The 56195-nt window shown below is 72.0% G+C and carries 47 protein-coding genes (2 of these 47 only partly in view); 15 read left to right on the forward strand and 32 right to left on the reverse strand.

Annotated features, from left to right (window positions below):
- The 5 genes in view from ACFYNU_RS07050 to ACFYNU_RS07070 are tightly spaced (at most 53 nt apart) and all read right to left on the reverse strand, a layout consistent with a single transcriptional unit that may run on beyond the window.
- On the reverse strand, positions 1-471 hold the 5' portion of the coding sequence (locus ACFYNU_RS07050; RefSeq protein WP_356584957.1) for a sugar phosphate isomerase/epimerase. The gene continues 438 nt to the left of window position 1, outside the view; 471 of the gene's 909 nt are visible here — the first part of the coding sequence; it begins with the start codon at positions 469-471; its stop codon lies beyond the left edge, outside the window.
- Positions 468-1688 carry an ABC transporter substrate-binding protein gene (locus tag ACFYNU_RS07055; protein WP_356584958.1) on the reverse strand — a complete coding sequence of 407 codons (1221 nt, stop codon included), beginning with the start codon at positions 1686-1688 and terminating at the stop codon, positions 468-470. The genes ACFYNU_RS07050 and ACFYNU_RS07055 overlap by 4 nt, the downstream gene beginning before the upstream one ends.
- Complete coding sequence (locus ACFYNU_RS07060) at positions 1685-2812, reverse strand: ABC transporter permease (RefSeq protein ID WP_356584959.1); 1128 nt, start codon at positions 2810-2812, stop codon at positions 1685-1687. Before ACFYNU_RS07060 ends, ACFYNU_RS07055 begins: the two co-directional genes overlap by 4 nt.
- The gene (locus ACFYNU_RS07065) at positions 2809-3813 is read right to left on the reverse strand and encodes an ABC transporter permease (protein WP_356585156.1); all 1005 of its coding nucleotides are present in this window, start codon (positions 3811-3813) and stop codon (positions 2809-2811) included. Before ACFYNU_RS07065 ends, ACFYNU_RS07060 begins: the two co-directional genes overlap by 4 nt.
- 53 nt (positions 3814-3866) lie before the next feature.
- Positions 3867-5378 (reverse strand): sugar ABC transporter ATP-binding protein, encoded by a 1512-nt coding sequence (locus tag ACFYNU_RS07070; RefSeq protein ID WP_356584960.1) that lies wholly within the window; start codon positions 5376-5378, stop codon positions 3867-3869.
- A 174-nt stretch (positions 5379-5552) separates the two neighbouring features.
- On the opposite strand from ACFYNU_RS07070, the gene ACFYNU_RS07075 reads away from it, so the two are divergent.
- Entirely contained in the window at positions 5553-6758 is a 1206-nt protein-coding gene (locus tag ACFYNU_RS07075; RefSeq protein WP_356584961.1) for an ROK family transcriptional regulator, read from the forward strand.
- A 321-nt stretch (positions 6759-7079) separates the two neighbouring features.
- Complete coding sequence (locus ACFYNU_RS07080; RefSeq protein ID WP_356584962.1) at positions 7080-9080, forward strand: peptidoglycan recognition family protein; 2001 nt, start codon at positions 7080-7082, stop codon at positions 9078-9080.
- Positions 9081-9171: 91 nt separating this feature from the next.
- On the opposite strand, the gene ACFYNU_RS07085 is transcribed toward ACFYNU_RS07080, so the two are convergent.
- The 4 genes from ACFYNU_RS07085 to ACFYNU_RS07100 form a co-directional block, all read right to left on the reverse strand.
- A complete protein-coding gene (locus tag ACFYNU_RS07085; RefSeq protein ID WP_356584963.1) occupies positions 9172-10287 on the reverse strand; it encodes a chemotaxis protein in 1116 nt (371 codons plus the stop codon).
- 209 nt (positions 10288-10496) lie between these two features.
- Complete coding sequence (locus ACFYNU_RS07090) at positions 10497-12827, reverse strand: glycoside hydrolase family 95 protein (RefSeq protein WP_356585157.1); 2331 nt, start codon at positions 12825-12827, stop codon at positions 10497-10499.
- Between the two features lie 181 nt (positions 12828-13008).
- Positions 13009-13509, reverse strand: a complete 501-nt coding sequence (locus ACFYNU_RS07095) for a hypothetical protein (RefSeq protein WP_356584964.1) — start codon at positions 13507-13509, stop codon at positions 13009-13011.
- A 77-nt stretch (positions 13510-13586) separates the two neighbouring features.
- On the reverse strand, positions 13587-13829 hold the full coding sequence (locus tag ACFYNU_RS07100) for a DUF397 domain-containing protein (protein WP_023543626.1): 243 nt from the start codon (positions 13827-13829) through the stop codon (positions 13587-13589).
- 420 nt (positions 13830-14249) lie between these two features.
- Here ACFYNU_RS07100 and paaK point away from each other — a divergent pair, with 420 nt between their 5' ends.
- Positions 14250-15536 (forward strand): phenylacetate--CoA ligase PaaK, encoded by a 1287-nt coding sequence (paaK, locus tag ACFYNU_RS07105; protein ID WP_356584965.1) that lies wholly within the window; start codon positions 14250-14252, stop codon positions 15534-15536.
- Between the two features lie 79 nt (positions 15537-15615).
- Here the strand turns inward: paaK and ACFYNU_RS07110 are convergent, their stop codons facing one another.
- Both ACFYNU_RS07110 and ACFYNU_RS07115 read right to left on the reverse strand, forming a co-directional pair.
- Entirely contained in the window at positions 15616-17133 is a 1518-nt protein-coding gene (locus tag ACFYNU_RS07110) for an acyl-CoA synthetase (protein WP_356584966.1), read from the reverse strand.
- A gap of 108 nt (positions 17134-17241) precedes the next feature.
- The gene (locus ACFYNU_RS07115) at positions 17242-18348 is read right to left on the reverse strand and encodes an ionic transporter y4hA (RefSeq protein ID WP_356584967.1); all 1107 of its coding nucleotides are present in this window, start codon (positions 18346-18348) and stop codon (positions 17242-17244) included.
- Positions 18349-18475: 127 nt separating this feature from the next.
- Here ACFYNU_RS07115 and ACFYNU_RS07120 point away from each other — a divergent pair, with 127 nt between their 5' ends.
- Positions 18476-20338, forward strand: a complete 1863-nt coding sequence (locus ACFYNU_RS07120; RefSeq protein ID WP_356584968.1) for a serine hydrolase domain-containing protein — start codon at positions 18476-18478, stop codon at positions 20336-20338.
- Positions 20339-20405: 67 nt separating this feature from the next.
- Complete coding sequence (locus ACFYNU_RS07125) at positions 20406-21107, forward strand: DUF6882 domain-containing protein (RefSeq protein WP_356584969.1); 702 nt, start codon at positions 20406-20408, stop codon at positions 21105-21107.
- A gap of 48 nt (positions 21108-21155) precedes the next feature.
- Here ACFYNU_RS07125 and ACFYNU_RS07130 read toward each other — a convergent pair whose 3' ends face one another.
- The 6 genes from ACFYNU_RS07130 to ACFYNU_RS07155 form a co-directional block, all read right to left on the reverse strand.
- Positions 21156-22610 (reverse strand): MFS transporter, encoded by a 1455-nt coding sequence (locus ACFYNU_RS07130; RefSeq protein ID WP_356584970.1) that lies wholly within the window; start codon positions 22608-22610, stop codon positions 21156-21158.
- Positions 22611-22706: 96 nt separating this feature from the next.
- Positions 22707-24284, reverse strand: coding sequence for an NAD(P)/FAD-dependent oxidoreductase (locus tag ACFYNU_RS07135; protein WP_356584971.1), 1578 nt, complete (start codon positions 24282-24284; stop codon positions 22707-22709).
- Between the two features lie 61 nt (positions 24285-24345).
- Positions 24346-25287 carry a TauD/TfdA family dioxygenase gene (locus ACFYNU_RS07140; RefSeq protein WP_356584972.1) on the reverse strand — a complete coding sequence of 314 codons (942 nt, stop codon included), beginning with the start codon at positions 25285-25287 and terminating at the stop codon, positions 24346-24348.
- Between the two features lie 135 nt (positions 25288-25422).
- Positions 25423-25707, reverse strand: a complete 285-nt coding sequence (locus ACFYNU_RS07145) for a hypothetical protein (protein ID WP_356584973.1) — start codon at positions 25705-25707, stop codon at positions 25423-25425.
- A gap of 404 nt (positions 25708-26111) precedes the next feature.
- Positions 26112-28400, reverse strand: a complete 2289-nt coding sequence (locus ACFYNU_RS07150) for a serine/threonine-protein kinase (protein WP_356584974.1) — start codon at positions 28398-28400, stop codon at positions 26112-26114.
- Positions 28382-29371: an oxygenase MpaB family protein gene (locus ACFYNU_RS07155; RefSeq protein WP_356584975.1), complete on the reverse strand. Its 990-nt coding sequence runs from the start codon at positions 29369-29371 to the stop codon at positions 28382-28384. The genes ACFYNU_RS07150 and ACFYNU_RS07155 overlap by 19 nt, the downstream gene beginning before the upstream one ends.
- 99 nt (positions 29372-29470) lie before the next feature.
- On the opposite strand from ACFYNU_RS07155, the gene ACFYNU_RS07160 reads away from it, so the two are divergent.
- Positions 29471-30991, forward strand: a complete 1521-nt coding sequence (locus ACFYNU_RS07160; protein WP_356584976.1) for an ATP-dependent DNA ligase — start codon at positions 29471-29473, stop codon at positions 30989-30991.
- A 111-nt stretch (positions 30992-31102) separates the two neighbouring features.
- Here ACFYNU_RS07160 and ACFYNU_RS07165 read toward each other — a convergent pair whose 3' ends face one another.
- Both ACFYNU_RS07165 and ACFYNU_RS07170 read right to left on the reverse strand, forming a co-directional pair.
- Positions 31103-31771: a response regulator transcription factor gene (locus ACFYNU_RS07165; RefSeq protein ID WP_356584977.1), complete on the reverse strand. Its 669-nt coding sequence runs from the start codon at positions 31769-31771 to the stop codon at positions 31103-31105.
- Complete coding sequence (locus tag ACFYNU_RS07170; protein WP_356584978.1) at positions 31768-32973, reverse strand: histidine kinase; 1206 nt, start codon at positions 32971-32973, stop codon at positions 31768-31770. The genes ACFYNU_RS07165 and ACFYNU_RS07170 overlap by 4 nt, the downstream gene beginning before the upstream one ends.
- Positions 32974-33157: 184 nt before the next feature.
- Here ACFYNU_RS07170 and ACFYNU_RS07175 point away from each other — a divergent pair, with 184 nt between their 5' ends.
- The gene (locus ACFYNU_RS07175) at positions 33158-34060 is read left to right on the forward strand and encodes an SDR family NAD(P)-dependent oxidoreductase (protein ID WP_356584979.1); all 903 of its coding nucleotides are present in this window, start codon (positions 33158-33160) and stop codon (positions 34058-34060) included.
- An 83-nt stretch (positions 34061-34143) separates the two neighbouring features.
- Here the strand turns inward: ACFYNU_RS07175 and ACFYNU_RS07180 are convergent, their stop codons facing one another.
- From ACFYNU_RS07180 to ACFYNU_RS07200, 5 genes are all read right to left on the reverse strand, one after another.
- Positions 34144-35196: a phosphatidylinositol-specific phospholipase C domain-containing protein gene (locus tag ACFYNU_RS07180; protein WP_356584980.1), complete on the reverse strand. Its 1053-nt coding sequence runs from the start codon at positions 35194-35196 to the stop codon at positions 34144-34146.
- 184 nt (positions 35197-35380) lie between these two features.
- Entirely contained in the window at positions 35381-37309 is a 1929-nt protein-coding gene (locus tag ACFYNU_RS07185) for an NAD-binding protein (protein ID WP_356584981.1), read from the reverse strand.
- 236 nt (positions 37310-37545) lie between these two features.
- A complete protein-coding gene (locus tag ACFYNU_RS07190; protein WP_356584982.1) occupies positions 37546-38808 on the reverse strand; it encodes a methyltransferase in 1263 nt (420 codons plus the stop codon).
- 65 nt (positions 38809-38873) lie between these two features.
- Positions 38874-39143, reverse strand: a complete 270-nt coding sequence (locus ACFYNU_RS07195) for a hypothetical protein (protein WP_356584983.1) — start codon at positions 39141-39143, stop codon at positions 38874-38876.
- Positions 39144-39147: 4 nt separating this feature from the next.
- A complete protein-coding gene (locus tag ACFYNU_RS07200) occupies positions 39148-39870 on the reverse strand; it encodes a TetR/AcrR family transcriptional regulator (RefSeq protein WP_356584984.1) in 723 nt (240 codons plus the stop codon).
- A gap of 374 nt (positions 39871-40244) precedes the next feature.
- On the opposite strand from ACFYNU_RS07200, the gene ACFYNU_RS07205 reads away from it, so the two are divergent.
- The 3 genes from ACFYNU_RS07205 to ACFYNU_RS07215 are packed head-to-tail and all read left to right on the forward strand — an operon-like array spanning position 40245 to position 42429.
- On the forward strand, positions 40245-40889 hold the full coding sequence (locus ACFYNU_RS07205) for a hypothetical protein (RefSeq protein ID WP_356584985.1): 645 nt from the start codon (positions 40245-40247) through the stop codon (positions 40887-40889).
- The gene (locus ACFYNU_RS07210) at positions 40886-41575 is read left to right on the forward strand and encodes a class F sortase (protein WP_356584986.1); all 690 of its coding nucleotides are present in this window, start codon (positions 40886-40888) and stop codon (positions 41573-41575) included. The genes ACFYNU_RS07205 and ACFYNU_RS07210 overlap by 4 nt, the downstream gene beginning before the upstream one ends.
- A gap of 50 nt (positions 41576-41625) precedes the next feature.
- Positions 41626-42429 (forward strand): GNAT family N-acetyltransferase, encoded by an 804-nt coding sequence (locus ACFYNU_RS07215; RefSeq protein WP_356584987.1) that lies wholly within the window; start codon positions 41626-41628, stop codon positions 42427-42429.
- A 21-nt stretch (positions 42430-42450) separates the two neighbouring features.
- On the opposite strand, the gene ACFYNU_RS07220 is transcribed toward ACFYNU_RS07215, so the two are convergent.
- The 4 genes from ACFYNU_RS07220 to ACFYNU_RS07235 form a co-directional block, all read right to left on the reverse strand.
- Entirely contained in the window at positions 42451-43218 is a 768-nt protein-coding gene (locus ACFYNU_RS07220) for an ABC transporter permease subunit (RefSeq protein WP_356584988.1), read from the reverse strand.
- Positions 43215-44150 (reverse strand): ATP-binding cassette domain-containing protein, encoded by a 936-nt coding sequence (locus ACFYNU_RS07225; RefSeq protein ID WP_356584989.1) that lies wholly within the window; start codon positions 44148-44150, stop codon positions 43215-43217. Before ACFYNU_RS07225 ends, ACFYNU_RS07220 begins: the two co-directional genes overlap by 4 nt.
- 88 nt (positions 44151-44238) lie before the next feature.
- Entirely contained in the window at positions 44239-44907 is a 669-nt protein-coding gene (locus ACFYNU_RS07230; RefSeq protein ID WP_356584990.1) for a response regulator transcription factor, read from the reverse strand.
- Positions 44904-46121, reverse strand: coding sequence for a histidine kinase (locus tag ACFYNU_RS07235; RefSeq protein ID WP_356584991.1), 1218 nt, complete (start codon positions 46119-46121; stop codon positions 44904-44906). Before ACFYNU_RS07235 ends, ACFYNU_RS07230 begins: the two co-directional genes overlap by 4 nt.
- A gap of 364 nt (positions 46122-46485) precedes the next feature.
- Here ACFYNU_RS07235 and ACFYNU_RS07240 point away from each other — a divergent pair, with 364 nt between their 5' ends.
- Both ACFYNU_RS07240 and ACFYNU_RS07245 read left to right on the forward strand, forming a co-directional pair.
- Positions 46486-46689 carry a cold-shock protein gene (locus ACFYNU_RS07240; protein WP_014061102.1) on the forward strand — a complete coding sequence of 68 codons (204 nt, stop codon included), beginning with the start codon at positions 46486-46488 and terminating at the stop codon, positions 46687-46689.
- A 378-nt stretch (positions 46690-47067) separates the two neighbouring features.
- Positions 47068-48597, forward strand: coding sequence for a DEAD/DEAH box helicase (locus ACFYNU_RS07245; protein ID WP_356584992.1), 1530 nt, complete (start codon positions 47068-47070; stop codon positions 48595-48597).
- Between the two features lie 77 nt (positions 48598-48674).
- Here ACFYNU_RS07245 and ACFYNU_RS07250 read toward each other — a convergent pair whose 3' ends face one another.
- Positions 48675-48986 carry an SCO5918 family protein gene (locus tag ACFYNU_RS07250; RefSeq protein WP_356584993.1) on the reverse strand — a complete coding sequence of 104 codons (312 nt, stop codon included), beginning with the start codon at positions 48984-48986 and terminating at the stop codon, positions 48675-48677.
- Between the two features lie 297 nt (positions 48987-49283).
- Here ACFYNU_RS07250 and ACFYNU_RS07255 point away from each other — a divergent pair, with 297 nt between their 5' ends.
- Entirely contained in the window at positions 49284-49601 is a 318-nt protein-coding gene (locus tag ACFYNU_RS07255; protein ID WP_356584994.1) for a hypothetical protein, read from the forward strand.
- Positions 49602-49635: 34 nt separating this feature from the next.
- Here ACFYNU_RS07255 and ACFYNU_RS07260 read toward each other — a convergent pair whose 3' ends face one another.
- The 3 genes from ACFYNU_RS07260 to ACFYNU_RS07270 form a co-directional block, all read right to left on the reverse strand.
- The gene (locus ACFYNU_RS07260) at positions 49636-50301 is read right to left on the reverse strand and encodes an endonuclease (protein ID WP_356584995.1); all 666 of its coding nucleotides are present in this window, start codon (positions 50299-50301) and stop codon (positions 49636-49638) included.
- The gene (locus ACFYNU_RS07265) at positions 50298-50663 is read right to left on the reverse strand and encodes a hypothetical protein (RefSeq protein ID WP_356584996.1); all 366 of its coding nucleotides are present in this window, start codon (positions 50661-50663) and stop codon (positions 50298-50300) included. Before ACFYNU_RS07265 ends, ACFYNU_RS07260 begins: the two co-directional genes overlap by 4 nt.
- Positions 50664-50842: 179 nt before the next feature.
- Complete coding sequence (locus ACFYNU_RS07270; protein ID WP_356584997.1) at positions 50843-53518, reverse strand: SpoIIE family protein phosphatase; 2676 nt, start codon at positions 53516-53518, stop codon at positions 50843-50845.
- Positions 53519-53696: 178 nt separating this feature from the next.
- Between ACFYNU_RS07270 and ACFYNU_RS07275 the strand changes: the two genes are divergently transcribed.
- Together ACFYNU_RS07275 and ACFYNU_RS07280 are read left to right on the forward strand one after the other, a co-directional pair.
- Positions 53697-55928, forward strand: a complete 2232-nt coding sequence (locus tag ACFYNU_RS07275; RefSeq protein ID WP_356584998.1) for a DUF6351 family protein — start codon at positions 53697-53699, stop codon at positions 55926-55928.
- A protein-coding gene (locus tag ACFYNU_RS07280; protein WP_356584999.1) for an SMP-30/gluconolactonase/LRE family protein crosses the window boundary here: on the forward strand, positions 55925-56195 show its start. Its footprint extends 578 nt past the window's final position; the window shows 271 of its 849 coding nt (coding positions 1-271); its start codon is at positions 55925-55927; the stop codon falls past the right edge of the window. Before ACFYNU_RS07275 ends, ACFYNU_RS07280 begins: the two co-directional genes overlap by 4 nt.

A 56195-nucleotide genomic window follows, 5' to 3' on the forward strand; every position in this document is an offset into this window, starting at 1 on the left:
CCTCGCATGCGTGACGACGGGCGAGATGTGCGCACGCCACTCGGCCCACGCCGCCGCCCGCTCGGTCTCCGTCATACGCCAGGACCGCCCGACGGCCGTGTAGACCGGACCGGCCACGACGGGCGCGCCGATCGCGTGGGCCGCGTCGACGCAGCGCCGCAGATAGTCCTGGGTGGCGCGCACGGTCGCCGGATCGGTGGCCACGAGATCGCGGCCCGGCGGCATGACGGCGACGACGGCGGCCGGGGCGAGCCCGGTGGTCTCCAGCAGCTTCGACGCGGCGGCCGGCTCCCAGTCGTCGGCCGACTCCAGCGGGAGTTCGACGCAGTCGAAGCCCCAGGCGGCCAGGCGCGGCAGCGTCTCGGCGAGGGCCGCGCCGTCGACCGGTGAGTGCCAGATCCACGGGTTGGCGCCGAGCGCGAACCGTCCCGGTGCGGGTGTCGGGGCCGGTGTCGATGTCAGGGCGCTCACTTGCCGCCCCAGTCCTTCGGGAAGCCGGGCATCGACTCGCAGCCGCACATCGCGTAGTGCAGCGGCGGCATACCGGGCTTGAGATAGTCGCCCAGGTTCTCCTGGGTGATGGTGGGCTGCGGGAGCTTCCACTCCTTGGGCACCTTCTGCCCCTTGAGGATGTCCAGCGCGGCGATCACGGGCGTGCGCCACTGGAAGGTCGGGTACGCGGGGGCGATCGCCGTGAGGTCCTTGTCCTGCCACGCCTGGAGGAAGTCCTGCTGGTCCTCCCCGGTGATGGGCGGCACGTCCTTGCCGGCGTCCTCGAAGGCCTCGACCGCGGCGACGGCCGTGGCGCCCGAGTCCATCCACACCCCGTCGATGTCGCCGTGCCGGGTGAGCGCGTCGGTGACGATCGACTTGGCCTTGGCCGGGTCGCCGTCGGTGAACTTCACGTCCACCACGTCGAGTTCACTCTTGTCGAAGGCGACCTTCGCCGCCGACCAGCGGGTCTCCAGCACGTCCACACCGGGCGAGATGCGCAGCGCGAGGATCTTGCCCTTCGGCTTGACCTTCTCGACCAGGAAGTCGGCGGCGACCGCACCGTAGGCGTAGCCGCCGATCGGGTTGACGAAGGTGACGGCACAGTCGGTCTCGACGCCCCGGTCGAAGACGATGACGGGTACCTTGCCGCAGGCCTGCTTCACGGCGGGGGTGAGGGTGGCCGTGGTGTTCGGCGAGACGATCAGCGCGTCGCAGCCGCGGGCGGACAGCTCCTGGATGTCGGAGATCTGTTTGTCGTCCTTGCCCTGGGCGTCCAGGACGGTGAACTTGGTGATCTCCTTGTGGAGTTTCACCTCGGCCCGCATGTTCTTCAGCCCCACCTGGCGCCAGGGATTGAACACTCCGGCGTTGGAGAAGCAGAGTTCGATGTCGCCGGGGTCGGCGGTCTTGTACTGCGAGGTGTCGGTCATCTGCGGGTTGAGCATCTGCTCCCACGGCTTGTCGGCCGGTCCCTCGGGCGTCTCCCCCGCGAGGGCCAACTGGCGCTCGTACTCGGCCTGTTCGAAGAAGCTGGACTGCTTCCCGGTGCCCGCGTCCGCCGTGCTCCCGCCGCCCGAGGCGGCCGGGGGCGACTCGGGTGGCGCGTCGCTCGTGCAGGAGGCGACGAGTACGGCGCCGAGCAGCGCGGCGCTCGCGGCGAGCGCCCGTCGGCGGACGGTACGGATGACGGTCATGAGGGTGTTCCTCCCGAAGGGTGCGTACCGGTGGGGGGCGTGGGACTCGGCGGCGTACGGCCCGATGACGGCGGCCCCGGTGGCGTACCGCCGGGTGGAGCGGCGCCGGCCGGTGTACGGCGGCCTCGCAGCCGGGACCAGTCGGCCGCTCCGAGGCCGACGGCGGCGATGACGATCACACCTTGGACGGTGGACTCCAGTGCGCCGGAGACGCCCTGGAGGTTGAGCAGCGTGAACAGCGCCTGGAGCGAGAACGCACCGGCCATGGCGGCGACCACCGAACCCCGTCCGCCGCCGAGGACCACCCCGCCGAGGACGACGGCGGTGATGGCCTCGAACTCATACCCCCTGCCCGCCTGCGCGGAGACCCCGGAGAAGCCGCCGACGAGGACGGCGGCGAGCGCGGCGGCGGCGCCGGAGAGGATGAAGGCGACGGTCCGCACCCGGATCACCCGTACACCGGACAGCGCGGCGGCCCGGTCGCTGTCACCGGTGGCGACGAGCGTCCGTCCGAAGTCGGAGCGTGTCACCAGCACGGCGACCGTCCCGGCGACGAGGCAGGCGACGACCGCCCAGGGCAGCCAGCCGAAGGCGGTGCCCCGGCCCAACTGCCGGAAGGCGCTGGGCAGTACGCCCTGCGGCGAGCCGCCGGTCCAGAAGAAGACGGCTCCTTCGAGGATGAGCATCATGCCGAGGGTGGTGATGAACGACGGCACCCGCAGCACGGTGGTGATCAGCCCGCTGACCAGTCCGGCCAGTCCGCCGCCGACGAGCAGGACGGCGGTGACGACCAGCCAGTGGGCGCCGGGGAAGGAGCCGTACAGCTCGGCGGCGACGACCACGCCCGCGGTGACGATCGCGCCGACGGAGAGGTCGAACTCGCCGCAGACGATGACCAGATACTGCCCGGCGGCCAGGATCACCAGCGGCGCCGCGCGCTTGACGAAGGAGAGGAAGCTGTCGGGTTCGTAGAAGGCGGGGTCGGTGATCAGGAGCGCGAGGAGCAGTGCGGCGAGCAGGACGTAGACGGGGATGCCGGTGCCCAGCGCGCGCACGACGCGCTTGCCGGGAGAGGTCGCGGATGCCCGCTCGGCCGGGATCTCGGTCGTGGCCGGGGCGCTCATGCGGTCCGCCCTTCCGTCAGGGCCTTCGGTGGCTTCGGGGTCCGTCGGGGCCGGGCGTAGATGGCGACGGCGGCGATGATGACGACGCCGCGTACGACATTCTTGAAGAACGGGTCGACCGACAGCTGGTTGAACACGCTGTCCAGGACGGCCAGGACGAATACGCCGCCGAGGGTGCCCGCCACTCCCCCTCGGCCGCCCGCGAGCGCCGTGCCGCCGAGGACGACGGCGGCGATCGACTCCAGGTCGTAGCGCGCCTCGGTGCCCGCCCACGGTGCGCCCGCGCCCAGCCGTGCGGCGAGGAAGAGCGCGGCGGCGCCGACGCACAGGGAGCACAGGACGTGCGCGATCAGGATCGTGCGCCCGGTGCGTACGCCGGAGAGCCGGGCGGCGTGCTCGTCGCCGCCGGTGGCGTACATGTGGTGGCCGAGGCGGGTACGGCGGGTGATGAGCCACATCAGGGCGGCCACCGCGATGAGCAGGAACACCGAGACGGGGACGGGGCCGATCCGGTCGTAGCCCAGACGCTGGAAGGAGACGGGGACCTCGCCGGCGGGTCCGGTGTAGTTGTCCTCGATCCAGCCGCGCAGGATGAACGCCATGCCGAGGGTGGCGATGAACGCGTTGACCTTGAGGCCGGTGACGATCAGTCCGTTGACGAGTCCGACGGCGACGGACAGCGCGAGCACGGCGAGCACGGCGGTGACGACTCCGCCGCTCGCCATGGTCTCGGCGGCGACGAGGGTGCCGAGGCTGATGAGATAGGCGACGGAGAGATCGAGGGAGCCGGTGAGGATGACGGCGGACTGGCCGACGGCGACCAGGCCGAGCGCGACGCAGTTCTGGAGGATCGCGACGGCGTTGGTGGTGGTGAGGAAGTTGCCGCCCTGGGCGGCGACGACGATCCAGCCGAGGAGGGTCACGGCGAGCGCGGCGAGCCAGACACCGACGACGGGGTCGAACGACCGACGCACCGAGCGCGGTCCCTTGCCCCTGGACAACGATGTCCGCCGCTTCGGCGGTCCTGACGGCGCGGGAGCGGATTCGACGGTGGTCACGCGGCGCCCTCCCGTCGGGCACCGGGCGCGTCGGACGGGCGCCGGGCCCCGGCCGTCGCGAGGCGCATGATGCTCTCCTCCGTCGCCCCGGCGGGCACCTCGCCCACGAGCCGCCCGTCGGACATCACATGGATGCGGTCGCTCATCCCGATCAGCTCGGGCAGTTCGGAGGAGATGATCAGCACGGCCAGTCCCTCGCGGGCGAGTTCGCGTACGAGGGTGTGGATGGCCGCCTTGGCTCCGACGTCGACGCCGCGCGTGGGCTCGTCGAAGAGCAGTACCCGTGGACCGGCCGCGAGCCACTTGGCGATGACGACCTTCTGCTGGTTGCCGCCGGACAGGAACTGGGCCTGCTGGTCCTCGCCGCGCGACTGGAGCCGTACACGGCTCAGGAGCGCGGTGACCTCGCGGCCCGCCGGGGGTCTGCCGCGTACGGCGACGGCGCGGGTGACCAGCAGCGCGTTGTCGCGTACCGACTGGCGCAGGGCCAGCCCCTCGGTCTTGCGGTCCTCGGTGACCAGGGCGATGCCCGCGCGGATGGCCTGGCGCGGCCTCGACGGCCGCAGCGGTTTCCCGCCGACGGTCATGGTGCCGGTGGTGAAGGGCGCGGCGCCGAACAGGGCGCGGGCCAGTGACGTACGCCCCGCGCCCTGGAGGCCCGCGATGCCGACGACCTCGCCGGCGCGCAGTGTCAGATCGATGTCCCTGACGCGGGAGTTGCCGCCGCCGGTGACGGTGAGCCGTACCTCGCCGATCTCGATGTGGGTCGCGCGCGGCGGGTAGTACGCGGTGAGGTCGCGGCCGACCATCGCGCGGACGATGTCGTCCGGGGTGGTGTCGGCGGTGTGCACGGTGGTGACACGGCGGCCGTCCTTGAGGACGGTGATACGCCGCGAGAGGTCGAAGACCTCGCCCAGCCGGTGCGAGATGTACAGGATGCCGAGTCCGCGCGCGGTCAGCCGGCGTACCAGGGCCGACAGAAGGGCGACCTCGTGGTCGGCGAGGGGTGCGGTTGGCTCGTCCATGACAAGCACACGCACGTCGGAGGCGAGCGCCTTCACGATCTCGACGGTCTGCTGCCGTGCGACGGACAGGTCCCGCACCAGCGTGCGCGGCGTGATGCCCGTCTCGTCTATCTCGGCGAGGAGCTCGGCGGTGCGCCGCTCCATGGCCGCGCGGTCGACGAGGCCGTAGCGGGTCGGCTCCCGGCCGAGGAACACGTTCTCGGCGACGGTGCGGTGGGCCAGGAGCGCGAACTCCTGGTGGATGATGCCGATCCCGGCGGCCTGCGCCTGGCCGGGATGGCTGAAGGTGTGCGCCGTTCCGTCGAGCGTGATCGTGCCGGTGTCGGGGGCGTGTTCGCCGGCCAGGACCTTCATCAGAGTGGATTTCCCCGCGCCGTTCTCGCCCACCAGGGCGTGGACTTCGCCGGGTTGAAGATCGAGTCCCACGTCATGGAGCACACGCACCCCGAGAAAGCTCTTGGACACGCCCTGCATCGTCAGCATCCCCTGGCTCCTCGATGGCTCCTCGGTCGCGGTCTGCTGTGCAATGTCGTGACTGGGCTTTGACCTGTCAAGGGTCCAAGCGCCGTTCATTTCAACGGAGTTGGCCTGGACTTTGGTCGATCGGCGAATCAACCGTGTCTTGTGAGCAGCGAAAGTCGTCCCTAAGGTGATGCCATGTCTGCGCTGCCGGATCACAGCAGTTCCGCCGTCTCCCACACCCCGGGCGAAGTGCTCACGCTGATCAGTTCCGGAGCCGCCGCGACCCGCGCGGATCTCTCCCGGCTGACGGGGCTCGCCCGCTCCACGGTCTCCCAGCGGGTGGACGCGCTCATCGCACACGGCTTCGTCGACGAGTCGGGGCCGGAGGCCGGCGGCTCGACGGGCGGCAGGCCGCCGCGCCGGCTGCGGCTGCGTACCCGCGAGCACGCGGTGGCCGGTGTGGACCTCGGCGCCTCGCACTGCCGGGTGGCCCTGATGGACATCGGCGGTACGACCCTGGCCACCCAGGAGGATCCGCTGTCGATCGGGGACGGGCCCGATTCCGTACTGCGCCATGTGGAGCGCACGCTGCACACCCTGCTGAAGAGGTCCGAGCGCGATCCGCGCACGCTGCGGTCCATCGGGGTGGGGGTGCCGGGGCCGGTCGAGTTCTCGACGGGGCGGCCCGTCGATCCGCCGATCATGCCGGGCTGGCACCAGTATCCGATCCCCGAGTTCTTCGCCTCGCGCTTCGGCGCGCGGGCGCTCGTCGACAACGACGTGAATGTGATGGCCCTGGCCGAGCAGCGGCGGGCGTTCCCCGACACCCGCTTCCTGCTCTACATCAAGGTGGGCACGGGCATCGGCTGCGGCATCGTCGCCGACGGCAGACTGCACCGGGGGGCGCAGGGCAGCGCGGGCGACATCGGGCACATCAAGGTCAGCGAGCAGGAGGACGCCTGCCGGTGCGGGAACTTCGGCTGTCTCGAGGCGGTGGCGGGCGGCGCCGCCATCGCGGCGAAGCTGGCCGGGCTCGGACTCGACGCCGCGTCGGGCAGCGATGTCGTACGGCTGGTGAAGTCCGGCAACAGGGACGCGCTGCGCATGGTGCGCGAGGCGGGCCGCGCGGTCGGCGAGGTACTGGCGGGGCTGGTCAACTTCTTCAACCCCGACACGGTGGTGCTCGGCGGCGCGCTGGCCGCCGTGCACGACCAGTTGCTCGCGGGCGTACGGGAGGCGGTGTACCGGCGGTCGCATCCGCTGGCCACGCATGTGCTGCGGATCGAGCCGAGCCGTACGGGCCAGAACGCGGCGGCGTTCGGCGCGGGGATCCTCGCGATCGAGCACGCCCTGTCGCCGGCGCAGGTGGACCGGCAACTGGCGTGCGACATCACGTCGTGAGCGCCGGGCCGACGCGGCTGACGGATCGTCATGTTCAAGAATCGTCAAGGTCGGACCAACATCGTTCCAGGTCGGCCGAGTTCGCTCATTGGTTCACACCACTGACGCGCCGCAGGCCCGTGGCCTGCCACCCGGGGAAACGCCGCAAAAGCCCGCGACACGCGCGCTGACGTGGGAAATCCTTGCCCTTACGCCTGATTGACGGATCGCCCTCCAGCCGATACCCCTGTATCCCTGCCCTGTACTCCGCTCGCCGTACGACCTCTCACCTGCCCGGTACGGCCCCGCGGGCGCTTCGCGCACCATGCCACTGGAGACCGCATGCAAGGTTCCGCCCCCACACCCGTCAGATCCGGTCGCGGACGCGCCGCGCGCGCGGCGGGCGCCGTCGGCTCGGCCGCCCTGCTGCTGTCGCTGGTGTCGGCCGCTCCCTCCGCCACCGCCGAACAGCCCGTCGCCGGCTCCCTCCAGGGCGACTTCGCCGCGGCGGCCGACCGGTACGACGTACCGCGCGCCGTCCTGCTCGGCGTCTCCTATCTCCAGTCGCGGTGGGACACCCACAGCGGCGCCGCCAGCGTGACCGGGGGCTACGGCCCCATGCACCTCACCGACGCCAGGACCGCCATCGCCGAGGCGCCCCACCACTCGCACGGCACGGAGGACGCCCGGGGCGACACCTCCCGCGCGGTGCGGACCGGCGCGCCGGACGCGGTCCGCGAGGCCGTCGTCCCCGAGAACTCCGAACTCCCGGCGCGGCTGCGCACCGTGGACCGGGCCGCGAAGCTCACCGGCCGGTCCGCCGAGAGCCTCCGGCTGGACCCGGCCGCCAACATCCACGGCGGCGCGGCCCTGCTGGCCGAGGCCCAGCGGGCGCTCGGCGGGCCGCTGAGCGCCGACCCCGCCGACTGGTACGCCGCTGTCGCCCGTTTCTCCGGCGCCGACGACTCCGCCACCGCCGCGACGTACGCGAACGACGTCTACGCGGTGATCCGTGACGGCCAGGCGCGTACGACCGACAGCGGACAGCGGGTGGCGCTGCCCGCCACACCGGGCCTCGCCCCCGACACCTCGCAGCTGCCGAAGCTCGGACTGCGCAAGGCAGACGCGGGGAAGACGGAGTGCCCGCGCACCGTGGCCTGCGAGTGGATCCCGGCGCCTTACGAGGAGTTCGGCGAGGGCGACTACGGCAACCACGACAAGGCGCAGCGCCCCAAGGCCGGCTCGCCGTCCATCGACTCGATCGTCATCCATGACACCGAGGCGACCTGGGACACCACGCTCCAACTCGTCCAGGACCCGACGTATGTCTCCTGGCACTACTCGCTGCGCTCGTCCGACGGGCACATCGCGCAGCACGTCCCGCTGAAGGACGTCGGCTGGCACGCGGGCAACTGGTACGTCAACGCGACCTCGGTGGGCCTGGAGCACGAGGGGTTCCTGGTCTCCCCCGACGCCTGGTACACCGAGGCGATGTACCGGACGTCGTCGCGGCTGGTCCGGTATCTCGCCGACCGCTACGACATCCCGCTGGACCGGCAGCACATCATCGGGCACGACAACGTGCCCGGCACGACCGCCGCGACCATCGCCGGGATGCACACCGACCCGGGTCCCTACTGGGACTGGGCGCACTACTTCGAGCTGCTGGGCAAGCCGTTCAAGGCGGCCGGCGGGCGCGGCGCGGGAGCGGTGACGATCCGTCCCGACTACGCGTCGAACCAGCCTCCCTACACGGGCTGTGTGACGGCCGGTCAGGCGTGCGCGCCGCACGGCTCGGGGGCGGTGCGGCTGCACACCGCGCCGGACGCCGCCGCGCCGCTGGTCAAGGACATCGGTCTGCGGCCGGACGGCGGGGACTCCACGACCGGCGTCAACGACCTCGGGGCACGGGCGTCGACGGGCCAGCAGTACGCGGTCGCCGGGCGCGAGGGCGACTGGACGGCGATCTGGTACCTCGGGCAGAAGGCCTGGTTCCACAATCCGCGCACGGCGCCCACCGCCGTGAGCGCCGAGACGCGGGTGCTGACGCCGAAGGCCGGTCTCGCGGAGGTGCCGGTGTACGGCAGGGCCTACCCGGAGGCCTCCGCGTACCCGGCGGACATCCCGGTGCAGGCGATCTCACCGTTCCCGTACAAGCTGCTCGCGGGTCAGAAGTACGTGGTCGGTGACCGGGTGCCGGGCGCGTACTACTTCGCACCGACGTATCTCACGGCGGGTCACCGCGTGGTGAGCGGCACACAGGAGTACTACGAGATCCAGTTCGGGCACCGGGTCGCCTATGTGAAGGCGTCCGATGTCCGAGTACTGCCCTCGGGCCGCTGAGACGCGGCCCTCGTAGGGCGACGGGCGCCACCGGCCTGTGGGGGGCCGGTGGCGCCTCGGTCTTTCTCCGCGCGGGGCGCGGGGCCGTGGGTCAGTAGCGCAGCACCGCCGCTATCCGGTGGTGCCCGGCGAGCACGTCGTCGTCCAGGAACACCACCTCGGCGCCGCCGTCCAGCGCCGACTCGACCAGTTCGTCGACGATGTCGTCCTGCACGTCTCGGCCCAGGGCGGCGCCGTCGTCACCGTCGACGAGGATCAGATGCCCCTCGCTGACCCGGGCGGACCGCTGGAAGTGCTCCTCCACCGCGACCAGACCGGCCCGCCTCTCGCGTACCGCCTCCCACACCTCGTCCAGTCCGGCGGCGAAGGTGCGTCTGCCCTTCGCGTCGTCGAGCCGGGCCATGGTCTCCGTCTCCTCGCTCCGCGCGTGCTGTCTGACGACGGGCTGGACCGCCTTCCACAGCACATGGGCGGGGCCGTCCGTGAGACCGCCCTTGGCCAGCCGGCCCGCCGCCGCCCTGGCGGTGCTGCCCGCGTCCTCCAGCAGGGCGAGCGCGGGGGCGACGCCCACCAGATGGAACGGGCGCGGGCGGGCGGCGAGCACGGCGGTGAAGGCGTCGTCCACGGACCGCAGGAACTTACGGGTCTCCTCGTCGGTGAAGGTGCTCGGGGTGTCGCCGATCCGCTCCTCACGCTCGACGTCCCACGTCTCCTCGGGCGGTGTCATCGGGAAGCCGTCCGCGCGGTGCTCGTGCAGGGCGTCACCGACGCCGCTCCACAGCGTGGCGCGGTCGGCGGCCACGTTCAGCACCCAGTAGTGGGGCGTCTGGGCGGTGGCCGCCACCAGGTTCCGGGTGAGATAGGTGTCGCTGACGACGACCGACTCGGGCGTCTCGCGAGGCAGGTACCAGACCTGGTGCTCGTCGGCGTCGGCGAGGATCAGCAGTCCGTCCTGCTTGTGGCGCAGGTCCACGTCGGCCATCGCCCGGTCGAGCTGCGTACGGACGGCGAGCCGGGCCGCCTTCGGGATCTCCGGGTCGGCGTCCACCCGGTGCAGGGCCTCGGCGTGGGCGTTGCGCAGCCGTACCGGGTCCCCGTCGTTGCGGGGCTCGCGCCGATGCGTGGGGACGGTCAGGGACACCGCCGGATAAGGGCGCGGCTTGCGCAGTCTCCGCAGGACCTCGGGCGTCAGATCGTTACTGTCCATGCTGCCCCTTCGCTCGGCGGAGGTCCGACACCGGCGAACGGCCGGTATGGAGCACCCCGGACCTGTTTCCATGGTGCGGGACCGGGCCCGGATCCGCAGCGGCGCGCGGTCGCCGGAACACGGCAGGGTCCCGTCCGGGCTGCCGCCGCTGCCCGGACGAGACCCTCAGGGGGTGTCTTCGAGAAGACGCCCCCTCGTACCGCGTGCCGTCAGTGCCGGCCGCGGCCCGCTGTGAATTCGTACACCTGTCCGGCGGTGGCGCGGAACTTCTGCTCACCGCCGGGCAGCAGGGTGCTGCGCAGGGTCACGTCGCCGGTGCGGCTCGCCGTGAGGACGATCCGGCTCGCCTTCCCCGCCGCCCAGGTGATGTCCAGGGTGGCGCCGCCACGTGCGCGCAGCCCGGTGACCGAGCCGTCGGGCCAGGAGGAGGGCAGGGCCGGCAGGACCTCGATCGGTCCGTGCTGGCTCTGGAGCAGCATCTCGGCGACACCGGACGAGGCGCCGAAGTTGCCGTCGATCTGGAACGGCGGGTGCGTGTCCCAGAGGTTCGGCAGCGTGGAGCTCTTGAGCTGCTCGGTGAGCATCTTGTGCGCGTGGTTGCCGTCGCGCAGCCGCGCCCAGAAGTTGATCTTCCAGGCCTTGCTCCAGCCCGTGCCGCCGTCACCGCGCGCGGTCAGCGAGACCTTGGCGGCCTCGGCCCATTCGGTGCCGACCTCGATCTGCCGGCCCGGATGCAGGCCGAAGAGGTGCGAGACATGCCGGTGGTCGTTGTTCGGGTCGTCCAGGTCCTCCTTCCACTCCTGGAGCTGTCCCCACGACCCGATACGCAGTCCGTGGTCGAGGTCGCGCAGCGCCAGCCGGAGCTCCCGGCGGAACCGGGGGTCGTCGCCCAGGGTCTCCGACGCCTCCAGCGTGTTGGTGAACAGGTCGTACACGATCTGCTGCGACATCGCCGCGCCCGCCGTGAAGTCACCGTTCTCGGGCGAGTAGCTGGGGGTGACGACGAGCTTGCCGTCGCGCGGGTCGGTCCGCAGGAAGCCGAGCCAGAACTGGGCGGTCTCCTTCATCACCGGGAACGCGGTGGAGCGCAGATAGTCCGTCGAGGCGTTGAACCGGTAGTGGTCGTACATCTGCTGGGTGAGCCAGGCGCCGGCCTCCGGGAACCAGAACGACTGCGGGTACTGGTGCAGGCCCGTGAAGCCGTACGGATTGGTCTCGTTGTTCACCACCCAGCCGGCCGTCTCGAAGATCTCCCGCGCGGTGACGCGGCCCGGTGCGCGCATCGAGTCGACGTAGCGGTCGTACGGCACGGTGGTCTCGGCGAGGTTGGTGACCTCGGCGAGCCAGTAGTTCATCTGGAGGTTGATGTTGACGTGGTAGTCCGCGTCCCAGGGCGGGTTGGTGACGTTGTTCCACACACCCTGGAGGTTCGCCGGCAGCGACCCGGCCCGTGAGGAGGCGATGAGCAGATAGCGGCCGTACTGGAAGTACAGCGCTTCGAGCGCCTTGTCGGCGGCGCTCGTGCCATCGGTGTACCGGGCGAGCAGCTGGTCGGTCGGCAGGTCGGGCAGCGCCTGGCCGATGTCGAGCGACACCCGGTCGAACAGCCCCTGGTAGTCGCTCACATGCTCGGTGCGCAGGTCCTCGTAGCTGCGCCCGGCCGCCCGGTCGACGGCGTCGGTGACCGCGCCGTGGGGGTCGTCGGTGCGGTAGTCGGGATAGGTGTCGGCGTAGTCGGTGCCGGCGGCGAGGACGAACCAGGCGCTGTCGGCGCCGCTGACGGTGAGGGTGCCGTTCCCGGCGGTGACGGTGCCGCCCTGGGTACGTACGCGGATCTGGCCCTCGAAGAGCAGCCCGTTGTTCTGGAGCTTGCCCTTGATGGTGAGACGGTCGCCGCTCGCGGTGGCCGTGAAGTCGTTGCGGGGGGAGGTGTAGCGGAGGGTGAAGCCGATCTTGCCCGGCTGGTCGGCGGCGAACCGGCCCGCGACGACCTTGCCGGGGTGGGAGGCGAAGAACTCCCGTGTGTATGTGGCGCCTTGGTGCGCGTACGAGACGGAGGCCAGTGCCGTACGGATGTCCAGCGCGCGCCGGTAGGAGGAGTCGGGGCCACCGGGCGCACCGGGGACGTCGATCAGCAGATCGCCGAAGACGTTGTACGAACCGAAGTTGTGCTTGGGCTGGCCCAGCTCGGCCGCGACGGCCTCGGGGGTCATGGATCCTTCGGCGTCGATACGGTCCTGCACCGCGCGCAGCACACCGGGCCGCGGGCTGGTCCAGTTGCCGTGGTCGTAGTCCGGCGCGCCGGGTCCGCCGGTCCACAGGGTCTTCTCGTTGAGGACCAGTCGCTCGGAGGCGAGCGTTCCGTAGATGCCGGCGCCGAGCGCGCCACTGCCGATGGGCAGGCTTTCGCGCTCCCAGTCGGCTGCGGGCTTCGTGTACCAGAGCGTCAATTCATCGGAGGGGTCGGCGGCTACGGCCCTACCGGCCAGAGCAGGAACACCCAGCGCGAGAGCACTGGTTACGCCGAGTGCGGACTTCATCGTGGTTCTGCGGGTGATGCCCTGAGTCATGCGGCAGACGTTAAAAGTCCGATGACTGAATTGGCAAGGCACATGACAAAACCTCGCGGCAGTCAATTTTCCTGCCGCGAGGTGATGGCGTGAAGTCGTCGGTCCGCCCTCGGCCCGCCTTCGGGCCCGGTCCGCGAGGTACGGGTCCGGCTCAGCCCTGCTGGAACAGCTCCGCGGGCAGCGGCTTCAGCAGCGCGTAGAGATCATCGGTGATCGGCCGGTCCCAGCTGGCGATGGTGACGAGGACATTGTCGCTGCGGTCGAACTGCACGCAGGCGATGCGGCTTTCGGAGAGCTTCAGCCGGCGGACGATCAGCAGGTTGTCCCCCTGCATCACCGGCACGTCCTCCGTACTGACGACGTCGACCTGCTCCTCGTTCTCCAGGGCGATCAGCAGCTGCGCCACCTCGAAGGGGATCTGCCCCTCCTCCAGCTCGCGGGCCGGTGATCCCTCGGGCAGATTGCCGATGATCATCGCCGGACCGCGTCCGCCGAACAGGTCGTACCGCAGGAAGACGCCCTGACAACTGCCGTCGGGGGCGGGCAGCAGGCCGGCGCCCAGATTGCCGGGCCAGTCCCCCGGGTCCATGGCCAGGACGTCGAAGTCCGGGCCCGCGGGTGTGGCGGCGCTGCGGCGGCGGAGGAAGGACATGCGGCCATGGTACGTCTCCGCGGGACCCCGGCGACGCGGCACCCTGGGAGCTGCCGGGGGTGGGACGCGGGGCGCGGTCAGGTGAGGTCGAACTCCCCGTCCCGGGCGTTGAGTACGAAGGCCCGCCACTCCGCGGGGCTGAAGATCAGCGAGGGGTTCTCCGGCTTGCCGCCGTTGCGCATCGCGATGAATCCCTCGACGAAGGCGATCTGGACGTCCCCCGTGCCCTGACTGCTCGAACGCCAGTCTGCCTTGCTCAGGTCCAGCTCCGGCTTGTCCCAGCCCGCCAACGGCTGCTGGGTGGTGGTGCTCTCAGCCACGTCCCGCTCCTCCCGGTTCGTCGTCCGGGGCCAGCCTATCGATCGTTTCCGGTCCCCGACAGGCCGCTGCACGGGCCGTCCCCAACCCCCTTGGAACGGGGGCCGGTTGGGGCCCGGACAGCCTGCCGGACAGACGTTCGACCAGGTCCGCCGCCACTCGGGACGGGCGGAGCGGCGGGCGACGCCGCGGGCCGCCGGTCGGACAGGCGGGCGGACAGGTCGGCGGGCCGGTCGGCGGACTGGTCGGGGGGCTCCCCGGATCCCGGAAGCGCCTTGAGCCTTGACGCCCGTCCGGAGGGCTGGATTACTGGGCGGGAAGAGGATCAACCGAATGATCGGTCGTCCGGAATGGCCGTCCGGTGCGCTGCCCGGTTCTTCGGTGGATCGACCCGTTGGTACGGAAGAGTCGGAGAGTCAGCCATGACGGTTCAGCTGGACGCCGGGGAACTGCTCGGCCGGGACGAGCTCGAAGCGTTGCAGCTCACGCGGCTGCGGGCGACGCTGCGGCACGCGTACGAGAAGGTGCCGTTCTACCGTGAGTCCTTCGACGCCGCCGGGCTGCGGCCGGACGACTGCCACTCGCTCGCCGACCTCGCCCGCTTCCCCTTCACCGCCAAGACCGACCTGCGGGACAACTATCCCTTCGGGATGTTCGCCGTCGAGCAGAAGGACGTCCGGCGTATCCACGCGTCCAGCGGCACCACGGGCCGCCCGACCGTCGTCGGCTACACACAGGGGGATCTGGACAACTGGGCGGACGTGGTGGCCCGCTCCATCCGGGCGGCCGGCGGCCGGCCCGGCCACAAGGTCCATGTGGCGTACGGATACGGCCTGTTCACCGGCGGTCTGGGCGCGCACTACGGGGCGGAACGGCTCGGCTGCACCGTCATCCCGGCGTCCGGCGGCATGACCGCGCGACAGGTCCAGCTGATCACGGACTTCCGGCCCGAGATCATCATGGTGACGCCGTCGTACATGCTGACGTTGCTCGACGAGTTCGAGCGCCAGGGCGTCGATCCCCGTACGACGTCCCTGAAGGTCGGCATCTTCGGGGCCGAGCCGTGGACGCAGGAGATGCGGCGCGAGATCGAGGAACGGTTCGCGATCGACGCCGTGGACATATACGGGCTCTCCGAGGTGATGGGCCCCGGCGTGGCGCAGGAGTGCGTCGAGACGAAGGACGGGCTGCACATCTGGGAGGACCACTTCTATCCGGAGATCGTCGACCCGTTCACCGGTGAGGTGCTGCCGGAGGGCGAGGAGGGCGAGCTGGTCTTCACCTCCCTCACCAAAGAGGCGATGCCGGTGATCCGCTACCGCACGCGTGATCTGACGCGGCTGCTGCCGGGCACGGCGCGGGTGTTCCGGCGGATGGAGAAGGTCACCGGGCGCACCGACGACATGGTGATCCTGCGCGGGGTGAATCTGTTCCCGACCCAGATCGAGGAGATCGTGCTGCGTACGGCGGGCGTCGCCCCGCACTTCCAGCTGCGGCTCACCCGCGACGGCCGGATGGACGCCCTGACCGTACGGGCGGAGGCGCGGACAGGGGCGACGCCCGAGGAGCGTGACGCCGCGGCGCGGGCGATCGCGACGGCCGTGAAGGACGGGATCGGGGTCTCGGTGGGGGTCGAGGTGGTGGACCCGGAGACACTGGAGCGGTCGGTGGGCAAGATCAAGCGGATCGTGGACCTCAGGACGCCGTGACCTCAGGACGCCGTGCGCGCGGACGACGTGAGCGACCGGCCGGGCGACGGAAGCGACCGGCCGGCGGCTCCGGTGGCCGTCAGCCCGCGAACCGGTCCCGCAGCTCGCGCTTGAGGATCTTGCCGCTCGCGTTGCGCGGCAGCTCGGTCAGGAACAGCACCTTCTTCGGTGCCTTGAAGTGGGCGAGCTTCTCCCGCGCGTGGTCGAGGAGTTCGGCCTCGGTGACCTCGCCGCGCGGCACGACCACCGCCGTGACCGCCTCGATCCACCGGTCGTCCGGCAGACCGATGACCGCGGTCTCGGCGACGCCCGGATGCGTGTACAGCGCGTCCTCGACCTGGCGCGAGGCGACCAGCACCCCACCGGAGTTGATGACGTCCTTCACCCGGTCGACCACCGTGTAGAAGCCGTCGGCGTCACGCACGGCGAGGTCGCCGGAGTGGAACCAGCCGTCGCGGAAGGCGTCCGCCGTCTCCTCGGGCTTGTGCCAGTAGCCGGCGCAGAGCTGCGGGGAGCGGTAGACGACCTCGCCCGCCGTCCCGTCGGGGACCTCCTGGCCGGCCTCGTCCACGACCCGCGCCTCCACGAAGCGCACCGGGCGCCCGCAGGAGTCCAGTCGGCCCTCGTGCTCGTCGGGACCAAGGACGGTGGCCAGCGGCCCGATCTCGCTCTGCCCGAAACAGTTGTAGAAGGCCAGCGACGGCAGCCGTTCACGCAGCCGCTCGAGCACGGGCACCGGCATGATCGAGGCTCCGTAGTACGCCTTGCGCAGTCCGCCGAGTTCACGGGTGGCGAAGTCCGGATGGCCGGAGAGGGCGATCCACACGGTGGGCGGCGCGAAGAGACTGTCCGCGCGCCCCGCCTCCACGAGGTCGAAGACGGCCGTCGGGTCGGGCCCGTCGAGAATGATGTTCTCCGCTCCCACCGCCAGATACGGCAGCAGGAACACATGCATCTGCGCCGAGTGGTAGAGCGGCAGCGAGTGGACGGGCCGGTCGCTCTCCCGCAGGTCGAGCGCGTCGATGGCGCTGGCGTACTCGTGCACCAGCGCCCGGTGCGTCATCATCGCGCCCTTGGGCAGGGCGGTGGTGCCCGAGGTGTAGAGCAGTTGTGCCAGGTCGTCGGAGTCGCGGTCGGGGTCGTACGGCCGCGGGTCGGCCAGCGCGGCGAGCAGTGAGTCGTCGCTGTCGCGCAGCGTACGGACGGCGGTGCCCGGCGGGACGCGGCCGGCGAGCGCCGGGTCGGTGAGCACGAGGGCGCTCCCCGACTGCTCCAGGATGTACGCGAGATCGTCACCGGTGAGGTGCTGGTTGACCGGGACATGGACGAGCCCGGCCCGCGCGCAGGCGAGGAAGGCGATCAGATAGGCGTCCGAGTTGTGCCCGTAGGTGGCGACGCGGTCGCCGTCCTGGAGCCCGTGGCCGTCGCGCAGGGTCGCGGCGGCGGTCGAGACGGCGGCGTCGAGTGCGGCGTACGTCCACGTCCGGTCGGCGTATCTGAGCGCGGTGCGGTCGGGGACCCGTCGGGCGCTGCGGCGTACGACGCCGTCGACGGTGCTGTGGAGCAGTTCCCTGACGGCGCGTTCCTCGGCGTTCATGGCGTGATACTCCGTGCCGTCCCGTGGCCGGTCAAGCCCCTGCGCCGGTGGACGGGAGATGGGTCCGTATGTCCGTCCACATGTGTGTCCGCGTGGCTGTCCGCGTGGCTAGGGGCTGACGGCGAGGAAGACGAAGGCGGCGAAGATCGCCAGATGGACGCCGCCCTGGAGCAGGGTCGCCCGGCCCGGCACGACCGTGAGCGCGCCCACGACGACGGTGAGCGCGAGTAGCACCATATGAGTGGCGCTCAGACCGAGGACCAGCGGCCCGGACAGCCAGATCGTGGCGAGCGCGATGGCGGGGATCGTCAGGCCGATGCTGGCCATGGCCGAGCCCAGCGCCAGGTTGAGACTGGTCTGCACCCGCTCGCGGCGCGCGGCCCGGACGGCGGCCAGGGTCTCCGGCGCCAGCACGAGGAGGGCGATGATCACACCCACCACGGCGTGCGGCATCCCGGCCGACTCCACTCCCGACTCGATCGTCGGCGAGACGGCCTTCGCGTCGCCGACGACGGCGACCAGTGCCACGACCAGCATCACCGCGCTCAGCGTCGTCGCGCGCCGGGTGGGCAGGGGCGCGTGTTCGTCCAGCTCCTTGATCTCACCCTCCTGGGTGAGGGGCAGGAAGTAGTCGCGGTGGCGGACCGTCTGCATGGCGACGAACAGCCCGTAGAGCCCGAGCGAGGCGATGGCGGCGAACGTGAGCTGATCGGTGGAGAACTGGGCCCCCGGCTTGCTCGTGGTGAACGTCGGGAAGACCAGGCTGAGCGTGGCGAGAGTGGCGACCGTGGCCAGCGCGCCGCCGGAGCCCTCGGCGTTGAAGACGGTGACCCGGCTGCGCAGGGCGCCGACGATCAGGGAGATGCCGATGATGCCGTTGCAGGTGATCATGACGGCGGCGAAGACGGTGTCCCGGGCGAGGGTGGAGCTCTTCGCGCCGCCGTCGACCATCAGGGTGACGATGAGCGCGACTTCGATGACGGTCACCGCGACGGCGAGCACGAGTGATCCGAAGGGCTCGCCAACCCGGTGGGCGACGACCTCGGCGTGGTGCACGGCGGCGAGTACGGCGCCCGCGAGGAGCAGGGCCACCAGGCCGACCGCGTAACCGGGGAGATCGCGCCCCCAGCTGAGCACCAGCGCCACCAGGGCGAGCAGCGGTACGAACACGGTCCAGCGGGACCACAGCGAACGGATCCCGGTACGCGTCGTCATACGCCTCACGCTGCCAGAGGTGCCCGGCGCCCGCGCGGTGAGCCGCACCGTCATGGGCCGTCCGGCACAGGGGCAGTAACCTCGGGCGGCGGGCGGTTTCGGACGGAGCGTCAGAGGGGTGCGGCGGATGAGCGGGGACGCGGCGGGCGGCGGGATCAGCCGGCGGAGGCTCGGCGGGGGCGTCCTGGCGCTGGGCGGTGCGCTGGCGCTGGCGCCGATCCCGTTCGCCGACGCGGCCACGGGCGCGGGTGCGTCCGGCCCCGCGGGTTCGGGCTCCGGCCGGCCGGCCCCGACACTGCGCCGCGGCTCGCCCGCGCGCGCCGGGCTGCTGCCGGGCCCCCTGGAGCGGCTGGTCGGCGACGCCGAGCGGTTCCTGGAGCCGTCGCCGGAGCACCCCTGGTACGCGGGCGCCGTCCTGCTCGCCGGGCGTGGTGACACGGTCGCCCTGCACCGGCCCATCGGCAAGGCCGTGCGCTACTCGGCGTACGACGAGACGACCGACACCGGCGTCGAACTCCCCGCCGACGAGCAGATCGCGATGGCCGAGGACACCGTCTTCGACCTGGCGTCGGTCTCCAAGCTCTTCACCTCGATCCTCGCCGTGCAGCAGATCGAACGCGGGTCGCTGGCCCTGGAGGAGCGCGTCGCCTCGTACCTCCCCGACTTCGGCGGCGCGGGCAAGCAGGACGTCACGGTCCGCCAACTGCTCACGCACACCTCGGGATTCGCCGCCTGGATCCCGCTCTACCAGGAGCCGACGCGGGAGGCGATGCTGCGGCGGCTGTGGGACGAGGCGCCCACGAGCCCGCCGGGCAGTGTCTACCGGTACTCGGACCTCAATCTGATCTCCCTCCAACTCGTCCTGGAGAAGATCACCGGGCGCGCCCTGGACGTGTTGCTGCGCGAGGAGATCACCGCGCCGCTCGGCCTGCACCGCACCCGCTTCACCCCTCCCCCGTCCTGGCGGCCCGGGATCGCGGCCACGGAGGACATGCGGCGGCCGTGGTCGGGACTCGACCGCGGTCTCGTGTGGGGCGAGGTGCACGACGAGAACGCGTACGCGTTCGGCGGCGTCGCCGGGCACGCCGGGGTCTTCTCCTGCGCCTGGGACCTGGCGATCCTGGGCCGTACGCTGCTGAACGGCGGCGCGTACGGCCGGGCCAGGATCCTGCGTCCGGCGTCGGTGGAGCTGATGTTCACCGACTTCAACGCGGACTTCCCCGGCGACGCGCACGGTCTGGGCTTCGAGCTCTACCAGCACTGGTACATGGGAGCCATGGCCACACCGCGTACGGCCGGGCACACCGGCTTCACCGGGACCAGTCTCGTACTCGACCCGACGACCGACTCGTTCCTCGTCGTGCTCGGCAACTCCGTCCATCCGGTGCGTGGTTGGCGCTCGGGCAGCGCCCCACGGGTGGCCGCCGCCGACCACCTGGCGCGCGCCGTGCCCGTGTCACCGGGGCGGGGCCGGACCGCGTGGTTCTCCGGCATGGCCGCCGGCGCCACGGCGACGCTCACGCTGCCCGCGCTGCGCCTGGCCACCGGGGAGGGGCGGCTGCGGTGCGCCCTGTGGTGGGACACGGAGCCCACGACCGGCGCCCTGGTGCTGGAGGCGTCCGACGAGGCCGATCCCACCTGGCTGCCGGTGCCGTTCACGACCACGGCGATGGGCGCGGGAGCCGCCCGCCAGGACGCGGGCACACTCGCGGAAGCCGCCGGCCAGGAGGCGGGCACACCGCATCCGACGGGCTCGGTCTCGGGCTGGTCGGGTCGCGTCTGGCACCGGCTCGACGCCGGTCTCGCCGACCGGCGCGGGCGACGGGTGCGCCTGCGCTGGCGGTACGTGGCGGGCGCCCCGTACGTCGGTCGTGGCGTCTATGTGGACGCGCTGCGGGTCGAGGACGGCGGTCGTACGGTGTTCGACGACTCCCGGCCGGGGGACGCGGCCCGCGTCGAACCGGCCGGCTGGAGCGTGTCGGCGGACTGATCCGGTGGCCGCTCGGCACCCCGCACCCCCGCATATGAGGCGGACGGCCACGCACTAGGGTCTTCGGATGACCGTGACCACCACCTTCAGCGACCCCTTCCGCCGGATGACCGAGCGGCATGCCGCCTGGGGCGCGCAACAGCTCGAAGCCTTCAACGAGTTCATGCCGACCGGTCCGTGGACGGCCGATCTCGACCAGCGCCTGTACCGCCAGGCGAACCGCGATCTGCGTATCTCGGTGCTCGGGAGTTTCGACACGACCGAGGGCTCGTGGCTGTGGGGCTGGGCGAATCCCGGTTTCGGCGGCACGCCCGTCGTCGGCGCCGCGGACGAGATACGGCGGCTGGGTGAGGCGCACAGCATCCCCGAGTTCAGCGACGACCTCGTCGACCTGTCGGCGTTCGACGACCCCCGGTTCGCGGTGGAGACACTCGCGTTCGGGGCGATGGGCGCGCTCGGCGCCGCCGGTTATCTCGGCGTCCAGGCGTCCGCCGAGGGCCGTCTGTACATGGTGCCGGACGATCCGCAGGTGCCGCGTGCCGTGCCGGACGGGATCACGTTGCCGCGTGTGCTGCTGACGGGCGCGGGCCTGCTCGCGGGGAGTTCGGCCCGCGCCGTGGTGGCCGGGTACTTCGGCCACCACGGGCTGACGCAGCGCCAGGAGACGGACCGGATCAGCGCCGACCTGCCGGGCGGCTCCACGGTCGACGTCCTGTTCGACGCCGCGGGCCGGATCGCCTCCGTGGAGATGAAGAACGTCTCGCGTTAGGGCGAACGTCGCGGCGAGCGTCGGGGCGGGTCTGCGAAGTCCCGTCACTCACTTGCGTACCGACAGCGGCGTGGCGATGTCCTCCAGCGATCGGCCCTCGGCGGCGACGGCGAAGAACACCGCGACCACACCGGCCGCGACCATCAGCGACGCGCCGACGCAGAACGCGATGACGGCGTCGCCGACGACGCCGCTGTCGGTGAGGCTCGCGAACAGCAGCGGTCCGGAGATGCCGCCCGCCGCCGTCCCGATGGCGTAGAAGAACGCGATCGCCAGGGCGCGGGTCTCCATGGGGAAGATCTCGCTGACGGTCAGATACGCGGAACTGGCCCCGGCGGACGCGAAGAAGAGCACCACGGCCCAGCACACGGTCATGGTCGTCGCGTCGAGCAGGCCCGCGCCGAAGAGCCCGGCGGTCCCGAAGAGCAGCAGCCCCGAGAGGATGTACGTCCCCGCGATCATCGGCCTGCGGCCCACCGTGTCGAACAGCCGGCCGAGCAGCAGTGGTCCGAGGAAGTTGCCGAAGGCGATGGCGGCGAAGTAGTACCCGGTCGAACCGCTCGACACGTCGAAGAAGTTGACCAGGATGGTGCCGAAGCCGAAGGTGATCGCGTTGTACAGGAACGCCTGCCCGATGAAGAGGGAGAAGCCGAGGACCGCGCGTTTGGGGTAGACGCGGAACAGCGTCTTCGCGATCTCGACGAATCCGATGCTCCGGCGCTGCTCGATGGTGATGGACTCACCCGGCTCCGGCAGTTTCCTCCCGGTCTCCCGCTCGATCTGGTGCTCCGCCCCGGCGACGATCTTCTCCGCGCCGGCGTCGTGGCCGTGGATGAACATCCATCGGGGGCTCTCGGGGACGTGCCGGCGGACCAGCAGGATGACGAGACCGAGGACGACGCCGAGCGCGAAGGTCAGCCGCCAGCCGACGTCCTTGGGGAAGATGTTCGTGTTGAGCGCGAGGACGGAGAGCAGCGCGCCGGCCATGGCGCCGAGCCAGAAGCTGCCGTTGATGATGAGGTCGACCCGGCCCCGGTACTTGCTGGGGATGAGTTCGTCGATGGCGGAGTTGATCGCCGCGTACTCGCCGCCGATGCCGAATCCGGTGAGGAACCGGAAGAGCAGGAACCACCACACGGAGAAGGAGAGGGCGGTCAGCGCGGTCGCGATCAGATAGACCGCGAGGGTGACGAGGAAGAGCTTCTTACGGCCGAACCGGTCGGTGAGCCAGCCGAAGACGAGCGCCCCCGAGCAGGCCCCCGCGACATAGAGCGCCGCGGCCACGCCGGTGACCTGCGCGTCACTGATCGGCAGCCCGCTGCCGTCCTCGGAGAGACGGCTCGCGATATTGCCGACGACGGTGACTTCGAGCCCGTCGAGGATCCATACGGTCCCCAGGCCGATCACGATCATCCAGTGCCACCGTGACCACGGCAGCCGGTCGAGTCTCGCCGGGACCTTCGTGGTGATGGTCCCGATGACCGGGGCTCCGCTCGGACCCATGTTCTGCCTCCTCGCTGGCGGCGGCACCCAACGGCGCCGCTGACGCCGACACCGTGTACCCGGCACCAAAAGGAGACAAACAAGATCAAACAGACATCAGCCGTCCGGCTCAAGCACCGCCATCGCCGCGTTGTGGCCCGGTACGCCGCTGACTCCCCCGCCGCGCACGGCGCCCGCGCCGCACAGCAGCACGTTCGCGTGCGCCGTCTCCACGCCCCAACGGCCCGTGCCGGCCGTGGCGTAGGGGAACGAGAGATCACGGTGGAAGATATGGCCGCCGGGCAGCCGCAGTTCACGTTCGAGGTCGAGAGGCGTCTTCGCCTCGATACAGGGCCGCCCCTCGGCGTCCACGGCCAGACAGTCGGCGATCGGCTCGGCCAGGTGCGTGTCCAACTGGTCCAGGGTCGCCTTCAGCAGTTCGTCGCGTACGGCGTCGTTGTCCCCGGCGAACAGCCGCGCGGGCGTGTGCAGTCCGAAGAGCGTGAGGGTCTGATAGCCCCGCTCCGCCAGCTCCGGGGCCAGGATCGACGGGTCGGTCAGCGAGTGGCAGTAGATCTCGGAGGGCGGCGCTGACGGCAGCCGGCCACCCGCCGCTTCCTCGTACGCCGTCGCCAACTGCCCGTAGCCCTCGGCGATATGGAACGTCCCCGCGAAGGCGTCGCGCGGGTCGACGCTCCGGTCACGCAGCCGCGGCAGCCGGCGCAGCAGCATGTTGACCTTCAGCTGGGCGCCCTCGGCGGCGGGGGCGGGCGCCTCGTCGCCGAGCAGAGTGGCGAGCGCCTGCGGGGAGGCGTTCACCAGGACGTGGCGCGCGGCGACGCGCCCGGTGTCGCCCGCCTCCGTACGGAAGGCGATCTCGGCGTGGCCGCCGTCCGTCTCGACGCGGGTCGCCTCGTGGCCGGTGACGATCTCCGCGCCCGCCGCGCGCGCCGCGTCGGCGAGTGCGTCGGTCAGTGCGCCCATGCCGCCGACCGGCACGTCCCAGTCGCCGGTGCCGCCGCCCACCACGTGGTAGAGGAAGCAGCGGTTCTGGAGCAGGGACGGATCGTGGGCGTCGGCGAAGGTGCCGATCAGCGCGTCGGTGAGGACGACGCCGCGGACGAGGTCGTCGGCGAACCGCTCCTCGATCGCGACGCCGATCGGTTCCTCGAAGAGCATGCGCCAGGCGGCCTCGTCGTCGATCCGGGCGCGCAACTCGGCGCGCTCGGGCAGCGGTTCGGTGAGGGTGGGGAAGACCCGCTCGGCGACCCGCAGCGTCGTGGCGTAGAACTCCTGCCAGGCCGCGTACTCGGCGTCGCCTCCGGTGAGGGCGGTGAACGACTCCCTCGTACGGTCGGCGCCGCCGCCCACGAGCAGTCCGGTGGCACGGCCGCCGCGCTCGGCCGGTGTGTACGAGGAGACGGTCCGCTTCCGGACGGCGAACCGCAGCCCCAGCTCGTCCACGATCTTCCGCGGCAGCAGCGACACCAGGTAGGAGTAGCGCGAGAGCCGGGCGTCGACACCGGCGAAGGGGCGGGTGGAGACGGCGGCTCCGCCGGTGTGTCCGAGGCGTTCCAGGACGAGGACGGTGCGCCCGGCCCTGGCGAGGTAGGCGGCGGCGACAAGTCCGTTGTGGCCGCCGCCGACGATCACGGCGTCGTAGGAGGTGCGGGCGGGAGAGGCGAGTGCGGGCATGGCTCTTGGTAACACGTTTGCCGCCGGTGCGGGACCCCGCCCCACCAGGGCGCCCGGCCGGTCAGGGCGCCGACGGCCCGTCACCGGTCCGCGCGAGCGCGGTGTTGTACTCCGTGTCGTCACCGGTGACCGCGCGGCTGGTCTCGCCCGACACGGAGACCGGCGCGTCGCCCACGAGGGTGATCCGCTGGACGCGGCGGGGCAGGTCGCCGTAGTCGGCCACCGCGTAGTGCTGGGTGGCGCGGTTGTCCCAGAACACCACGTCGCCGTCCCGCCAGTTCCAGCGGACCGAGTTCTCCAGCCGGGTGACATGGCGCTGGAGGATGCCGAGCAGATCGCGGGAGTCCTCGGCGTTCCAGCCGACGAAGCGGCGTACGAAGCCGCCGAGGGTCAGCGAGCGTTCGCCCGTCTCGGGGTGGACACGGACGACCGGGTGCTCGGTGACGTACTCGGTGGACGTGAAGACCTCTCGCTGCGCGCGTGCGGCGTCGGAGTCGTCGCCGGGACGGTAGGTGGCGTAGTCGTAGGCGTTGGAGTGCACGGCCCACAACTGGTCGGCCAGCAGACGCAGTTCGACGGGCAGGGTCTCGTACGCGTGGATGGTGTTGGCCCACACGGTGTCCCCTCCGTAAGGAGGGATGGTCACGGCGCGCAGGACGGAGCCGAGCGGCGGGTGCTGGACGAAGGTGACGTCCGTGTGCCAGTGGTTGGCCCGGCCGGCCGTGCGGCCGTAGTCCAGGTCGAGGACGGCGGGGGTGTCCTCCAGGGACGGGATGGTCGGGTGGGCGGTCGTCGGGGTGCCGAAGCGGCGGGCGAAGGTCTCCTGCGAGGCGGCGTCGAGGCGCTGGTCGCGGAAGAAGACGACCTTGTGGGCGAGGAGTGCGGCGCGGATCTCGGCGATCACGGCGTCGTCCAGATCGCCGGCGAGGTCGACGCCGTCGATCCGGGCGCCTATGTGGCCGCCGATCCTCTGTACGGAGACGACGGAAACGGGTGCGGTCATGGCTGGGCTCCTTGTCCGGACGGGCCGGATGCCGGTGAGGAAGGTGAGGAGGCGCGAAGAGATAAGAGGGCAGGGCGAGGCGCGCGGGACGTGGAGACGACGCGTACGGGAAACCCGTACGGGAGACGCGGACGTTCAGCGCGTGCTGTCGGCCCGCCGACAGCCGAGGGCGGTGAAGTGGTGGGCCCGGAAGGCGTTGACGCGCTCCCGCCCGGCGGCGCCGCGCGCCACTGCCCGAACGGTCGCCGTGGCCGTCGGGTCCGGCGCCGTACGCGGATCGAGCCCACCACGGGGCACGGACCCGTCGTACGACACGGATCCGGGGAGCACACCACCGGGGCCGCGGACGCCTGTCGCCACGAGTGGGCCGGTTGGTTCACCCGGAGCGACGAGCAGGGGCGGCCGGACACGTTCGGCCATGCCCGCGATCGTCGCAAGCGGGTGGCGAGGGGTCAACGGCCTGGGGTTACGCGCGTATGGCAGTCGTGCGAAGCCTGCCCGGACCGCCCGGCGCCAGACGGCGTACGAGCCAGTCCGCCCAGTCCGCTCTCCATGCGTACAAACCCCGGCCGAGCCCTCCGGCGGCGGAGTGGCACGAGGCCTCCCCCGCCGCGATCGGCCTGAGTCCCGGGCGCCCGGACCGGCCCGTGGTCCGCCTCCTCGGTGACGACTTCCCGCACCGCGGCCCGCCACAGCGTCCCGGTCACCTTCGTGGTGTGCACCGAAGCCACCGGACCGCGCCTCGTCGAGATCCTCCAACGCTGACACCACGGCAAGCCGGCGTACCGGGAGGAGTTCCCTCCCGCGCGCCCGAAAGGCGCGTTTTAGCGCCGTCCCGCCTCGCGCTGCTGGCGCAGCGCCGCCACCCGGCGGTACAGCTCCACCGCCTCGCCGCCCCGGCCGAGTTGTTCCAGGCAGTGCGCCTCGTCGTTGCGGCTGGCGAGTGCGTCGGGGTGGTCCGGGCCCAGGACCCGTTCGCGGGACTCCGCCACCGTGCGGTAGACCGCCAGGGCGTCGGACCAGCGGCCCAGCCAGCCGAGGCCCACGGCGACCTCGCGGCGGCTGACGAGGGTGTCCGGATGGTCGGGGCCCAGGACCCGCTCGCGGATCGCGCACACGTCGCGGGACTCCACCAGGGCTTCCTCCCAGCGGGCGAGCCGCCCGAGATTCACGCCCAGCCCGTGCCGGGCACGCAGCGTCTCGGGGTCGGCGGGGCCGTGTACGCGGGTGCGGTCGTCGACGAGGCGGCGGTACAGCTCCAGGGCCTCCTCGCTGCGACCGAGCCTGCCGAGGCTTATGCCGACCTCGTAGCGCGCCGCGAGGCTGTCGGGGTGGTCGGCGCCGAGCGCGTGGGTGCGGTCGGCGGCCACCTCGTGGTACGTCTGGAGCGCTTCCGTCCAGCGGCCGAGCATGCCGAGCGCGTACGCGACCTCGTACCGCGTGACCAGCGTGTCGGGGTGGGTGGCGCCCAGCACCCTGGCGCGGGCCGTCGCCACGTCGAGCGCCATCCGGTACGAGTCCTCGATCCGGCCGAGCCGGCTGAGGTTGAACGCGAGGTTGTGGCGGCAGCGCAGTGTGTCGGGGTGGTCGGCGCCCATGGTGCGTTCACGGGACGCGAGGACCGCCGCGTACACCTCGTGCGCCTCGAAGTGCCGGCCGAGCTGACCGAGGACGTACGCCGTCTCCTGACGCGCGGCCAGGGTCTCCGGATGGTCGGGGCCCAGAGCCCGTTCGCGGCCCTCCGTGACACGGACGAACTCCCGTAGCGCGTCCGCCGTGCGGCCGGTCCTGCTGAGCGTGAAGCCGACCTCGTAGCGGCTGCCGAGGGTGTCGGGGTGGTCGGGGCCCAGCGCGTGTTCCCGCTCGGCCGCGACCGAGCGGTGCACCTCGCCCGCCTCGTCCCAGCGGCCGAGCCTGCCCAGGCTGAGGCCCGCGCTGTGCCTGCTGTTGAGCACGGCGATGTGCTCGGGCGAGGGCGTGGGGCGCTCGGGGCGCGCGTAGCCACCGGTCGTGGCGCCCGTCGGCCCCGACGGTGTGGTCCATTCGCCGGTGAGCCCCGCCGTGTGGTCGGGCGGCGTGACGCGCGGGCCGACGGAGCCGGTCGCCTTGTGGCCGATCGTCATGCCGTGCGTCCAGGAGGGCAGCCGGGCGCCCCGCGTGTCGGGACCACCGGCGGCATGCCCGTGGGACGTGGAGCCGGACGCCGACGGCGGGTGCGCGAACATCGGCGGCAGGGTCGGCGGGCGGCCCTCCTGGCCGGAGATGGAACGGGCCGCGATGATCCGGTGCCGCAGCGCGGTCGCGTCCGCCGGACGCTCGTCGGGCGTCTTCGCCAGCAGATCGGCCACGATCCGCTCCAGGAACTCCGGCAGCTCCGAACGGTGCCTGCGCAGCGGCAGGGGCACGGTGTCCCGGTGCCCGACCAGCACGGCCCACGCGTCGTCCAGGTCGAACGGCGGCGCACCGGTGGCGATCTCGTACAGCACACAGCCGAGCGAGTACAGATCGCTGCGATGGTCTATGTGACCGCCGCCGATCTGCTCGGGCGACATGTAGTGCGGGGTGCCCATGGCGATGCCCGTGCCGGTGAGCTTGGAGGTGAAACCGATGTCGTGGCCGAGCCGCGCGATGCCGAAGTCGCAGATCTTCACGGCCCCGTCGGTCAGCCGCATGATGTTCGCGGGCTTCAAGTCCCGGTGCACGATGCCCTGTTCGTGCGTGTACGCGAGCGCGTCCGCGACCTGCTCGGCGATGTCGACGACGTCGGGCACCGGAAGCGGGCCCTGTCCGCCGTCCTCCAGGAGCTGGCTGAGATTGCGTCCTTCGAGCAGTTCCATCACCAGATACAGCACACCGTCGTGCTCGCCGAAGTCATGGACGACGGTGACGCCCCGGTGCTGGAGGGCCGCGGCGGTGCGCGCCTCGCGGCGGAAGCGTTCACGCAGGACGCGGGTGAAATTCTGATCCTGCTGCGGGCCGACCGGCTTGAGGCACTTCACGGCGACGTGCCGGCCGAGCGACTCGTCCCTGGCCCGCCACACCTCGCCCATGCCACCGCGCCCGATCAGATCGAGCAGCCGGTACCGGCCCTGGATCAGACTCGTTTCCGCCATCGCCCGCCGTCGCCCCCGTCGCCTCGCTGCGCCCTCCCCGGCCCGTCCAGTATGGCCGTCCGCCCGCCGAGTTCGGCAGCCTGTCTCCTGAGTTCGCGTGTGCGGGGCCGGGCGCCCCGCCCGAGTCTGGCCATCGCGCCTCTGATGTGGCCCGGCGGGATACGGCGGCGCAGCCACCCGGGCACGGCGCGCAGGAGCCGCCCGGTGACGACGAGCCGGCGGGTGACCCGCCGTGGCGCGGGGGCGGGTCTGCCGTACAACTCGTGGGCGTAGCCCGGCAGTGAGTCGTACGCGAGGGCGGAGACGCGGCGCCACAGCACGGCGCGGGCGGGGACGAGCATCGGGGGTACGGGGGGACGGCGGAGGAAGTCGTCCACCTCCCGTGACTCGGGGCCGCCGGCCAGCTCGGGTCGTACCCGTTCGAAGTAGGCGGCGAGTTCGGCGCGGTCGGCGGGTACGCGCGCCGGATCGAGCCCCACGAGGCGGGCGCCCTCGCGGTGTTCGTCGATGTAGCGGTCGGCCTGGGCGTCGCTGATGGGGAGGCCGGAGCGGCGCAGCACATGCAGATAGGAGTCGACCTCGGCGCAGTGCACCCAGAGCAGCAGGTCCGGTTCGTCGACGCCGTAGCGCTCGCCCGTCGCCGGGTCGGTGACCTTGATGTGGGTGTGGACTCGGCGGACGCGGGCGCCGGCCTTCTCGGCGGCCTCGGTGGTGCCGTAGCTGATGGTGCCGACGAAGTTGGCGGTACGCCGCAGCCGTCCCCAGGCGTCCCGGCGGAAGTCGCTGTTCTGTATGACGCCGCGTACGGCGCGCGGGTGCAGGGCCTGGAGGTAGAGCGCCCGGATGCCGGCGATCCACATCATCGGGTCGCCGTGGAGCTGCCAGGTGACCGAGCCGGGGCCGAAGAGGCCGGGGTCGCCGTCCTTGGGGAGAGAGGTGTCCCTCGTCCTGTCCGTGCCCGCGTGTCCCACCGTGGCTCCCACCTCCGTTGCCGGCCGGACTGCCCAGGTTAGGGGATGCTCCGCCGCTCCTGCCGGGCGCGTGGGCGCCGGGCGTTGCAGGATGGGCGCATGCTGCTGGCCACGCTCGCCCAAGTCTCACGGGAGGTCGCCGCGACGTCGGCGCGGTCCCGCAAGATCGCCCTGCTGGCCGAACTCTTCCGCGCGGCCGGACCCGAGGACGTGCCGGTCGTCATCCCGTGGCTGGCGGGCCGGCTGCCCCAGGGGCGGATCGGTGTCGGCTGGCAGGCGCTCAAGGACCCCGTACCGGCGGCGGAGACGGCGACACTGACCATCGGGGAGGCGGACGACACGGTCAGCGCTCTGGCCGCCGTCGCCGGGCCCGGCTCGCAGGGCGAACGCCGACGGCTCGTCCAGGCGCTGCTGGGCGCGGCGACCGAGGAGGAACAGCGGTTCCTGATCGCGCTGCTCTCCGGTGAGGTGCGCCAGGGCGCGCTGGACGCCGTCGCCGGTGAGGCGCTCGCGCAGGCGACGCAGGCCCCGCCCGCCGCCGTCCGGCGGGCGGTGATGCTGGCGGGGTCGCTCCAGAGCGTCGCCGAACGGCTGCTGGCGGACGGCCCCGAGGCGCTCGCCGAGTTCCGGCTGACCGTGGGCCGTCCCGTACTGCCGATGCTGGCGGGGCCGGCCGGGAGTCTGGCCGAGGCCCTGGAGAAGCTGGGGCCGTGCGCCGTGGAGGAGAAGCTGGACGGGATCCGGGTACAGGTCCACCGCAGCGGTGACACGGTACGGGTCTACACCCGCACACTCGACGACATCACCGGGCGGCTGCCCGAGGTGACGGCCGCCGCGCTGGCGCTGGAGGGTGACCGTCTCATCCTGGACGGGGAGGTCATCGCCCTGGACGCGGACGGCAGGCCCCGGCCGTTCCAGGAGGTCGCCGGGCGGGTCGGATCGCGCACCGACGTACGGGCGGCGGCGGTGGCCGTACCGCTGTCGCCGGTCTTCTTCGACGTCCTCGCCGCCGACGGCGAGGACCTGCTGGACCTGTCGTACGCCGAACGCCGTACGACACTCGACCGGCTGGTCCCGGAGCCGATGCGGGTACGGCGGGTGGTGGTGCCCGCGCCGGAGGCGGCACAGGCGGCGGAGGAGTTCTGGCGGGCCACCCTGGACCGGGGCCACGAGGGCGTGGTGGTCAAGGCGCTCGACACCCCGTACAGCGCGGGCCGGCGCGGGGCCGGCTGGGTGAAGGTGAAACCGGTCCACACACTGGATCTCGTGGTGCTGGCGGCGGAATGGGGCCACGGCAGACGCACGGGCCGCCTGTCGAACCTCCATCTGGGCGCCCGGCAGCCGGACGGCTCATTCGTGATGCTCGGTAAGACGTTCAAGGGCCTGACGGACGCGATGCTGGAATGGCAGACGGCGCGCCTGCGCGAACTGGCCCTGGACGACGACGGGTTCACGGTGCGGGTACGCCCGGAGTTGGTGGTGGAGATCGCGTACGACGGACTCCAGCGCTCATCGCGCTACCCGGCGGGAGTGACGCTCCGTTTCGCACGGGTATTGCGCCACCGCGAGGACAAGCATGCATCGGACGCGGACACGCTGGAGACGGTGCTGGGTAGGTAGGCGAGGGGGGCGGGCGCTGCGGGCGGCGGCGGGCGGGCCGCCTGGCGTGGCTGGTGCCACGAACGGCAGGAGCCGCCAGCGCTGCGCGTCGCACGACCGCGGCCCCACCTGTCACGACGTCAGATCCCTCGCCACCATCGCCGCCTGGACGCGGTTCGAGACGCCCAACTCGGTGAGGATCCGGCTCACATGGGCCTTCACGGTCGACTCACGCAGTTGGAGCAGGTCGCCGATGTCCGCGTTCGTCATGCCGTCCGCCAGTGACGCGAGTACCTGGCGTTCCCTCGGGGTGAGCCGTGCCGCCGCCGCCCTCGCGGCCCGGGTGCGGGTCGCGTCGGGGCGGTGGAAGCGGCTGATGACCGTGCGGGTCACCGTCGGGGACAGCATCGCGCCGCCCTCGGCCACGATCCGTACCGCGCGCAGGATCTCGTCCGGCGCGGTGTCCTTCAGGAGGAAGCCCGCCGCGCCCGCCTCCAGCGCCCCGTAGACGTACTCGTCCAGGTCGAACGTGGTGAGCACGGCCACGGCCGGTGGCCACGGCAGCGCCCGCAGCGCGCTCGTCGCGGCGATGCCGTCCATCACCGGCATCCGGATGTCGACCAGCGCGACATCCGTACGGAGGCGGCTCGCCGTCTCCACGGCGGCGCGCCCGTCGCCCGCCTCGCCGACCAGTTCCAGTCCGTCGTCGGTGGCGACGAGATCGACGAGTCCCGCCCTGACGAACGGGTCGTCGTCCACGACGAGTACCTTGATCGGCCGCCGCGCAGGTATGCCGCTCACCGGACCGCCGCCCCGACGACGGCCTGCCGCAACACGCCCTCCTTGGAAGGATGCGGCGGGATGGGCAGTTGGGCCCGGAGGACGAAGCGGTCGTCGTCGGTGCGGCCGGTGGTCAGTTCGCCGTGCAGCGCCGCCACCCGTTCCCCTACGCCCACCAGACCGTAGCCGCGTGGCCCGCCGGGCGAAGTGAGCGGCGGCGGGCAGCCGTTGACGGCTCTGATCTCCACGCGGGAGTGCGCGCGCCGTACCGTGACGGTGAGGTCCACCGGTTCGCCCGGGGCATGCTTACGGGCGTTCGTGAGCGCCTCCTGGACGATGCGGTGCACAGCAAGCCGTACGGCGGCGGGCAGCGCCGCCAGTTCTCCGGTCTCGTCCACCGCACCGCGCACCCGGGTACCCGCCGCCTCCGACTCGGCGATCAGTGACGGCAGATCGTCGGCGGTGGGGCCGAGCGGTGCGGGGCCCTCGTGATCGCGCAGCGCGCCCAGCAGGTCCCGCAGGTCGTCCAGCGCGTGGGCGCTGGTGTCCCGCAGCAGGCCGAGCCGTTCCCGTACCGCGTCGGGCACCTCCGCGCCGCGCCGCTGGAGCACGCCGGTGTGCAGCACGAGCAGGCTCAGCCGATGGGCGAGCACGTCGTGCATCTCGCGTGCGATACGGGCGCGTTCGGCGAGCCGCACGCGCTCGTCGCGCAGCCGGTTCGCGGCCTCCAGGTGGTCGAGCTGGCGGGCCAGCGACCGGGCGAGCCGCCGGTGGCTGCGCGCCGCGAGGCCGAAGGCCAGCGGGACGGTGACGACCGCGCACGGCAGATAGCTGACCTGGGGCATGTTCACCAGCTCGCGGAACGGCCCGTAAGCGGCGGGTACGAATGCCAGGGCGGTGAGCCCGATCGCGACCGGCGCCGGGCGCCGCACCGTCACGCAGTACAGGGCGATCAGTACGGGCCAGAACTGGCTCTCCAGCAGGAACCCGGCCAGGGCCAGTGCGGCGACGGCGACGGGCAGCCGCCGGTACAGCGGCAGCGCGGCACAGATCCCGGCCGCGGCCAGCGCGCTCGCCGCCGCGCCGTCGACGAGTCCCGCATCGGACGTCAGGCCGTCGTACACCGCCTTGTACGACACGAGCGCGAACGCCGCGGCCCGCAGCAGCCGGCAGTGCAACAGCGTCGTCACACGATCGCGCGGCTGGGCGTCCGTTGTCGTCATCCGCCCATCGTAGGGAGCGGATCCGCCCCGCACATTCGACGAAAGTCGGTGCCGCCGGGCCGTCTTACGACGGATGTGCCGGGTGCCGGGATGCCGAAGAGTCGTCGGCGGCAGGGGACGAGTACGAGCACTCATTCGCCTACAGAGGAGGACTGTCGTGAAGGGCAGAACAGGGTCCGGGCCCATGAGCCGGCGCACCGTGCTGGGTGGCGCGGCGGCGACCGCGGCGGCCGGACTGGCGTTCGGGGCGCCGGGGGCGAGCGCCGCGGGAGTCCCGACCGCCCGACGGGGCAAGAAGGGTGGCGGCCGGTACGAGGGCAGGACCGTCCTTGTCACCGGCGCGACGTCGGGCATCGGCCGGGCGGCGGCCGTCGCGTTCGCCGCCGAGGGGGCCAAGGTCGGATTCTGCGGTCGCCGCGAGCACCTCGGTAAGGAGGTCGAGCGCGAGATCCGGGCGGCGGGTGGTGAGGCGACATTCATCAGGGCCGACGTACGTCGCCCCGCCGAGGTGAAGTCCTTCGTGGACCGGGTGGTGCGGCGGTACGACGGCCTGGACATCGCCCTCAACAACGCGGGGATCCAGAAGCCGTTCACCGATCTGCACGAGGTGACGGTCGAGGACTTCGACGACGTCGCGCTCACCAACACGCGCGGGGTGTTCCTGGCGTTGAAGTACCAGATCCCGCACATGCGGGCGCGTGGCGGCGGCGTCATCATCGTGACGGGCTCTTCCAACCAGTTCATGACCCGTTCGGGGCTGGGCAGTTACACGTCGAGCAAGGGCGGTGTGACGGGTCTCGTCCAGGCGTCGGCCATCGAGAACGGCCCGCACGGCATCCGCGTCGTGGCGCTGGCCCCCGGGATGACCGACACCCCGATGCTGGATGTCCACCGTCCCGACGGGCTGACGGACGCCGAATGGGCCGCGACGAAGGCCGAGTTTGGCAGGCAGGGGATCGACGCGCTGAAGCGCATGGCGACACCAGAGGAGATGGCGAGCGCCGCACTGGGCCTGGCCTCCCCGGACTTCGCCTTCCAGACGGGCTCCGTGGTCCTGGTCGACGGGGGTCAGCTCGCGGGGATCTGACCGGGGGGGGCCGGCCGCCAGGGGATCCGATCGGTCCGGGGACGGGTTGCGCGGCACGGGGGACCGCGCAACCCGCTCACCGGCTACTGAGCGGCGCCGCGCTCCACCACCGAGCCGAGCACGGACGGCAGCGCGTTCCAGTCCGACGACACGATGCTCGCGTGCCGCCCCGCCAGCAGCGCGACGCGGTCCCGCGCCTGCGCCTCCGTCGGGTTCGTACCGTCGATGGCGGGCGCCACCGCGTGCGCGTCCGTCATGACCACCAGATAGTGCCGCTGGTCGTACCAGGCGCTGTCGAAGCCCTCGGCGGCGTACGTGGACGCGGAGCCGTCGAAGACGACGAACCACGGCCGGATCGAGGCGTCCGTGTATCGGGTACGGGGGTCCGGGGCGGCGGCGCCGAGCACGGCGGGGAAGGCCGCCGCCTGCCCGAGCCGGCCGGCGGCGGCGAGGTCGCGCAGGTGGGTGGCGTACTCGCGGTCGGTCCACAGGGTGTCGAGGGGGTTCGCCTGCTCGACGGTGCCGGGGATCAGCTCGAAGATGAACTTGCCCGCGAGGGCGGAGCGGGCCGGCCAGCCGCGCTCCTGGACGGCGCTGTCGAGGTTGGCGTTGCCGCCGACGAGGTCGGCGGGCCGGTAGAGCGCGTCGCCGAGCGTGGAGGTGAGGAGCGCGTCGAGTGCGGCGGGGCCGCGTCCGCCGTTGTTCTGGAAGCCGTCCTTCAGCTCGACCTTGACCAGGATGGGCCGGTGGCCGGGGTTGGCGTCGTGCCAGGCCTTCATGTCCTTGAGACAGCCGGGCAGCCCCTGGTCGCGCGCCTTGGTACGGAGTTCGGCGGCGTTGGCGGCGTTGACGCAGTTGCTGTTGCTGCCGAGCGGGTTGCTGTGCGAGACCCGCCACGACGCGCCGAACACATTGGTCCACACGTCGAGTTCGAGCATCCCGGCACCGGAGTCGAGCGCGTCGGCGAAGTACGGGAAGGTCGTCTTCTCGTACGCGTTGTGGACCCCGACCCCGGTGGAAGAGGAGTACGCCAGCTGTTCGTCGGCGACGGCGGTACCCGCCTGCCCCAGCGCGCCCACCAGCGCCAGCGCCCCGGCCGCGCTCGCGGCCACCGTCGTACGCATCAGTCTTCCCATTGTTCCCGGCCTTCCCGTCATACGAGTGAAGTGACTTGAACGCTAGGCCAGTTGAGTGACGTACGGGGGGACGGAGGCTTACGCGGACCGGCACCGTACGCAGTACGGCGAGAACAGACGTACGCGATGGCCGGTATCGTTCCGGGCCGCCGCGGCGCCCCGAAGGCGGCGTCGGCCACGCCTCCTACGCCATCGGTCGTGGCGGCGCCGACTGACGGCCCATCAGTTCGGCCAGGCCACGGCGGGTCGCGGCCAGTACGACGCGGTCCTGCGCGCGCAGCACATAGCCGGGGTGCAGGTCCCAGACCAGACCGGTGGTGCGGTCCTCGTCGTGGTCGCGTCGGGTGTCGGCGAGGTCGGGGAGCCGGTCCCCCGGCGCCGCCGTGTCCAGCGCGATGATCCGCCAGGCGCCCGGTCTGAACGCCTCGGCCACGGTGCGCCCTTCGAGCCTCGGATGACCGGCCACGTCGATGGCGGCGACCAGCAGCACCTTGCGTTCGACCGGGATCGCGCCGAGGATCTGACGCCCCATCATGGCGATAGCGAAGGCCGGCGCGGCGAGCGTGGAGACGCTGCGGCTGCGGGTCAGGGCGCGGGGATGGGCGGCGCGCAGCGTCCGGTAGACGGCGGTGGCGAACTCGTCGTCGTACAGCCGCAGGGCGACCCGCAGGTCGGGTTTGACGGAGCGCGCGTACAGGGCGGCCTCAAGGTTGGTGACGTCGACGCTGGTGAGCGCGAGAAGTGCGTGCGCCCGGTGCACCTTCGCCGCCTCCAGGACGCCTTCCTGTGTCACGTCGCCGACCACCGTCGGCACCCGCAGGCTGCGCGCGAGGGCGATGCCCCGCGCCTCGGGGTCCTCCTCCACGCACACGACGGGTATGTCGAGTTCACGCAGCCGTACGAGGACCCTGCTGCCGATCTTGCCGAGGCCGAGCAGCACGATATGACCGGACAGACCGCGGGGCGGCCGGCGCAGCGCGGAGGCGTTGCGGAACGTACCGAGCGCTTCGAGCACGGCGGCGAGCAGCACCGGCAGCAGCAGCAACCCGGCCAGTCCGGACAGGAGTTGGATGATCTGGCGGTCCAGGTCCTCGCCGGTCGCGGGGTCTCCGATGGCGAACAGGTCGAGCAGGACGAGGTACGTCGCGTGCAGCGGATCGTCGTCCATGGTGATCGAGGAGGCGACGGCCAGGGCGAGTACGGCGACGGCGATCCCGGCGAACGACCAGCGCAGCCGCCGGGAGAAGAGCGAGCCGAGCGGCGCCCCGCGCCCGGACGTCCGGCGGCGTGACAGCGGCTCGCCCTCGTGGGAGACGGCCTCCAGGACCACGGTGCCCCGGCCGGTGGCCGCCGCGGTGCTGGCGTCGTCGGGCAGCAGCCGGGGTCCGTCGTGGCCGCTGCTGTCCGAACCCTCCGCGCCCGCCGGGTCGTTGGTGGTCGACGACAGCAGGGCGAGCGTGCACAGTCCGGGGTCGGCGACCTCGCCGGGGCCCGGGGGGTTGCGTTCGACGGCCCGCAGCATCAGCCCGTCGGCGCGGACGATCTTGCTGGTGCCGGCGACGGCGGTGGCCGCGAGGGCGGGTGCGGCGGTGTCGGCGTCCGAGAGCACGGTGGTGGACGCGTCGAGTGCGGCGACGTCCAGTCCAGGGACGGCGACAGCCGCCGCCTGGTCGAGCAGGTCTTCGAGATGTTGGCCGAGTTTGCGGTTGTAGAGCCGGATGACGAGGCGCAGTTGGGGGTTGAGGCGCCGGGCGGCGAGAGCTGTCCTGATGTTGACCTCGTCGTCGTCGTGGACGAGCGCGAGGGCCGCCGCCTCGGCCACACCCGCCTCCACGAGGACCTCCGTGTCGAGTTCCGGCGTCTCGATGAGCGCGGGGAGTGCGAGATCGCCGGGCCGGGCGTCGGGGCCGCCGGTCGCGGGGCCGTACGTCCGGGCCATGACCGCCGACATCCGGCCGATGAGCGCGGACGCCCGGCCGCGCCCGGTGAGCGGCGCGGGGTCCCTGCGCTCCGCGCGTACGGGTGGGACGACCAGGGTCACCTGTTCCCCGTACACCTCACGCAGCTCACCGGCCAGCCGATGACCGAGCGCGTCGTCGCCACACACGATCATGTGACCGGATTGCGGGCCGTGTTGTATCTGGGACGGAAGTTGCGGCAGTGACGTCACAGGCCCAGTCTGCCCAACGGGTCGCCAGGAAAGACAGGTTCCGGCCGGTCAGCGCGACGCACAGCACGCACCGCCGGTGGTACCGCTGCGCCGTGTACGTCGGGGGCGCCGTGTACGTCGGGGGCGCCGGGTGCGCCACCGATGAGTGGGCCGCGGCCGTGCCACTCCCCGGACAGGAGTCAGCGCCGTACGGCCCGCAGCACCACGAACTTCGGATCGCTCGCCATGACCTCGCAGTTGCCGAACAGCCGCCGCAGCTTGGTGTGGTAGCCGAGGTGCCGGTTGCCGACGACCCACAGTTCGCCGCCGGGGCGCAGTGCCTCGCGTGAGCCGGTGAACATCCGGAAGGCCGTCGCGTCGGTCGTCGCCTGGTGGCTGTGGAACGGCGGGTTGTTGAGCACGAGATCGACCGACCCGGCCGCCACGGTGGACATGCCGTCGCCGACGACGAACTCCACCGGCCCGGCGGTGTCGACGTTCTTGCGGAAGGTCGCCTCGGCGGACGCCACGGCCGAGAAGGACTCGTCGATGAATGTCAGCCGGGCCGCCGGATTGGCCACGGCGACGGCCGTGCCGACGACGCCGTTCCCGCAGCCGAGGTCGACGACATGCTCGCGGCCACGGCGTTCGGGCAGATGGCGCAGGAAGAACCTCGTACCGATGTCGAGGCGTTCGGCGCAGAAGATACCGGCGTGGTTGACCGCGGTCAGCCCCGAACCGGGACCGGCGCCCTCGGGCACGAGGTACGAGATCGGCCAGGGGCCCGTGCCCGTACGGGCGCGTTCTGCGGCGGGCGCGCAGAAGATCAGCCGCGCCTTCTTCACGGCGAGCGACGTACGCGTGGGGCCGAGGATCTGCTCGAAGAGCTTCAGCGTCGAGGTGTGGATCTCGGTGACCTTGCCGGTGCCGACGACGACGGTCCCCGGGTGGACGGCGGGCGCCAGCCGGTGCAGCTGGTCCTCCAGCAGGGACAGGCTCTTGGGGACCCGGATCAGCAGGACGTCGATCCGCTCGGGCGGTGTGTCGCGTGCCGACAGCAGCCGTACGGCGTCGGTGTCGATGCCGTTGCGCAGCAGATTGGCGCGGGTCGCCTGCTGGGTGAGGTAGGAGTCGGTGATCTGTACGGGCCGGTGCGGCGCGAGCGCGGTGGCGAGGGCACCCCACCGGTCGCCGACGACCACCACGCGGCCGGACAGGTCGACGCCGCACGAGACGCCGTCCCCGGTACCGCTCCCGGTACCGCTGCCTGCGCCGCCGTCGGCACTGCCGAAGCCCTCGGACCCGGACTCGGACCCCGACTCGGATTCGGCCTCGGCCTCGGCCTCGGCGAGATGGCGCAACAGGTACTCGTCGGCCGCGTCCCATGCCCGGAGCGTGTCACGGGGCTGCTCGGGAAAGCGGCCGAGGTCGAGATCGCCCCAGGGCGTCGTCAAACGGTTCATCGTCCGCTCAGGCTAACCGAGCGGACGGACCGCCTTCCCGGCGGCGTAACCCGCTGAACTGCCGTTCAGCCGTCCCCGTCCGTACGGTCCCGGTCCCGCGCGGCCTGTTCCCTGGCCATCTCGCGGGCCCGCTGGAGCGCGGCCCTGGCCTGTCGCGCGGTCAGTACGGCGGCGAATTCGGAGCGCGCGATGTCCAGCACGACGTCGGCGTCGGCGGGCGGTTCCGGGTGGTTGCGCAGGGCGATGTCGGCGGCGGCCAGGGCGAGGATGTCGTCGTCGGGCGACGCGTCCGGCCGGGACATGCTCCGCATGACCTGGTGCCAGAGCCCGCTCATGCCCTCACACCCCCTCGTCCGCCCGTACGGGTCCGTCTCCCGGTGCCACGGAGCCGTCTCCCGGTGCCGTGGGATGGCCGATCGTGGCGAGCACATGCCGGACCATCTCGTCCGCCACGACCTCGCGGGGCAACACTCCGCCGCCCCGCGCCCAGTGCGCCATCAGCTCGTTGATGGCGCCGATCAGGGCGACCATCGCCAGGGTGTAGTCACGCGGCACCGCCTCGCCCCGCGCGACGGCCCGGTCCGCCTCGCCGGTCAGGAAGTCCGTCCAGAGGCTGCGCCAGACCACCCGGTGGTCCTCCACGGCGCGGTTCACTCCGATCACCTCGACGAAGGCGACCTGCGCGGACGCGAGGTCGGCGGTGACCGCGCCGACGTACGCGCGCACCAGCGCCGTCACCCGGGTCCGGGTGTCGGCCACGTCGAGTCCGGGGCCGTCGAGGGCGGCGAGCGTCGCCTCCATGCCGGCCCGCGCGACCTGGTTGTGCAGGGCGATCAGCAGGGACTCACGCCCGTCGAACTCCTGGTAGAACGCGCGGATCGACACATGCGCCGTGGCGCAGATGCGCTCGATCGAGGTGCCCACGTAACCGCGGGTCGTGAAGAGGTCGGTCGCCGTCGTCAGCAGCCGCTCACGGCGCAGTGCCCTGCGTGCGTGTCCGGTGCCGAAGTCCGCCCGGTGGGTCCCGTCCGCACCGCCGACGGGATCATCTGTCGATTCCATCCGCTCTCCCCGAATCACACCGTGCCCGAATCACGCCACGCACCTGTGGCGCGGTCACCGGTAAGAGTGCTTACCGAGCATGGCACGCGCCATGGGCCCGTCGGCCGGGTTTCGGTGAATTCCCCGAAGTCGTACGCCGTGAGGGCCGCGCCCCGCGCCGGTCCCGCCCCGCGCGCCCCGGCCACCACACCGGCCACAGGGACCGCGCCGTAACCCGAGTGCTCGTCCGGGTAACCCGTGTGGCCGCAGTGGCGGGCCCCCGGAGTGCGCTGACAATTCATCACTTCTAGCGTCGGGATCGCGGTGCGGCGCGTTCGGCAATTCCCGCCGTGGCGCCTTTGACGTACACGGGACGATCACCAGTGGGAGATCCGATGCGGCGCACGACAGGTACGGCCTTCGCGGCGGTCGCGGGCGCCGCGGTACTCGTTCTCGGAGCGGGGTCGCCCGTGTTCGCGGGTGACGAGGCCGAGTACGACTACAGCGTCTCCCCCGAGGCGATCGAGCCCGGCGGCGAGGTCACGGTCCGGACCGCCGGCTGCCGGGCGCCCACCGTGACCGTGTCGTCCGGGGTCTTCGAGACCGTCACCCTCGGCGAGGGTGAGGAGAAGTCGGCCAGGATCTTCGACGACGTGAAGCCTGAGGCGGAGTACGAGATCACCTTCGACTGCGACGGAGTGATCCGCTCGCTGCCGCTGATGATCAAGCCCGGCGGTCCCGGCAAGCCCGGCAAGCCCGGCAAGCCCGGAAAGCCGGAGAAGCCTGGAAAGCCACCCCACGCGGCCGAGCCGCCGGCGCCGTGGGAGCCGTCCCGGCCGGAGCCCCCGGAGCAGCGCCCGCACGAGCCACGCGAGCCGCACGAGGACGGCGCGCGCAAGGGCGTGAACGCCGGTATCGGTGGCAGCACCGACGGCGGGCCGAACACGGCGGGCCTGGCGGCCGGAGCGGCGGTCATCGCGGTCGCGGCCGGCGGCGCGGTCCACCTCGTCCGCACCCGGCCGGTGAACGGCTCCCGATGACGGAGACGGAACGGCTCAGGGCCTCCCGCTGGTCGACGGTCGTGCTGCTCCTGCTCGTGGGCATCTTCGTGGTGCGGCTCAGCGGCGAGGGCCCGGTCGTCCTCCCGCCACAGCCCGCGGGCGCCGACGCCGCCGGGTCCGACGGCGACCGGGACACCCGCCCGGACGCCGTGCCGATGCCGAGGCCGCTGGGCGCCGCGGCGCGGGCCGCGACGCCGCTGCCGGGGTCCACGGCGACCCGGATCCGTATCCCCTCGGTACGCGTCGACGCGCCGCTGACGCGGGTGTCGCTGGACCCCGACGGCTGGATCGACGCGCCGCCGCCCACCCGTCCCGGTCTGGCGGGCCACTTCCGGGGGTCGGTGACACCCGGCGAGCAGGGCACCTCGGTGATCGTCGGCCATGTGGACACCGCTCAAGGTCCCGCCGTCTTCTACGACTTGGGCCGGCTCACCACGGGCAGCCGCGTCGAGGTGACCCGCGCCGACGGCACCACGGCCGTCTTCACCGTCTACGGCGTCGAGGGTTTCGCCAAGCGGAACTTCCCGGCCGGGAACGTCTACCGCGCGACGGGCGCGCCGGAGCTGCGCCTGATCACCTGCGGCGGCGCGTTCACCGAGAAGACGGGGTATCAGGGCAATGTCGTCGCCTTCGCCCGGCTGACCGAGACCCGCAAGGCGGCCTGAGGCACCGAAACCCGGTTGCGGCGCGGCCGGCACCCCGTTGAAGTGTGCGGATGGACACCGAAGCCGTACGCGCGCTGTTCGACCGCCAGATGCGCCGGGAGGCCCCGGCCGACGGCCCCGGGGCCGTGGTCGAACGGGTCGGCGCAGTGGTCCGCCAGACGACCACCGCCGCCGGCGGACCGGGCGCGGTCGCCGACGGCGGCTGGAACGGTGTCCTCTGGTCGGACCTGGACGAGGACTCGGCGGATGCCGCGATCGCCGACCAGAAGCGTCATTTCACCTCCCTGAGCCTGGAGTTCGAGTGGAAGGTCTACTCCCACGACGGGCCCCGCGACCTCGCCCGCCGGCTCGTCGCGGCCGGGTTCGCGCCGGAGCCGCCGGAGACGCTGATGATCGCCGAGGCCGCGGCCCTGCCGGACGTGGTGGCGCTGCCCGACGGGGTGCGGCTGATCGCCGTGACCGACGCGGCGGGTGTGGAGCTGATGGCCGAGGTCCACGAGCAGGCCTTCGGTACGAACCGCTCGCACACCCGCGAGCGGCTGCTGGCCCAACTCGCCGCCGCCCCGGGGGACGTGGCGGCGGCCGTCGCCCTGGCCGGTGACCTGCCGGTGAGCGCGGCGCGGATGGAGCTGCCGCCCGGCACGGAGTTCGCCGGCCTCTGGGGCGGCGGCACCATCCCCGAGTGGCGCGGCCGGGGTCTGTACCGCGCGCTGGTCGCCTTCCGTACGCGGCTGGCCGCCGAGCGCGGCTACCGCTACATCCAGGTCGACGCTTCGAGCCAGAGCCGCCCCATCCTGCGGCGGCTGGGTTTCGAGGAGCTGAGCACGACCACGCCGTACGTCTTCACGCCCTGACCCACCGCGCCGGGGACGCGGTCAGACGTCGCGGCGGCGCAGCGCCCCGACGGCCACCAGCAGCAGCGCCCCCGTACAGCCCGCCACCAGCCACAGCGACGGCCAGGGCCCCAGACTGCCGACCGTCTCGGCCGTCGCGTCCGAGGTCTGGGTCAGCTTCTCCAGTGCGGCGGTCGGCGACAGACCGGCGATCCAGCGCCGCGCGCCCCCGAAGAGCGGACCGAAGAGGGACGGCAGCAGAAGCAGACCGATGACGGTCGTGACGGCGCCCGCCGCGTGCCGTACGAGCGTCCCGACCGCCAGGCCCAACAGCGCGGCGACGGCGAAGGAAGCCGCGACGACAAGGAGCGCGGGCAACGCCTCTCCGGCGGGGTGACTCGCGGGCAGCAGCACGCCGCCGATCGCCACCGCGAGCGAGCAGGAGACCAGGGCGATCACATACATCAGCCCGGCGACGAGTGTCGCCTTGGCGGCGACAACCGTGCCCCGGCCCGGGTTGGCCGCGAGGGTGGTGCGGATGGTGCCGCTGCCGTACTCGCCGGTGATCGTCATCGCGCCGACGACGGCGGCGAGCATCTGGGCGACGACGGACAGGGTGAGGCTGCCGCCGATGACCGTGTCGTCGTCCTGGAGGCTCCCGGTCGCGGCGACGAACACCGCCCCGGCGACCGGGACCACGGCGGTGGCGACCGTTGTCCACACAGTGGAGCGCACACTGCGGAACTTGATCCACTCGGCGGCGAGTGCCTGCCGGAATCCGGCCTTCGCGGCGAGGCGGTCGTGTCTCATCGGACCGCCTCCGCCCCGGCCGGGGCCGGCTCGGTGCGGTACTCGGCCGATTCGCCCGCCAGCGCCGTGTAGACCTCCTCCAACGTGGAGTGGACCGGGGTGAGTTCGTGGACGGCGAGACCGTGGTCGCGCGCCAGGTCGCCGATGGCCGTGGCGTCGGCGCCCGTCACCTGCCAACCGCCGCCGGGATCCAGCCGTACCTCCCACCCCCTGGCCGTCAGCAGCGCCCGTAGCTTCTCGGGTTCCGGGGAGCGGACGAGCGTGTGGGAGCGGGAGTTGGCGCGGATGAAGTCGCGCATCGTGGTGTCGGCGATGAGTCTGCCGCGGCCGATCACGATGAGATGGTCCGCGGTCAGTTCCATCTCGCTCATCAGATGGCTGGAGAGGAAGACCGTACGGCCCTGCGCGGCAAGGGACTTCATCAGTGTGCGGATCCAGCGGATGCCCTCGGTGTCGAGACCGTTGACCGGCTCGTCCAGGATGAGCACCTCGGGGTCACCGATCAGCGCGGCGGCGATCCCGAGCCGCTGGCCCATGCCGAGCGAGAAGCCCTTGGTCCGGGTACGGGCGGTGGCGGCGGGCAGGCCCACGAGATCGAGGACCGCGTCCACGCGCCGTCCCGGGATCCCGTTGCTCGCCGCGAGGGCGGCGAGATGCTGGTGGGCGGACCGGCCGCCGTGCACCCCCTTGGCGTCCAGGAGCGAGCCGACGGTACGCAGGGGTGCGGCGAGGTCCGCGTACCGCTTGCCCGAGACGGTGACGCGCCCGGCGGTCGGGCTGTCCAGGCCGAGGATTAGCCGCATGGTGGTCGACTTGCCCGCTCCGTTCGGGCCGAGAAAGCCCGTCACCCTGCCGGGTCGTACGGTGAACGACAGCCTGTCGACGGCGTTTCTGCCGCCGTATCGCTTGGTGAGTTCCGTTGCTTCGATCATGATTTCGACGCTACGGAGAGCGGCGCCGGCCGGCATCCGTCACCCGGAGTCGGTGGCTACTCCGGCGGGAGTAGCCGGCGCGGCGGTGTCAGCGCCCGCCCGCCCGCACCAGACCGGTCTCGTACGCGAGGACCACCAGTTGCGCCCTGTCCCGTACGCCGAGTTTGGTCATGGCCCGGCTGACATGGGTCTTGGCGGTCAGCGGGCTCATGATCAGCGCCCCGCCGATCTCGGCGTTGGTCAGACCGCGGGCGACCAGTGCCATCACCTCGCGTTCCCGGTCGGTGAGCGGGGCCAGCCGCTCCGCGCCGAGCGCCTCGGGCGCCTTGAGCCGGGCGAACTCCTCGACGACGGATCGGGTGACGGCCGGTGCCAGCAGGCTCTGCCCGGCGGCGACGGTCCGGATCGCCGCACGCAGGTCGTCGGGCTCGATGTCCTTGAGCAGAAACCCGGCCGCGCCGTGCCGCAGCGCCTCGAAGACATAGGAGTCGATCCGGTACGTGGTGAGCATGACGACGCGGATCGCGTCGAGCGCACGGTCCGCGGCGATCCGGCGGGTGGCCTCGATGCCGTCGATACCGGGCATCCGGATGTCCATCAGCACGACGTCCGGCCGGGTGGTCCGTACCGCCTCCACCGCTCTGACGCCGTCGGCGGCCTCGGCGACCACCACGAGGTCGTCGGTGAGATCGAGCAGCGCCCGGAACCCGGCGCGTACGACGGTCTGGTCGTCGGCCAGCACCACCCGCACGGTCATGACCGGCCTCCCGTCCGCCCGGAGCGCCGCACGGCGGGCAGCCAGGCGCGTACGAGAAAGCCGCCTCCCGGCACCGGTCCGTACTCCACACCGCCGCCCGCGGCGGTCGCGCGCTCCCGCATCCCGATCAGCCCGAACCCGCCACGCGCCTCGGACGCTCCGGTCCCTCCCGCTCCCCCGGCCGGTCCGTCGTCCGCGATCTCCACGGTCAGCCGGTCGTCGTGGCGGACGAGGGAGATGGCGGCGCGCCGGGCGCCGGAGTGTCTGACGACGTTGGTCAGGGCTTCCTGCACGATGCGGTAGACGGCGAGTTCGGCCATCGGCGACAGCCCGTCCAGCTCCCCCTCCCACCGCATCGCCAGCTCGACGCCACCGCCCTCGAAGCGCTCGACCAGTTCGGCGAGTCCGTCGATCCCGGGCACCGGGGCGCTGGGCTCGTCGTCGCGCTCGCGCAGCACCGTGACCGTCGCGCGCAGTTCGCGGACGGCCTCCTTGCCCGAGTCACGCACCTGGCGCAGCGCCTTCCTGGAGATCTCCGGCCGCGCGTCGAGAGCGTCCAGCGCCACGCCGGCCTGCACGGTCATCGCCGTCACCGTGTGGGCGACGATGTCGTGCAGTTCGCGGGCGATACGTACCCGCTCCTCGTGGACGCGACGCTCGGCCTCCCGCTCGCGGTCCTCCTCCGCGCGGGCCGCCCTCGCCTCGTACTCACGCAGCAACTCCCGCCGGGTACGGACCGCTTCGCCGAGCAGCAGGGGTACGAGCGGCCAGAGCATCTCCAGCACCGGCAGCCCCTGCGGATTGGCCACGTCGTGCCCCACCCGCAGCGCCACGGCGCCCGACACGGTGGCGGCCACGGCCCCGGTCCACACGGTGCGCCGCCGGTCGCCCCGGACCGCGACCGTGTACAGCGCGACGATCACCGGCAGGTTCAGCAGTTCCCCGATGTGCCCGTACAGCGCCCAGCCGGCGCAGGCGGCCCCCGTGACCACGACGACCGGCACGGGCCTGCGGCGTCTCGCGACCAGCGCGAGGACCGAGACGGCGACGAGCAGCCAGGTGAACCAGTCGGCCTGCCGGTACTCGGGATCGTTGACAGCGGCGTCGGCCGCCGTGAAGACGGCCACGCCCGCCGCCACCAGCAGATCGACGGCGAGCGGGGGCACCGCCCCGACGCGCGGAAGCAGGCGTTCGAAGGTCGTCTCCCGGTTCACGCCGTTCACGCTAAGCGGGTCCGCCGAGCCGCGTATACGCCCGTGGGAGTAGCCGAGGAGTGAAGAACCGGAGAATATTCCCGGATCGCGGCCCGCGAAAAATTCTCCGGCGGCCCGGTCGATTTTCCGGTGCGCCGCCCGGGATCGCCAAGACGTCCCGTACTCGACCGCATGCACCGTGCTACTGTAGTCGTCAGTTGCAGTTGTGGTTCCCGAAGACTTCAAGTGCTCTCGCCGACTTTATGTGTCGGTGGGCGCGCTTTTGTATTTCCGGTGATTTTCTCCGGACGGGGTAATCATTTAAGGCGACGTGGGGTTCGCACAGTGCGAGCCCCCGGGCAGCATTGCCCTGAAGGAGATCAAAATGGCTAGTGGCACCGTCAAGTGGTTCAACGCGGAAAAGGGTTTCGGCTTCATCGAGCAGGACGGCGGCGGCGCTGACGTCTTCGCCCACTACTCGAACATCGCCGCCCAGGGCTTCCGTGAGCTGCAGGAGGGCCAGAAGGTGAACTTCGACGTCACGCAGGGCCAGAAGGGCCCGCAGGCGGAGAACATCGTTCCCGCCTGACGCTGAGGCGTAAGACGTAGCTGGGGCCCGCACCTTGCGATGCGGGCCCCGGCTACGTTGCTTTTTCTCCGGGGCCCGCCCGGTGCGCGTGACACATTGACGTGTGGCGCGGGACCAGGTTTCTCCTCGCCGTCCTGACGGCCGGCCGGCACATCTTCGGCGATGCCGGCCCCGCACCGGACTGCCGGGCCCCCGTACTCCCGGCGACCTGGTCGCCTACGCTCGGTCGATTCCGAGCATTTCCACGTGTCGGTTCCGGCGTTCCCACGCCCCGGCGCGGTTCTGTTTTTGTTTTCCCCCGGCTCGTTCTTGCGATTCTTTGCGCGGTCATTCTGCTCAAGAGTTCCTCGATACGTGCCGCATCGAGAGAGGTTCAGCATGAACCGCACACCTCGCACGAACGACCGCTACTCACGTACCCGCTCCGGCGCCTCCGGCGGAGGCGGCAGCCGCTTCCGTCCGCAGTCGTCGGGCTCGGGCCGGTCGGGCTCCTCGGGCCGGTCGGGCGGCTACGGCCGGCGGCCCGCCGCCGTGCAGGGCGAGTTCGCCCTGCCGGTCACCATCACGCCCGCCCTCCCCGCGGTCGCGACCTTCGCCGAGCTGGACATGCCGTCGCCGGTGATGACGACGCTCGCCGGTCTCGGGGTCGTCGAGCCGTTCCCGATCCAGGGGGCGACGCTGCCCAACTCGCTCGCGGGACGCGATGTCCTCGGCCGGGGCCGTACCGGCTCCGGCAAGACCCTCGCCTTCGGTCTGGCGCTGCTCGTCCGCACCGCCGGACAGCGCGCCCAGCCGAAGCAGCCGCTGGCGCTCGTTCTCGTACCCACCCGTGAGCTGGCCCAGCAGGTCACCGACGCGCTCACCCCGTACGCCCGGTCGCTGAAGCTGCGGCTGGCCACCGTCGTCGGCGGTATGTCGATCGGCCGGCAGGCCGGCGCGCTGCGCGGCGGCGCCGAGGTCGTCGTGGCGACCCCGGGCCGGCTCAAGGACCTCATCGAGCGCGGCGACTGCCGGCTGGACCGGGTCGCCATCACCGTCCTCGACGAGGCCGACCAGATGGCCGACATGGGCTTCATGCCGCAGGTCACCGAACTGCTCGACCAGGTGCGGACCGAGGGCCAGCGGATGCTGTTCTCGGCGACGCTGGACCGCAATGTCGACCTGCTGGTCCGCCGCTATCTGAACGACCCGGTGGTGCACTCCGTCGACGCCGCCGTCGGCACGGTCACCACCATGGAGCACCACGTCCTGCATGTGCAGAACGCCGACAAGTACGCGACCACCACGGAGATCGCGGCGCGTGACGGCCGGGTGCTGATGTTCCTGGACACCAAGCACGCCGTCGACCGGCTGACCGAGCACCTGCTGAACAGTGGCGTACGCGCCGCAGCGCTGCACGGTGGCAAGTCACAGCCGCAGCGCACCAGGACGCTCGCCCGGTTCAAGACGGGGCATGTCACGGTGCTGGTGGCGACGAACGTCGCGGCGCGCGGCATCCACATCGACAATCTCGACCTCGTCGTGAACGTCGACCCGCCGAGCGACCACAAGGACTATCTGCACCGTGGCGGGCGCACCGCGCGCGCCGGGGAGTCGGGCAGCGTCGTCACGCTCGTCCTGCCCAACCAGCGTCGCGACATGACGCGTCTGATGGCCGACGCGGGCATCGTCCCGCAGATCGCGCAGGTCCGCTCCGGCGAGGCCGAGCTGAGCCGGATCACCGGGGCGCAGGCGCCGTCGGGCGTTCCCGTGGTCATCTCCACGCCCGTCTCGGAGCGCGCCAAGAGCGGTTCGGGCAGCCGTGGCCGCAGCCGTCCGGCGCAGGGCCGCAGGTCGTCGGGTTCGGGTGCCTCGCAGGGCCGGTCGGGCGGCGTACGCCAGTCGTCGTCGCGCAGCTGGTCCGCGTAGCCTCCACGCACGCGAAGGGCCCCGTCACCGGGTGGTGACGGGGCCCTTCGCGTATGTCGTGGTCCGTGCGGGGCCGGTCAGCCCTGGGCGGCGGGGGTGCCGAGCATCGCCGACGCCGTCTCCAGCGGGCTGGGCTCCACCACGGGGGCGGGGACGGGGACGCTGCGGCAGGTGAAGCCGAGCCGGGTCAGCGCACGGGTGACCTCGGCGGCGGAGAAGTCCCGGCGGTCCTGGCGCGTGATGACCTCGCCCACCTGCTTCACCGGGTACGTACGGCGGCTGATGACGACGGACTCACCCGTGATCGGCTCGGGCTTGATGCCCTTCATCGCCTGCTGCACCTCGCTCTTGACCAGTTCGAAGGGGAAGCGGGCGATGACGCAGCGCATAGTGCCTCGGCAGGGAGAAGGGGAGAAGCGGAGACTCCAGCATCCCACACGAAACCATGGCCCGGAAGCGAAACCTCCCCCGCCTGCCTGGGCAGATGTTCGTGGAGCATAAGTGCGCGCCGGATTCCGATTCGCGGAAGTGGACGCGCGAATCACCGGCCGGCGGTGGATCCGCCGGGGGCGATCCGGACGGCGATCCGCAACCGGGAGGTGATCGGCACGGAAAACCGGGCAGGTCACAGGGTGGGGCGCGAAGCCCACCCCGTACCGCGGGGGCCGTCAACGCCAGGAGTTCGCATGACCGCGTACGTCATCACTGTCCCGGGCACTTTCCTGCGCACGCTCGACGCCGACTCCCGCGCGGCGCTGCTGCGGGGGCTGCGGCCCGCGGACCCGCAGCACACAGCTCTGGGTGAGGCCGAGGACCTGGACATGCTGACGGTCCACGAGGGCGGCACGTTCAGCATCAGGCTGGAGATCGAGGCCGACAACAAACGGGCCGCCGAGACGGAGGCGAAGCGGGTGGCGGGCGCCGCGCTCACGGGGGCGGGTTTCTCGGCGGACGAGGCGCCGCTGGGCCCGGCGTTCGTGACGGGTATCGACAGCGAGTACTGACCGCTCACGGCGCGGACCGACGGCGTGGCACGCCCTATGCCGCGGAGCGGGTGTCGCGTCGTGCCTCGCGCAGGCATTCCTCGGCGAGGTCGTCGTCCAGCGAGGCGCGTACGAGCGCGGCGGCCAGGGCGGCGGGGCCCGCGTCACCGGCGAGCCGGGTGAGCGCCGCGCCGTCGGTGCCGAGGCCGAGCCGTTCCGCGCCGCGCAGCGCCTTGGTGTCGAAGTAGGGCACCGCCTCGGGCCACACCGCCTGGACCTCGCGCAGGAAGATGTCCGCCCCGGTGGGGCCGATGCCCGGCAGGTCCTGGAGCAGATGGCGCAGGACCGGCACGTCGCCGTCGGCCTCCGCGCGCATCCGGCGCGGGTCGGCGTGCCAGCGCCGGATCAACAGATGGGCGCCGTCGGCGAGTTGGGTGGCGGTGCTCTCGTCGTAACGCCGGTAGCCGCCCCGGTCGAGGGCGTCGACACGCTGCTGCCAGGTCGCGCCGACCATCCGGCGCGGGTTGCGCAGGCCCGCCTCGTCGAGGGCGCGCGCCGTGGCGACGGCGACGCCGGCCCGGATGGGGGCGCTCAACAGGAGGGCGAGGACGAGGAGTTGGTAGAGGGGCTGCGGAGTGTCACGCAGCCGGATGCCGGCGTCCTCGGCGTACGTGCTGCCGTGGGAGCGGAGCAGTGCGGCTACGACGGCGCGTTGTGTCATCGGAACCTCAGGGGGGTCGTCCGCGCGCCGCGCGGGGGGCCGGTGTTGGTGCGGCCGACGGGCCGCGGGGGGCCGTAGGCGCGGCGCCGGGCGGCGCGGCGGGCGGCGTCGGCACGGGCCTGGGCGATGCGGATCTCGTTTTCCCGGCTGCCTTCGGCCGGTTCGACGTCGGTTTGTTCGAGGTCGGTTCGTTCGTCGTCGGCTTGTCCGTCGGTGGCGGCGGGAGGGGTGTCCGGGTCGGCCGGCAGTGGTGCTCGCAGATGGGGCAGCAGGAATTCCTCCATACGTCCGAGCGCCACCGTGACCAGCAGCATCAGCGCCGGAAATGAGAGGGATATCAGTACGGTCGGCCACAGCCCCATAACCCAGTCCCTTTCTCTTCCCAGCCTGAGCTTGGAATTGAGCGGTCTGTTGGAGTTCACTCCGGCGTGCCTGATTCGCACCCTTCATGAAGCCTATGGCGTCCGCACGGACCTCGCTCGTCGGCTCCCGTACGGCCGAATCCAGCTTGACAAACGACGGAAATGGCCCGAATGGGGGATCAGTCGCCCAGGAGCGGCTGTTCGGTCCAGATGACCTTGCCCTGGGCGCTGTAGCGGGTCCCCCAGCGCTCCGCGAACTGGGCGACGAGGAAGAGTCCGCGGCCCCCCTCGTCGGTGCCGGCGGCCTGCCGCAGATGCGGTGAGGTGCTGCTGTGGTCGGAGACCTCGCAGATCAGGCTGCGGTCACGGATCAGCCGGACGCGGATGGGCCCGGAGGCGTAGCGGATGGCGTTGGTGACCAGTTCGCTGAGGATCAGCTCGGTGGTGAACGCCTCTTCGACCAGGCCCCATTCGGTCAGCTTGCGTGTGACGTCCGCCCGTAGCCTGCCGACCGCCGCGGGGTCGGCGGGGATCTCCCAGTCGGCGACGTGCGCGCCGTCCAGTACGCGGGTGCGGGCGACCAGCAGGGCGATGTCGTCGCGCGGGTGCTCGGGCAGGAGCGCCTGGAGGACCGCGTCGCACGCCTGCTCCGGGGTCCGCCCGGCCTGTCCGGCGAGCGTACGGCGCAGCAGCGACAGGCCCTCGTCGATGTCCCGGTGGCGGTCCTCGACGAGTCCGTCGGTGTACATCACCAGTCGGCTGTTCTCCGGCAGGTGGACCTCAAGGGTTTCGAAGGGCAGTCCGCCGAGTCCCAGTGGCGGGCCGCCGGGAACCTCGGCGAAGGCGGCCGTGCCGTCCTCGTGGATGAGGACGGGCTGGAGGTGGCCCGCCCGGGCCATGGTGCAGTTCCCGGAGACCGGGTCGTAGATCGCGTACAGGCAGGTGACGCCGGTGACTCCGGCGTCGGCCCCGTCGACGGCCTCGTCCTGGTCGATACGGGCGACGAGTTCGTCCAGGTGCCACAGGAGTTCGTCGGGCGGCAGGTCCAGCGTGGAGAAGTTGTGGACGGCGGTACGCAGCCGGCCCATGGTGGCGGCGGCGTGCAGGCCGTGGCCGACGACGTCTCCGACGACGAGCGCCACGCGGGCGCCGGGCAGCGGGATGATGTCGAACCAGTCGCCGCCGACGCCGCCGAGACCGCCGAGACCGGCCTGGGCGGGCAGATAGCGGTAGGCGACGTCGATGGCGTTCTGGTCGGGGAGGCCGCGCGGGAGCAGGCTGCGCTGGAGCGTGACGGCCATGGTGTGCTCACGGGAGTAGCGGCGGGCGTTGTCGACGCTGACAGCCGCCCTGGCGACCAGCTCCTCGGCGACGGACAGGTCCTCGCTCTCGAACGCCTCGGGCGTCGCGGACCGCCAGAAGGTGGCGACGCCGAGGGTGACGCCCCGTGCCCGCATCGGGACGGTGATCATCGAGTGAATGCCCTCTTCGTCCACGAGCTTCCTGGCGCGGTCGGGCTGCTGTTTGTGCCAGCCGGAGAACGCGGCGAGGTCGGGGACCAGGATGGGCTCGCCGTTGACGACGGCGTCGCTCATCGGCGTGCCCGGGGCGAAGTGGATCAGTTCGCCGAGCGGGTAGAGCGAGGTGTCCTCGTCGAGGCCGCTGTAGGCGGTGCGGCGCATGTCCAGCACCACGGTGGTGGGCTCCTCGCCGCGCAGGACGGCCTCGGCCAGGTCGACGGTGGCGAAGTCGGCGAAGTTGGCGGCGGCGAACTCGGTCAGCTCCTCGCAGGTCCGGGCCACGTCCAGGGTGGTACCGATCTCCGATCCGGCGTCGTACAGCAGCCGCAGGCGCCCCTGGGCCACATCGGCCTTCCCGGTGAGCGCCTGGAGTTCGGTGGTGTCACGCAGGGTGGTCACGGACCCGGGCGGGCCGCCGTCCTGGTCGGTGGGGCGCTGGCTGATGGCGAGCAGCCGGTCGCCGACGGGATGGACCTCGTCGGTCGCGGTCCGCCCGGAGCCCAGCAGTGTCCCGGTGCCCGGGTCCAGACCCAGTTCGGTGACGGGGCGGCCCTCGATGTCGGCCGGCAGGTCGAGCAGTCTGCGGGCCTCGTCGTTGGCGAGCAGCAGTGTGCCGTCGCCGCCGGCGATGACCACCCCTTCGCGTACGGCGTGCAGAACCGCGTCGTGGTGCTCGTACATCCGGGTCATCTCGGACGGTCCGAGCCCGTGTGTCTGGCGGCGCAGCCGGCGGCTCACCAGGGCCGTACCGCCCATGGTCAGCAGGAGCACGCCGCCCGCGGCCCCGAACAGCAGCGGGAACTCGTCCTCCACGACGGAGCTGACGCGTTTGATGGTGATGCCCGCTGAGACCATCCCGACGACCTTGCCGCTCGCGTCGAAGATGGGGACGACGGCCTGGATGAGCGGGCCGATGGTGCCGGTGATCTTCTCGGTGATGACATGCCCCTGGAGGGCGGGCTTGAGATTGCCGACGAACTTCTTCCCGACCCGGTCGGGAATGGGGTGGGTGTAGCGGATTCCCTGGGTGTTGAGGACGACGATGAAGTCCACGCCCGAGCGTTCCCTGGCCTGCTCTGCGGGTCTGCGCAGGACCTCGGCGGGATTGGGGTTCTTGAGCGCCGCCTGGATGCCCGGCGAGTTCGCGAAGGTCTCGGCCACGGCGACGGAGCGGTTTCGCGCCTCCCGGTCGCTGTCCGTACGGCCCTGGAGTACGAGCGCGGTGGAGGCGGCGGCGACGAGCAGTACGACGATCGCCACCTGAAGGAGAAAGACCTGGCCTGCGACTGTTCTCAACTTCAGAACCGAACGCCGGCGGCCGTCGCGTCCCGCCATGACCCCTTTCTACACCCCTCCCCCGGGGTGGGCGAGCCACGAAGCAGGTACGTGGTCTTGACCCGGCACCGCGCCGCATGAACCATTCTGCGGGTCCAGGAGTGATCTGGAGTGAAGTGGAGTGAGACGAGTATGCACCGGCCGGGGCGGCCGGTGTACCGATCTTGGGGGTTCATCGGTGTCCCGTCGGCCTGTCCTCGCCATCGCGCTCGCCGCCGGCGCGTTGCTGCTGACCTCTCTGCCCAGTGCCGCCGCGCAGCCGCCGGGTGGGGACGGCGCGCGGGCCGGCGGCGAGCGGCTCACCCTCGACACGCTCTCCACCCGGCCCGACGTGGTCACCGGTGGGGACGTGCTGGTGCGCGTCGGCGTTCCGCGGGGCGTGGATCCCGACGATGTACGCGTCGCCCGCGACGGTACGGACGTCACGTCGGCGTTCACGGCCGCGGACTCCGCGCCGGGGACCCTGACGGGACTGGTGACGTCGCTGCGCGCGGACGGCAGCCGGCTGGTCGCGACCGTACCCGGCAGGCCCGGCGCGCGGACCGCCATCGAGGTGCGCGACCATCCGTCGACCGGCCCGGTCATCAGCGGTCCGCACGAGCGGCCCTTCGTGTGCGGTACGGAGTCGTTCAAGCTGGTCGACGGGTCCACGCTGGGGCCGCCGCTGGACGAGGACTGCTCGATCGCGACCCGGGTCGACCACGCGTACCGCTCCACCGACGGCAGTGTGAAGCCGCTGGCCGATCCGGCGAGCCGTCCGGCGGACCTGGCGACGACGACCACGACCACGGGCGCGCGGGTGCCGTTCCTCATCCGGATCGAGACGGGCACGCTCAACCGGGGCGTCTACCAGATCTCCATGCTGGCCGACCCCGCCGCGCCCGGGCCGACCCGGGCGCGGCCCGCCGAGGGGTGGAACGGGCGCCTGATGTACACGTTCGGCGGCGGCTGCCGGGGTGGCTGGTACACGCAGGGCGCGGACACCGGCGGCGTGCTGGACACCGAGATGCTGGGGCGCGGGTACGCCGTGGCCTCGTCGTCCCTGAACGTCTTCGGCAACAACTGCAACGACCTGCTGGCGTCCGAGACCACGATGATGGTCAAGGAGCACTTCGTGGAGCGGTATGGCGTCCCGCGCTTCACCATCGGCTGGGGATGCTCCGGCGGCTCGTACCAGAGCTATCAGATCGCCGACAACTACCCGGGGCTGCTCGACGGCATCATCGTCGGGTGCAGTTTCCCCGACGTGACGTCGGCGACCAACACCACGCTGCTGGACTCCCGGGTGCTGGACCACTACTTCACCGCCACGGCGCCGGGCGAGTTCAGCGCCGGGCAGCAGACCGCCGTCGCCGGGTTCCGGGAGCGGGCGAGCATCCCGAATCTGAGCGACGGCGCGAAGCGCCTGGACCCGGACGCGGAGTTCCCCGCCGCGCTGCCCGCGGACCAGCGCTACGACGCGAACGCCAACCCCGACGGGGCGCGTGGCACGGTCTTCGACCACACCGTGAACGTGTACGGGACCGACCGCCGTACCGGCGCCGCGCTGCGCCCGCTGGACAACGCCGGTGTGCAGTACGGCCTGGACGCGCTGAACGAGGGCGCCATCGACAAGCGGCAGTTCATCGACCTCAACTCCCGGGTGGGGGGCATCGACCGCGACGCCGAGTTCACCGCGGGGCGCACGGTGGCCGACCGTACGGCGACCGAGGCGGCGTACGGGACGGGCCGCATCCTGTGGGGCGGCGCCGGGCTGGCCACCACGCCGGTCATCGACCACCGCTCGTACACCGACGATCTGCCGGGCGGCGACATCCATATGGCGGTGCACGGGTTCTCCACCCGCGCCCGGCTGCTCGCCGCCAACGGCCACGCGGACAACCAGGTGATGCTCGCCGAGGACAACCGCCACGGGTTCTCTCTCAAGAGCCCCGCGCTGCGGCACGCGCTCACCGGGATGGACACCTGGCTGACCTCGCTGACGGCACGCTCCCCACGGGAGGGGTGGACGGCGCGGGACGTCGTCGCGCGGAAGCCGGCGGGGCTGACCGACGCGTGCTGGACCAAGGACGCGGAACCCCGGAAGATCGAGCAGCGGCTCGGCTACGACAACGCCGGTGAGTGCGGGGCGCTCTACCCGGCGTTCCCGACGCCGAGGCTGGTCGCCGGGGCGCCGCTCGCGGACGACGTGATCGCGTGCCGGCGCAAGGCGGTCGATCCGGCCGACTACGCGGTGACGTTCACCGGCGGTGAACTCCGGCAGCTGCGCGCGGTGTTCCCGGGCGGGGTCTGCGACTGGAGCAGGAGCGGTGCGGGGCAGCGTCCGCACGGGGGCACCTGGCAGTCGGTCGGGAACGGCGACGGCAACGGCAACGGCAACGGGTACCGCAGCGGAGACGGGGCGCGATGATCGAGGTCGCCGTACGGGCCGGGGCGAAGCTCGGCGAGGGACCCGTCTGGGACCCCGCGACGGGACGGCTGCTGTGGGTGGACATCCTCTCCTCGCGGATCCACACCTTCGATCCGGCCGACGGCCGCCGTACGACCCTGGCCACCGAGCAGCATGTCGGCGCCGCGCTGCCCCGGGCCGGGGGCGGTCTGGTGGTCAACCTCCGTGACGGCGTTGGTCTGTACGGCCCCGGCGGCGACTTCGGCTGGCTGGTGCGTGACCCGGTGC

The sequence above is a fragment of the Streptomyces sp. NPDC006643 genome, assembly GCF_042870175.1.
GTDB lineage: Bacteria > Actinomycetota > Actinomycetes > Streptomycetales > Streptomycetaceae > Streptomyces.

Coding starts and splice junctions, on each gene's coding strand:
- ACFYNU_RS07215 (WP_356584987.1), top strand. CDS start 41,626: ATGGACACCGAAGCCGTACGCGCGCTGTTCGACCGCCAGATGCGCCGG.
- ACFYNU_RS07140 (WP_356584972.1), bottom strand. CDS start 25,287: ATGACCGCACCCGTTTCCGTCGTCTCCGTACAGAGGATCGGCGGCCAC.
- ACFYNU_RS07200 (WP_356584984.1), bottom strand. CDS start 39,870: ATGGAATCGACAGATGATCCCGTCGGCGGTGCGGACGGGACCCACCGG.
- ACFYNU_RS07070 (WP_356584960.1), bottom strand. CDS start 5,378: ATGCTGACGATGCAGGGCGTGTCCAAGAGCTTTCTCGGGGTGCGTGTG.
- ACFYNU_RS07210 (WP_356584986.1), top strand. CDS start 40,886: ATGACGGAGACGGAACGGCTCAGGGCCTCCCGCTGGTCGACGGTCGTG.
- ACFYNU_RS07195 (WP_356584983.1), bottom strand. CDS start 39,143: ATGAGCGGGCTCTGGCACCAGGTCATGCGGAGCATGTCCCGGCCGGAC.
- ACFYNU_RS07260 (WP_356584995.1), bottom strand. CDS start 50,301: ATGACACAACGCGCCGTCGTAGCCGCACTGCTCCGCTCCCACGGCAGC.
- ACFYNU_RS07240 (WP_014061102.1), top strand. CDS start 46,486: ATGGCTAGTGGCACCGTCAAGTGGTTCAACGCGGAAAAGGGTTTCGGC.
- ACFYNU_RS07145 (WP_356584973.1), bottom strand. CDS start 25,707: ATGGCCGAACGTGTCCGGCCGCCCCTGCTCGTCGCTCCGGGTGAACCA.
- ACFYNU_RS07225 (WP_356584989.1), bottom strand. CDS start 44,150: ATGATCGAAGCAACGGAACTCACCAAGCGATACGGCGGCAGAAACGCC.
- ACFYNU_RS07220 (WP_356584988.1), bottom strand. CDS start 43,218: ATGAGACACGACCGCCTCGCCGCGAAGGCCGGATTCCGGCAGGCACTC.
- ACFYNU_RS07160 (WP_356584976.1), top strand. CDS start 29,471: ATGCTGCTGGCCACGCTCGCCCAAGTCTCACGGGAGGTCGCCGCGACG.
- ACFYNU_RS07180 (WP_356584980.1), bottom strand. CDS start 35,196: ATGGGAAGACTGATGCGTACGACGGTGGCCGCGAGCGCGGCCGGGGCG.
- ACFYNU_RS07150 (WP_356584974.1), bottom strand. CDS start 28,400: ATGGCGGAAACGAGTCTGATCCAGGGCCGGTACCGGCTGCTCGATCTG.
- ACFYNU_RS07060 (WP_356584959.1), bottom strand. CDS start 2,812: ATGAGCGCCCCGGCCACGACCGAGATCCCGGCCGAGCGGGCATCCGCG.
- ACFYNU_RS07090 (WP_356585157.1), bottom strand. CDS start 12,827: ATGAAGTCCGCACTCGGCGTAACCAGTGCTCTCGCGCTGGGTGTTCCT.
- ACFYNU_RS07185 (WP_356584981.1), bottom strand. CDS start 37,309: ATGATCGTGTGTGGCGACGACGCGCTCGGTCATCGGCTGGCCGGTGAG.
- ACFYNU_RS07135 (WP_356584971.1), bottom strand. CDS start 24,284: ATGCCCGCACTCGCCTCTCCCGCCCGCACCTCCTACGACGCCGTGATC.
- ACFYNU_RS07190 (WP_356584982.1), bottom strand. CDS start 38,808: ATGAACCGTTTGACGACGCCCTGGGGCGATCTCGACCTCGGCCGCTTT.
- ACFYNU_RS07255 (WP_356584994.1), top strand. CDS start 49,284: ATGACCGCGTACGTCATCACTGTCCCGGGCACTTTCCTGCGCACGCTC.
- ACFYNU_RS07250 (WP_356584993.1), bottom strand. CDS start 48,986: ATGCGCTGCGTCATCGCCCGCTTCCCCTTCGAACTGGTCAAGAGCGAG.
- ACFYNU_RS07125 (WP_356584969.1), top strand. CDS start 20,406: ATGACCGTGACCACCACCTTCAGCGACCCCTTCCGCCGGATGACCGAG.
- ACFYNU_RS07120 (WP_356584968.1), top strand. CDS start 18,476: ATGAGCGGGGACGCGGCGGGCGGCGGGATCAGCCGGCGGAGGCTCGGC.
- ACFYNU_RS07270 (WP_356584997.1), bottom strand. CDS start 53,518: ATGGCGGGACGCGACGGCCGCCGGCGTTCGGTTCTGAAGTTGAGAACA.
- ACFYNU_RS07115 (WP_356584967.1), bottom strand. CDS start 18,348: ATGACGACGCGTACCGGGATCCGTTCGCTGTGGTCCCGCTGGACCGTG.
- ACFYNU_RS07080 (WP_356584962.1), top strand. CDS start 7,080: ATGCAAGGTTCCGCCCCCACACCCGTCAGATCCGGTCGCGGACGCGCC.
- paaK (WP_356584965.1), top strand. CDS start 14,250: ATGACGGTTCAGCTGGACGCCGGGGAACTGCTCGGCCGGGACGAGCTC.
- ACFYNU_RS07175 (WP_356584979.1), top strand. CDS start 33,158: ATGAGCCGGCGCACCGTGCTGGGTGGCGCGGCGGCGACCGCGGCGGCC.
- ACFYNU_RS07055 (WP_356584958.1), bottom strand. CDS start 1,688: ATGACCGTCATCCGTACCGTCCGCCGACGGGCGCTCGCCGCGAGCGCC.
- ACFYNU_RS07075 (WP_356584961.1), top strand. CDS start 5,553: ATGTCTGCGCTGCCGGATCACAGCAGTTCCGCCGTCTCCCACACCCCG.
- ACFYNU_RS07230 (WP_356584990.1), bottom strand. CDS start 44,907: ATGACCGTGCGGGTGGTGCTGGCCGACGACCAGACCGTCGTACGCGCC.
- ACFYNU_RS07085 (WP_356584963.1), bottom strand. CDS start 10,287: ATGGACAGTAACGATCTGACGCCCGAGGTCCTGCGGAGACTGCGCAAG.
- ACFYNU_RS07095 (WP_356584964.1), bottom strand. CDS start 13,509: ATGTCCTTCCTCCGCCGCCGCAGCGCCGCCACACCCGCGGGCCCGGAC.
- ACFYNU_RS07205 (WP_356584985.1), top strand. CDS start 40,245: ATGCGGCGCACGACAGGTACGGCCTTCGCGGCGGTCGCGGGCGCCGCG.
- ACFYNU_RS07170 (WP_356584978.1), bottom strand. CDS start 32,973: ATGACGACAACGGACGCCCAGCCGCGCGATCGTGTGACGACGCTGTTG.
- ACFYNU_RS07130 (WP_356584970.1), bottom strand. CDS start 22,610: ATGGGTCCGAGCGGAGCCCCGGTCATCGGGACCATCACCACGAAGGTC.
- ACFYNU_RS07245 (WP_356584992.1), top strand. CDS start 47,068: ATGAACCGCACACCTCGCACGAACGACCGCTACTCACGTACCCGCTCC.
- ACFYNU_RS07110 (WP_356584966.1), bottom strand. CDS start 17,133: ATGAACGCCGAGGAACGCGCCGTCAGGGAACTGCTCCACAGCACCGTC.
- ACFYNU_RS07265 (WP_356584996.1), bottom strand. CDS start 50,663: ATGGGGCTGTGGCCGACCGTACTGATATCCCTCTCATTTCCGGCGCTG.